Origin of the sequence: Streptomyces sp. adm13(2018), assembly GCF_008042145.1 — a bacterium.
Lineage (GTDB): Bacteria > Actinomycetota > Actinomycetes > Streptomycetales > Streptomycetaceae > Streptomyces.
On the sequence record NZ_RDBH01000129.1, the window covers coordinates 1782045 to 1824717 of the forward strand.

Genomic DNA, 42673 nt, shown 5'->3' on the forward strand with positions numbered 1-42673 from the left:
ACCCCACCGCCGTCCCCAAGGGAGCCTGACCGTGTTCACCGGAATCGTCGAYGAGCTGGGCGAGGTCACCGCCGTCGAGCAGCTGGAGGACGCCTCCCGCTTCCGTCTGCGCGGCCCCCTGGTCACGGAAGGCGCCCGGCACGGCGACTCCATCGCCGTCAACGGCGTCTGCCTCACGGTCGTCGAGACCGGCGACGGCGAGTTCACCGCCGACGTCATGGCCGAGACCCTCAAGCGGTCCAGCCTCGGCGCCCTGGAGACCGGCTCCCGCGTCAACCTGGAGCGGCCCATGGCCGTCGGCGGCCGCCTCGGCGGACACATCGTCCAGGGCCACGTGGACGGCACCGGCACGATCCTCGACCGCACCCCGTCCGAGCACTGGGAACTCGTCAAGGTCGGCCTGCCCGCCCACCTCTCCCGGTACGTCGTCGAGAAGGGCTCCATCACGGTCGACGGCGTCAGCCTCACCGTCGTCGAGGTCACCGACGACTGGTTCACCATCAGCCTCATCCCCACCACCCTCGATCTGACCACGCTCGGCATCAAGAAGAGCGGCGCCCCGGTCAACCTCGAAGTGGACGTCATCGCCAAGTACGTCGAGCGGCTGCTCGGCCCGAACGCCACGGAGGGCGACAAGTGAACTGGCTCAACTCCGAGGCCTTCAGCGCCTTCGGCCAGCACATCATGTGGTCCGACATGATCGGCAACACGATCGGCCTCATAGCCCTCGCGCTCGGCTGGCGCCGCTCCATCCTCACCTGGCCCGCCCAGCTGCTCTCCGGCCTGATCCTCGTCGGCGCCTACGCCTCCGCCCACCTCGCCGGCGGCGTCGGCAAGCAGCTCCTCGTCATCGGCGTCGCCGCCTGGGGCTGGTGGCAGTGGAACCGCGGCCGGCGGCAGGCCCAGGACGGCACCATCGCCGTCCGCTTCGCCACCTGGAAGGAGCGCGGCCTGCTCCTCGCCGGAGCGGTCCTCGGCACCCTCGCCGTCGGCGGCCTGTTCACCCTCTACCCGTCGCTCTCCTGGAGCCCGTGGGCCGACGCGTACATCTTCGTCGGCACCCTCGTCGCGATGGTCGCCCAGGCCCGCGGCCTGGTCGAGTTCTGGTTCGCCTGGCTCCTCGTCGACCTCGTCGGCGTCCCGCTCGCCTTCAACAGCGGCCTCGCCTTCTCCGGCCTGGTCTACGTCATCTACTTCGCCCTCGTCGTCTGGGGCATGCGCGACTGGTGGCTCCGGACGCGCACGACCTCCGCCACCGCTCTGGAAGGAGCCCGCGCATGAGCGCGCTGCCGATCTGGGACGCCACGGACCTGGCCCTCGACCCCGTCGAGCAGGCGATCCGCGACATCGCCGCCGGACGGCCCGTCGTCGTCGTCGACGACGAGGACCGTGAGAACGAGGGCGACCTCGTCATCGCCGCCGAGAAGGCCACCCCCGAGGTCATCGCCTTCATGATGAGCGAGTGCCGCGGCCTGATCTGCGCCCCCATGGAGCACGACGAGCTGGAGCGCCTCGAACTCCCGCAGATGGTCGAGCACAACACCGAGTCCATGCGCACGGCCTTCACGGTCTCCGTCGACGCGGCCCCCGCCCACGGCGTCACCACCGGCATCTCCGCCGCCGACCGCGCCACCACCCTGCGGATGCTGGCGAGCGGCCGCCACGAGCCCTCCGACTTCGTGCGCCCCGGCCACATCTTCCCGCTCCGCGCCAAGGAGGGCGGCGTCCTCGCCCGCAACGGCCACACCGAGGCCGCCGTCGACCTCGCCCGCCTCGCGGGCCTCCGCCCGGCCGGCGCCATCGTCGAGATCGCCGGCGAGGACGGCGTCATGCTGCGCCTCCCGGAGCTGGTCCCCTTCGCCCGCAAGCACGGCCTCACGATCATCTCCATCGAGGACCTGATCGCCTACCGGCGCTCCGCCGAGCCGACCGTCCGCCGCGAGGCCGAGGTCCACCTCCCCACCGCCCACGGCGACTTCACCGCCTACGGCTACCGCTCCACGGTGGACGGCGTCGAGCACGTCGCCCTCGTCCACGGCGACCTCGGCGCCGCCGACGGCGAGGACGTCCTGGTCCGGGTCCACTCCGAGTGCCTGACCGGCGACATCTTCCACTCGCTGCGCTGCGACTGCGGCCCCCAGCTGCAGGCCTCCATGGACCGCATCACCGAGGCCGGCCGGGGCGTCGTCGTCTACCTCCGGGGCCACGAGGGCCGCGGCATCGGCCTGCTGTCCAAGCTCCGCGCGTACGAACTCCAGGAGCAGGGCCGCGACACCCTCGACGCCAACCTCGAACTCGGACTCCCCGCCGACGCCCGCGACTACGCGGCCGGCGCCCAGATCCTCGTCGACCTCGGCGTCCGCAGCCTGCGCCTGATGACCAACAACCCCGACAAGATCGACGCCCTGACCCGGCACGGCCTCACGGTCAGGGGCCGCGAGCCCATGCCGGTCACGGCCGGCGAGCACAACCTCCGGTACCTGCGCACCAAGCGGGACCGGATGGGCCACGACCTGCCCTGGCTGGACGCCGCCCAGACGTCCACCTGCGGCAACCAGTAACACCCGCCCCACCTTCCACACGGTTCAAGGAGAGACATGAGCGGCAAGGGCGCACCCGTCCTCAGCGTGAAGAACTGCGGCGACCTGCGGGTCGCGGTCATCGCGGCGCAGTGGCACGAGAAGATCATGGACGGACTCGTCGACGGCGCCCTGCGCGCCCTGAGCGAGCTCGGCATCGACGAGCCGACCCTCCTGCGCGTCCCCGGCAGCTTCGAGCTCCCGGTCGTGGCGAAGGTCCTCGCCGGGCGCGGCTACGATGCCATCGTGGCGCTCGGCGTCGTCATCCGCGGCGGAACGCCGCACTTCGAGTACGTGTGCCAGGGCGTCACCCACGGCCTCACCCAGGTCTCGATCGACACCGGCGTACCCGTCGGATTCGGGGTCCTCACCGTCGACACCGAGGAGCAGGCGCTCGACCGGGCCGGCCTCGAGGGCTCCACCGAGGACAAGGGCCACGAAGCCGTCACCGCCGCCGTCGCCACCGCCACCACGCTGCGCACGGTCAGCGAACCCTGGCGCTAGGTAGCACGCCCCCACCCCGTACTCTTAGGACCATCATGGCGAACGGAACCCGCAAAACCTTCGAAGAGCTCTTCGCCGAGCTCAAGCTCAAGGCCGAGACCGGCGACCCGGCCACCTCCCGCACCGCGGAACTGGTGGACAAGGGCGTCCACGCCATCGGCAAGAAGGTCGTCGAGGAGGCCGCCGAGGTCTGGATGGCCGCCGAGTACGAGGGCACGGAAGCGGCCGCCGAGGAGATCTCGCAGCTGCTGTACCACGTCCAGGTGATGATGGTCGCCCGCGGGATCTCGCTCGACGACGTCTACGCCCACCTCTGAGCACAGCCGTCCCCCGGAGGCACGTCCTCCGGCGCACGGAACCGGACTCCCACACTCCCAGGCAAAGGAAGCTCACCCCATGCTGCGCATCGCCGTTCCCAACAAGGGTTCCCTCTCCGGACCTGCGTCGGCAATGCTCCATGAGGCCGGCTACCGCCAGCGCAAGGAGTCCAAGGAACTCGTCGTCATCGACCCCGACAACGAGGTCGAGTTCTTCTACCTGCGCCCGAAGGACATCGCGATCTACGTCGCCTCCGGGAAGCTGGACATCGGCATCACCGGCCGTGACCTGCTCCTGGACTCCGGCGCCAGCGCCGAGGAGATCCTCGCGCTGAACTTCGGCCGCTCCACCTTCCGCTACGCCACCCGCCCGGGCACGGCGAACGGCCCCGAGGACTTCGGCGGCATGACGATCGCCACCTCCTACGAGGGCATCGTCGCCAAGCACCTCGCGGACCAGGGCATCGACGCCTCCGTCGTGCACCTGGACGGCGCCGTGGAGACCGCGATCCAGCTGGGCGTCGCCCAGATCATCGCGGACGTCGTGGAGACCGGCACCAGCCTGCGCAACGCCGGCCTGGAGGTCATCGGCGAGCCGATCCTGACCTCCGAGGCCGTCGTGGTCCGCCGGCACGGCGCCACCGACGACAACCCGCAGGTCCAGCAGTTCATGCGGCGCCTCCAGGGCGTCCTCGTCGCCCGCTCGTACGTGATGATGGACTACGACTGCCGCGCCGAGCACCTGGAGCAGGCCGTCGCCCTCACCCCCGGCCTGGAGTCGCCGACCGTCTCCCCGCTGCACAACGAGGGCTGGGTCGCCGTCCGCGCGATGGTCCCCGCCAAGGAGGCGCAGCGGATCATGGACGACCTGTACGAGATCGGTGCCCGCGCCATCCTCACCACCGCCATCCACGCCTGCCGCCTCTGACGGCACCGACCGCCCGCACCGAAGGCCCCGAGGAACCCCCGATGTCCCCAGCAACGACGCCCGCCCTTCCGGTCACCTTCCGTCCCGGGCGCACCCGGGCGGTGCTGCTGACCCTGGGCGTCCTGGTGTTCGTCGTCGTCACCGCCGTCGCGCTGATGCTGGAACGGTTGGGACCGGGGGAGCGCCTCAGCTTCGTCTTCACCGCGGCGATCCTGCTCACGATCCTCGTCCTGCTGAGCCGCCCGAAGATCGTCGCCGACGACGAGGGCGTCACGGTCGTCAACATCACCCGTACCCGCCGGCTGGCCTGGGCCGAGATCCTCAAGGTCAACCTGCGGCCGGGTGACCCCTGGGTCTTCCTGGACCTGAGCGACGGCACCAGCCTGCCGGCCCTGGGCATCCAGCCCGGCATCGCCAAGGAGTCGGCCATCCGGGACGCCCGCGCGCTGCGGGCCCTGGCCGAGAACCACGGCACGGGCACGGAGCAGCCGAAGGCCTGACGGGCCGCCCCCGGCGGGGCGGACGGACGTGTTCCGTCCCCCATCCGGGGCCGACCCCCTGCCCCTCGCGGGCTCCGCGTGGCTACTCTGGAGGCGGTGGTGCCGAGCGGCACCACCGCCTCGCGTGTGCAGGGCCCCCGTACGGCGGCCCGCGAGGCATCCCCTTCGACCCGAGGAGTGACTCCCTCCAGCAATGGACGGATCGTCCGGTAGTACCTGCGCCGCCCCCTCCCAGGAGGCGGCGGCATGATCATCTCCCTTCTGCTGCTCTTCGCGGCCTTCGTCCTCATCCTCGCCAACGGATTCTTCGTGGCCGCCGAGTTCGGCCTCGTCACCGTCGAGCGCGCCGAGGCCGAGCGGGCCGCGGCGGACGGCGACCGGCGCGCCCGCACCGTCGTCACCGCCCTGCGCGAGCTGTCCTTCCAGCTCTCCGGCACCCAGCTGGGCATCACCATCACCTCCCTCGTCGTCGGCATGCTGGCCGAGCCCGCGCTCGCCGGCCTGTTGCACGGACCCCTCACCGCGACCGGACTGCCCGCCGGGGCCGTCTCCGGGATCGCGGTGGTGATCGGGATGCTGCTCGCCTCCGCCGTCCAGATGGTGGTGGGCGAGCTCGTCCCGAAGAACTGGGCGGTCTCCCGGCCGCTCCAGGTGGCCCGGTTCGTCGCCACCCCGCAGCGGGCCTTCTCCACCCTCTTCCGGCCGGTGATCTCCCTGCTCAACCGGGTCGCGAACCGGCTCGTCCGGCTCCTGGGCGTCGAGCCCACCGAGGAGCTGGACTCCGTCCGCACCCCCGGCGAACTGGTCTCCCTGGCCCGGCACTCCGCCCAGGCCGGTGCCCTCGAACAGGACACCGCCGACCTCTTCGTACGGACCCTGTCCCTCGGCGGTCTCACCGCCGAGCAGGTCATGACCCCGCGCGTGAAGGTGAACGCCCTCCAGTGGGACGCCACCGCGGCCGACGTCCTCAACCTCACCCGCGCCACCGGCCTCTCGCGCTTCCCCGTCTACCGGGACCGCATCGACGAGGTCGTCGGCATGGTGCACCTCAAGGACGCGCTCGCCGTCGCGCCGCACGCCCGGCTGCGGACCCCCGTCGGCCGGATCGCGGTCCCGCCGCTCCTGGTCCCCGAGTCGCTGCCCGCCCAGACCCTGCTGGAGCGGCTGCGCCGGGAGCAGCCCATCGCGGTCGTCGTCGACGAGTACGGCGGCACGGCCGGCGTCGTCACCCTGGAGGACATCGTGGAGGAGCTCGTCGGCGAGGTCCGCGACGAGCACGACACGGTCGCCGACTGGCGGCCCGAGCTGGCCGCCGCACCCGCCGAGGACGGCCGGCCCGCCTGGGACGCCGACGGCTCCTGCCGGGTCCACACCCTGCGCCGGATAGGCCTGGACGTGCCCGACGGGCCGTACGAGACCGTCGCCGGGCTCGTCGCCGACCTCCTGGGGCGGATCCCCGCCCCGGGCGACCGCGCCGAGCTTCCCGGCTGGTCCCTCTCGGTCCGTGAGGTCGACCGCTACCGCGCCGAGCGCGTACGGATCCTCCGGACGGACCCGGTGGCCGAGCCGGCGCCCGTACCCGCCGCCGGACGGGCGGCCGCCCGTCCGGCGGAAGCAGGCCCGGTGCCCCTCCCGGTGGCTGCGGAGGCGGTCCGATGAGTACCCTTCCGCTGCTCTTCGCCGTCCTCCTCGTGCTGGCCAACGGCTTCTTCGTCGGGGCCGAGTTCGCGCTCGTCTCCGTCCGCCGCAGCCAGATCGAGCCCCTCGGCGGCGCCCGCGCCAAGCAGGTCCTGCACGGACTGGAGAACCTGCCGCAGATGATGGCGGCCGCGCAGTTCGGCATCACCGTCTGCTCCCTCACGCTCGGAGCCGTCGCCGAGCCGACCGTGGCCCGCCTCCTGGAACCCGTCTTCCACGCGGTCGGCGTCCCGGAGGCGCTGGTCCACCCCCTCGGCTACGTGATCGCCCTCGCCGCGGTCGTCGTCCTCCACCTCGTCATCGGCGAGATGGTCCCGAAGAACCTGGCGATGGCCGCGCCCGAGCGGACCGCGCTCTGGCTGGCCCCCGGCCTGGTCGGCTTCGCCCGGCTCTGCCGGCCCGTGACGGCCGCGCTCGGCGCCTGCGCCCGGCTGGTCCTGCGGGCGTTCAAGGTGGAGCCCAAGGACGAGGTGGAGGCGGTCTTCACCAGCGTCCAGCTCGGCCGCCTCGTCGAGGACGCCGGCCAGGCCGGTCTGCTCGACCCGGCCGAGCAGGAGCGCCTGGAGGACGCCCTCGTACTGGGCACCCGCCCGGTCTCGGACGTCCTCATCGCCTCGGCCTCCCTGGTCACCGTCGCGCCGACGGTCACCCCGCGGGAGATCGAGGAGCTGACCGTCCGGACCGGCTACTCGCGCTTCCCGGTCCGCGCCGCGGAGGGCTCCGCCTTCATGGGCTTCGTGCACGTGAAGGACGTCCTCGACGTGGACGAACGGGAGCGGGCGGTCCCGCAGCGGCTGTGGCGCCCGATGGCCACGGTCCGCGCCGAACTGCCCCTCGACGACGCCCTCACCGTGATGCGCCGCGCCGCGACCCATCTGGCCCAGGTCGCGGACGGCTCGGGCCGGGTGCTCGGCCTGGTCGCCCTGGAGGACGTCCTGGAGACGCTGGTGGGCGAGGTCCGCGACCCCGCCCACCGGCTGAGGCCGACGCCGGCGGGCGCCGGGGTCTGAACGGGCGCCCCGGCCGAACGGAACGGCACCGGTGGGTCGGGGCGCGGGATGCCGCGCCCCGACCCACCGATCGTCTAGTACCCCGGTGGTTCCTGCTGGGGGCCGCGGTCGACCGGGCCGCGGCCCGACAGGACCTCCCCGTACGCCTGCATCAGGTCGCCCAGCCGCAGGGTCGCCAGATCCTCCCGGGTCGGGGTGGTGGCGTAGCCGGAGAGCCGGAGATCGCGGTAGGCGCAGGACTTCTCGTACAGGGTGCGCAGGAAGCGGCCGTTGCCCAGTTCGTCGATCCAGCCCTGATCGACGACGTGTCCGCTGATCGAGCGCAGTTCGTCGCGGGCCTCGTCGTCCCAGCCGTCGCCGTTGGCCGCGGCGAGGACCTCGCCTATGGCGGTGAGCTCCAGCGGGCGGTACGAGGGGAAGTCGACCCGGGTGGTGAAGCGGGAGGAGAGCCCGGGGTTGGTGGTGAGCAGCCGGTCCATGCCCTCGGGGTAGCCGGCCAGGATGACCACGAGGTGGTCGCGGTTGTCCTCGGCCCGCTTGAGGAGGACCTGGAGGGCCTCGTCGCCGTAGGCGTCGCCCTTGCTGTAGCCGGTGTTGGAGAGCGCGTACGCCTCGTCCACGAAGAGCACCCCGCCGACGGCCGAGTCGATCAGCTCGTTCGCCTTGACCGCGGTCTGCCCGAGGAACTCGCCGACGAGGTCGGCCCGCTGGGCCTCCACGAGGTGGTCGCCGCCGAGCAGCCCGAGGGCGTAGAACACCCGGCCCAGGATTCGGGCGACCGTGGTCTTCCCGGTGCCGGAGGGGCCGGAGAAGACGAAGTGGCGCTTGGGCGGCTGGACCGGCAGACCCTGCCGCGCGCGGAGCCGCGCCATCTCCAGCTGCGCCGACAAGGCCTTGACCTGCCGCTTCACCGGTTCCAGGCCGACCATGCCCTCCAGCTCGGCGAGTGCCTCCGCGAGCAGGACGGGATCGGTGGGGCCCTCGGGGAAGCGCGGCGGCACCGGCTGGGACGGCAGCCCGGCCTTCTGCCGTACGGTCTCCGGCGGTTTGGCCGGCGCCGCCGGTGGTACGGGGTCGGGCGCGAGCCGCACCCCGTCGCCCAGCGGCCCGGCCGCCTCGGGCTCGGTGCCCGGCGCGGTGTCGGAGACGTCCTGCCCGAGACCGCCGCCGGCGGCGGTGCCCAGGGCGACCGCCGCGAGCCCGGCCGGGTCGTCGAGTCCTTCGTACCCCTCGAAGCCGTCGTACTCGGCGATCGCCGCGAGCCGGGCGGCCGTGTCCATGAACGCGGGGTCGATGCGGTGCACGGCCCGGTAGAGCGGCAGGGCGGCGGCGCTGCGCCCGGTGCCCTCGTGGGCGCGGGCCAGCCAGTAGCGCAGCTCCTTGCGCTGGGGCTGCTCGCTGCGGCAGCGCATCAGCGCGGCCGACAGCAGCGGCTCGGCCTGCCCGTACATCTCCAGGCGCACCCGGGCCATGCCGCCGAAGAGCCCGGCCTCGATCCCGAGCAGCGGGTCGTCGACGAGCGTCTCGGTGTGCCGGACCAGCTGGTCCCAGTCCTTGACGAGATAGGCCCGGCAGGCGTGCAGGAAGCGCACCTGCGGGTCGGTGTCGACCGGCGGAAGGCCGGCCAGGGCCCGGTCGAGCTCCGGTACGTGGCGCCCGTCGAGCCAGTGGGAGGCGTGCGCGAGCAGCAGGTCGCGGGGGCTCTCCAGGACGGGCTGCACCCACCAGCCCAGCCAGTACCAGGAGTTCAGCGGGCGCCGGTACCGGGTCCGCTGCTCGCCGAAGCGGTCGCGGTTGCGGTACATGCGCAGCAGCGCGGTCGTCGTGTCGGCCCGGAGCGCGTGCAGCCCGAGCCAGGCGTCCGCCATCCCGGGGTCGAGCCTTACCGCCGTCCGGAACTCGTCCTCCGCCTGCGGATACGCGCCCATCGTGTAGGCGTCGATTCCGCGCAGCCAGGCGAGCTCGGCCGGGGCCTGCGCGCCCTGCGTGCCGATGTCCATCGGGTCCCCCACAACCGTCTTCGCATGGACGGGATTTGACCGCACCTGGGGGCATCGTACCTGCGCAGGGGGTGTGCGCTTAAGGAGAAGCGCATGATCCGGAAGCGGTGACCCTGGGTGAGCGGAAGGGCTCGACGGGGGCTTCGGAGAGGGGAGTTAGGGGCAGAACGAAGCCCCCGATCACGGGGGAACAACCGGGGGCCTCGCGTCCGCGGCGGCTTCGAAAAGCCGCACATTCAGAACGTAAGACCTGTACGCCCCCCGGGTCAAGCGGAGTTGAGGCACTTGCGGAAGTGGACTTCCACCCCCTCAGTTCACGGACATGACGCCGTCACGGTGAGTGATGATATGGTCCGCGCCCGCTGTCACACCCGGCCCGGGGAGCCATTCGTACCCCTCGTCGCACTCCTGTACCAGGGTGTCGGCGAAGGGCCGGGAGGGGTCCCCGGCGAAATGGCGAGTCTCCGCCACGGTCCATCCGTCCCAGAAGGACGCCTGCTCCGGCCCGTCCCGATGGCGGCCCCGCACCCAGGACTCCTCGGGACCGCGCTCCATCCACAGCAGCCACGCGAGGAACGGCCGCACCGCCGCCCGGCCCGCTCCGACGCCCTCGACGAGGAGGACCGGGGCCGCCGGCAGCTCGCGCGCCCCGCCGAACCGGCGCCGGTGCCAGTCGTAGGGGCGGTACGAGGCGTGCTCCCCGCGCGCGAGGGGGTCGAGGACCTGCTCCCGCAGCCGTCCGGTCCACTCGAAGAGCTCCTCGTGCGTGGCGAGGTCGTCGAGGTGGAGGACGGGTGCGTCGCCGAGGGCGGCCGAGAGCCGGGCGGCGAGGGTGGACTTGCCCGAGCCCGCGTGACCGTCGACCGCGACCAGCCGGACCGGTCCGCAGGAGGGCGGCAGCCGGAGCAGCGCGTGGGCGGCGCGGTCGAGGTCGTTCATGGGGTCAGGGTAGGGGAGGGGGGACCTTCGCAGGTCAGGGAGGTACCGCCGTCAGTGGCGGAGACCAATATTGGTACGGCGACGCGGGGCGAAGTGCTGGCGGAGGCGCACCGGAAGCCGCGATAGTGGGGCGCGCCGGGGAGCCGCCCCACCGGGGCTTCCGGCGCCCGTAAGCCGTACGCCCGTGCCCGCGGGCCGGTGTGTCGGTTCGGCCGACCCGCGGGTCCGTACCCCGACAGGTCCGCCCGCCGGTCTCCTGCATCTCTCCGCCTACTCGCATGGCTCGTCCGCAGGTTCGTACGCCCACCGTTCTCGACTGGGGGTCACCGCCCATGACCAGTTCCACCCCGCGCAGAACCGTTCTCGCAGCGGCCCTCGCCGCCGCCGGAACGACCGCGGCCGCTCCCACCGCGGCCGCCGTTCCCGAACACACCGCAGGCGGCCGGCCCGGCGCGTCCGGCGTGGCCGGGCGGGACGACGACCCCGGGCCGGGTCTCGTCGACAACCGCTTCTGGTCCTCGTACACGGACTGGAGGTGCGGCGGCACGGCCGGTACGAAGGCGGTCGCGGGCCGCCGTCCGGGTCTGGTCCTCGCCCACCCGGCGGGGCGCACCGACTACACCGATCCGCACACCGGGCGGACCTCGGCCTGGGAGTACGCGAGCTGGACCTCCCCGGAGCACACCCCGGCCGTGCCCGCCACGGAGGTCATCGCCTCCTGGAACGCCCTTACCCCGCCCGGGACCTGGCTCCAGGTCGAGCTGTCCGGCACCTACACCGACGCGACCGCCACGCCCTGGTACGTGCTGGGGCGCTGGGCCTCCGGCGACGGCGACATCAAGCGGACCTCGGTCGACGACCAGACCGACGGCCGGAGCACGGTCTGGACCGACACCCTCGCGATCGACGACGCGACGAGCGGGCTCCGGTTCGCCGCGTACCGGCTCCGCCTGACGCTGTACCGCGTCCCGGGCAGCGGCTTCACGCCCACGGTGTGGCGGCTCGGCGCGATGGCCTCGGACGTCCCGGACCGCTTCACCGTGCCGGCCTCCGCGCCGGGCGCGGCACACGAGCTGACCGTGCCGCGCTACTCGCAGAACACCCACGTCGGGCAGTACCCCGAGTACGACAACGGCGGCGAGGCGTGGTGCAGCCCGACCTCCTCGCAGATGATCGTCGAGTACTGGGGCCGCGGGCCGTCGGCCGAGGAGCTGGCCTGGGTGAACCCGGACTTCGCCGACCCGCAGGTCTGCCACGCGGCCCGTCACACCTTCGACCACCAGTACGAGGGCTGCGGCAACTGGCCCTTCAACACGGCGTACGCGGCCACGTACCCCGACATGAACGCCGTGGTGACCCGACTGCGCTCGCTCACCGAGCTGGAGAGCCTGATCCGGGCGGGCGTCCCGGCCATCACGTCCCAGTCGTTCCGCCAGGAGGAACTGACCGGCGCCGGCTACGGCACCTCCGGCCACCTGATGACCGTCATCGGCTTCACGCCGGAAGGCGACATCATCGCCAACGACCCGGCGTCCCCCAGCAACGAGGCCGTCCGCCGGGTCTACCGGCGGCGCGAGTGGGAGAACATCTGGCTCCGTACGAAGCGCTACGACGCAAACGGCAAGGTCAGAGGCGGTACGGGGGGTGTCTGCTACATCTTCTGGCCGGTCAAGTCAGCACCAAGTCAGCACCGCGCGCTGCAGGCGCTCGGCCTGGTGTGAGCATGTGCGGTCCCACGGCCGTCTCGACGACCTGACGGCAGCGCTCCTGGCCGTCCTGCGTGAGGTGGCCGTACCGGTCCACCGTGACCTTGATCGAACGATGTCCGAGCCAGCGAGACACCTCGTGAATGGATACTCCGTTGGTCAGGGCCACGGTGGTCCATTTGTGCCGCAAGTCGTGCGGGTTGTATTCAGGAAGCTCGAGCCGCTTGATGGCGCGGTCCCATGACTTACGCAGAAGATCGGGATACGGCATTCCGCCGCTCGCATTACGGATCGGAAGTCGGTCGATGAAGGGCTCAAGCGAAGCAGGCACGGGTATGTCGCGCCACTCGCCTTCTTTCCGGTGCTTCAACGGGGCGTATTTCGGCGTGTACTTTCCGGAGGCGTCCTTGTAGCGAATCACCTGCCGTCGGATTCGCAGGGTGCCGTCGCGCATGTCTTCCGGGAAGACTCCCAGGGATTCCCCTATACGAAGTCCGCAACACGTCATGAGCCATACCGCCGGAGACAGGCGAGGTCCGATCTCCTTGGCGATGGCGGTTATCTCGTCGAAGCTGGGAAGTTTCCTGTCGTCGACAGGAATGACAGGGTTCTCCAGCTTCTCGGCATGCGTCATGGGATTCACGGGAATCCGCCTGTGGCGCACAGCGTGGGAGAACAGCGCCGAGAGGGCTATGTGTCGGGACTCGATGGTGTTGAGGGCCGCCCCGTCCCGGCGCCAGCGTGCGTACAGGCCCTCGATGTCCGCCGCGGTGACCTGCGAGATCATCTTGCTCCCCAGGTGGGGGACCACGTGGAGGCGGACGATGCGCTCGTACGACTCGAGGGTGCCGGCGGAAGCGGTCTTCTTCGCGAGCCAGTCGTCCGCGTACCGGCGGAGCGACACCTTGCCGGCGTCGGGGTCGACGTAGATGTTCTCGCGCTTGTCGCCTTCCATCTTGGTGGCGAAGTCGACCGCGTCCTTCTTCCGGGCGAACGACTTCTCCCGCTGACGCCCGGTGCGTCCGCCCGGCTCCCGGTAGCGGACGGTCCACCGCTTGCCCGACGCGACAGAACCGTTATCGATGATTTGAGCCAACCTGTTCACCCATCTCTGCTCACACGGCTGATGGCCGTGTTTTTCGGTGTGGGTGGTGTTGTAGTCGATGTTTCCGGCCGCGCCAAATGCCTGGGCACGTGAAGATTAGACGACCCGTGTCTCCGCGGTCCGTAGGAGCGCGATGCTGCCCACGCGCCGGCGCCCTTCAACCGCTCGGAAGTCGTCCGGGCATGGCCCGCCGAGATCGAGGCGAGGTTCCTACATGTGTTCTCACCGAGCTGGACGGGCAATATTTGTCCCCGTCTCATTGAAGGTGAACCACGCCGAGGCCGTGACCGGCGATAGGCCGCCTTGAGCGAGACGTGATGCGGTCCGGCCCCCCGGTACCTCAGTGAGCCTTTTCCAACCTCACGTGAGGCGTAGTGAAGGACGAGGACGGCCTTCACGAAGTCGGTGCTCCGGTTGGTGCCGCAGCGAAGCTTCCGCAGGAGGCGCCAGCCTTCAAGACGGCCATGGCCTGCTCGCCGACGCCCCGGATCTTGGCGTGGCTGTTGTTGCGCCGTCGCTTCCAGCGCTTGAGCCGACGGCCCCGGAAGGGGACTCGGATGTGCCGCCCGGCGCCTTGGTACGCCTTGTCCGCCCAGCATCTTCAGTCCCGCGGCGGCGAGTGCGTCGATGATCCCGCGCTAGCGGGCAGCGGTCAGGTCTTGGGTGGGCCCGGGCAAGCCCACAGTAGTCGGCCGAATGTGAGGACCTGAACGTTCATGCCGTGCCGTTTGTGTTTGCCCGAGTAGTACGGGGTTTCGACGGTGATCTTGCCGATAGGCAGCAGTGTGCCGTCCAGGATGACGCACGCCTTGGCTGTGGTGGTCTTCATGTCCTCGGCCAGTGGCGGGGCGCGGGCGGCCAGGACCTCGATGGCCTCACGCCGGACCGCGCCCGCGACCTGACCGTCGCTTCGAGATACCCAACTGCCCAGTGGCGCGCTGACAGAGACAGGATGTAACCTCCTCTCCAATTCAGAGATGAGGAGTTGTCGTGGCGACGCGGGTTGACTTTAATTTCGGTGACGACGGAAGCCAGGAGAGCGTCGTGATCTCCTCCGACCAGCTCGCCCGAGTGGTGCGCGCCGCACTGCAAGACAAGGTGCTGCTGCCGGAGCAGGCCGCGCCTCATGACCTGTGGCGGGACATCGCAGTCGTGACCAGACTGCTGGAGGGCCTGGAGGATTGGCGGGAGAGGGCCATCGTGGCGGTCGACGAAAGCGGCACCGTGGACCGGAGCGCCCTCGGCATCGCCGCGAGCATGGGCGCGGCAAAGCTGTACGACCTGCTGGAACGGCACGGCCGGCCACGCAATCAAACACGGCTGACCCAGGTGGAGGTGCTGGAGAGCCGGGTGACCGGCGAGGACGGAGAGTGGGACTCGGCCCGCGTCGTCGCCACCATGAACAGCTACGGCTGGGAGATCGACGACAAGCGGGCCCGCGCACTACTGCGGGCGCTGTCCGAGCAGGAGGTGCTGGAAAAAATTCCGAACCGAGGCGGACGCGCCGTCTACCAGGTCGTCAGCCCTCGGGACTGGCTGTACTGCCTGGACCCGGAGCGCGACACGATCGAGAACGGCCCCTCCACCCCAGCGCGGGTCGCGAGGCTGGCGCGCGAAGACTCCGGTCCGACCGAGTGGTGGCTCGGGAAACCGCTGAAGCGGATGAGGGACGGCGACCGGCTGTGGATCTACTTCGGCGGGGTCGAAGGAAAGATCGCGGCGATGGCGCATGTGAAGTCGTCGCCGCGACCGGCGCCGATCGGTTCGCAAAAGCCGTACGAGTTCGACGCCGAACTGGACCGGAAGGCGACTACGGCTCTGTCCAAGTCGCCAGTACGTCTTGAGGAGATGGATCAGAGGCACCCGCAGGCATGCGGGGAGATGCGGGCGGCGGACGTGAAACTGGCCGAAGCGCGTGCCAACCTCTGACCGCCCTTCCCGCTGGGCGCGCACCGCATCGCCGCGAGTGCTCAGCTCTTGAGGGCTTGCTCGATCCGCTCGAAGTTCTCAGGGCTGAAGTTGCCCCGGCTGATCTGCACGCTCCGGTTTTGTTTCGGGGTCACCACATTCGGATACGACGCCAGCTCCGGCACGGCGATCTTCCAGGTGGCCGCGATGCGCCCGAGGACGATCACCGCGTCACGGGACATGGCGCGGCGCACCAGGTAGAAGGCGAAGGACTGGGAGGGCAGTGTGTACGGGATCGGCCGCCACGATTGCGAATGGTAGCCGTGGAACTGGACGGCAAGGATCTGCCGGGCGAGTTCGTCGTGACTGTGCCCCTGCTTCGTCAGGCCGTTCAGGGTCCGGGACCACCACCGGAGTCCGGGATGGTCCTTGTCATGGTGCGTCAGGAAGTGGTTGGGGGTCCCGCCGGCGTTCGCGATGTGTTGCAGGGTTCGCTCGGTCACGCCGGGCCGGGCGTAGGCGGCCGGGTCTGCGTCGCTCACGCCTGGGTTGGCCAGCAGCATGACCAGGGGCGCGTCGTGGAGGCCGATGAACGGTTCCGGCGGGAGTGTCAGGTTGAGCTGGTACGGCGCGTGTGAGGGGTGGACTTGGGTGTCGGCGAGGGCTTGCAAGTGCGGCAGGTCTTCGGGGACCGCGTACGGTGCGTTCCTGGTCGTGCGGGTCCACGGATTGAGCACCTGATCCCCCGCTATCCGCGTCGTCATGGCATGCAAGCCTACGAGCATCCTGCGAGCGGACCGTCACAGTGCCAGCCAGCCATCGGCGCAGGGAGCCCTTCCCATCTTGATCAGGTGGCGAGTTCGAGGGCAACGACGGCACGGACAGCGGCTGTGATCCGGGTGGTGCTGCAGCGGAGTTTCCGCAGGAGCCGCCAAGACTTGAGGATGGCCATGGCGCGTTCGCCGAGGCTGCGGATCTTGGCGTGATCGCGATTGTGGCGTCGGCGCCAGTCGCGCAGGTGCTTGCCACGGATCGGTACACGGACCGCAGGGCCGGCGCCCTGGTACGCCTTGTCGGCCCAGCACTTGATGTCGTCTGCGGCGAGGGCGGCGGGTATGCCGTGGTTCGGGCCGCGGTCAGGTCGTGTGTGGCTCCCGGCAGTGCGTCCGAGGCCCAGATCAGGCGTCCGGCGGGATCGGCGAGGACTTGCACGTGCATCCCGTGGTGCTTCTTCTTCCCGGAGTAGTACGGCTGGTCGGCGGCGATACGGTCGATTGGTAGCACGGTGCCGTCGAGGATCACGTACGCCTTCTGCCGGACGGTCATCATGGCCTGCTCCAGCGTGGGCGCGAGGGCGGCCAGCAGGTCGACGGCCTCGCGTACGTAGCGGCAGGCCGCGGCGATCCCGATGCGGAAGCCCGCGGCAAGGCGAGCGTAGGTGTCGCCGCAGCGGGTGGGCCAGGACGAGCAGCGCCTGCCGGCCGCAGGTCAGGCGACGCCAGCGTGAACCTATCCGAAGACGGTGACCTGCGAGAAGACTGGAGAGATGCCCCAGAGTGCGGCTGGACAGATCCATGCCGGACGGGTAGACAAGCACGCGAAAGCTCCTGGCGGACTGGTGATCTTGATCGTGAACCCGTCTACCAGGAGCTTTCTTCGTGCCCACCGCCGGGGCTGCCAGCCCAGCCACCCCTGAGGTTGGAAGAGGTTCAGTCAGTCCGAGGTTTGTGGACCCTGCGCCGCTTCGCGCTCAGCCGCGAACTCGTCGAGGAGCTCGAACAGGACTCTGATCGCACGCTGCTCGTCCTCAGGCGGAAGGTTCCAGACGTCGTCCCAGCCGTCCGGGAAGGTGATGTGGAGGACTTGGCCAGGCCAGGCGTGGCTGCAGTCACGTCCCCGACGGGCGATGAGCCAGTCGTGCCAGCCGGTGAGTCCGTGACCACCGTGCCGCAGCGCATGCTGGTCATAGCCGGTCAGGAACGCGGTCAGCATGTGGAAGGAGGGCTTGCCGACGAACATGCCGGGACGTTGGCCGACGCTGGCGAAGTACTCGCGCTCGGTCATCTCCGCGAGGGGACTCATGTGTCCGACCCCTCGTGATCATCGGTGTCGTCGTCCGGAGCTGGACGAAGCCTCCGGCGGGCCGCGTCCAGACGTTCGGTGTAGTCCGCCGCGAAGATCCCGGGCAGCGACTTGTCGAGTGTTCCGGCGATGCGATGAAGGGGCGCCCAGACCGCAGCATCGTCGACGAGACGGCTGAGGTCCGTCATCTGCACCTGCTCCAGCCAGTCCGACAGGACCAGCGCCTCATCCGGGGTGAGCTTGATGATGATCTCCGGATTCTCCACCGCTCGAACATAGTCCGTAGACCGGGTGTTGTCAGAGGCGCCTGGCACAGTGCCGCCGTGGACATCGATTCATTCTGGGCGCTCATCGAAGAGTGCCGGCGGCAGGCGCGGGGACAGGACGAACGGCTTGCGTGGCTGCGTCGCGAACTGTCGCGAAGGTCGCCGGCAGAGGTCGTGCAGTTCCAGGTGCGCTTGGACGAGGTGACGCACGAAGCGTTCACGTGGGACCTGTGGGCAGCCGCGGACCGGATCTTCGGCGGCTGGTGTTCGGACGACGGGTTCTGCTATTTCGGCCTGTGGATGGTGAGTCTCGGCCGGGAATCGTTCTCCCAAGCGGTGGTAAACCCCGATGCCCTGGCCGACACTCCGGAGGTCCAGCGCCTGGTGGGCCGTCCGCGGGAGATGTGGGACGACGACTGGCCGGATTGGGAGCCGCTCGACTATGTCGCCATGGAGGCGTACGGGATCCTGACCGGCGTCGACGACGAGTGCGGCGAAGCGTTCTACGAGGCCGTCGACGCCGAGCAGAGCGACGAAGAGGGAAGCTCCGGGCCGCTTGGTGAGCGGTGGGACGTGCGCTGCGAGGACGAGGCAGCGCGCAGACTGCCGAGACTGAGCACGATGTTTCCCCTGCGATCACTCACTCAGAAGGGCAGCTCGTCGGCTTCGGGGAGCGGGGAGTAACCGCATGCCCATTGCCCGGGGACGGTCGCGTAGATCGCCTCGAGGTCGGCGGCTGTCCTTCCCCGAACGTGCAGCCAGCTGTGGTCACCCTGCCCGTCCAACCGCAGGAGCTTTCCAGGTGCAGAGAACCAGCGCACGGGTGCCTCCTCGACCCCTGTCCACATCGGGTAGTCGGGCAGCTCGGCGTGCGTGAACAGCCGCGGTACCTCATGGATCAGCTCCGGGGGCAGCTCACACGCGTTGTAGAGCCGGTCGTCGCTGAACAGCGTCTCGCTGAGGACAAGTTCGACCCAGGCGAGGGAGATCCGCTCCAGGAAGGGGATCCAGCCGTCCCGCGACTGCACGAACACCGGCGGATCGTCCTGATCGAGGTCTCGAAGACGAACACCCCAGAAGGCACATCCTTGGTTCTCGCTACGGAAGACCAGCACTCCTCCGAACTCGTCGTGCACGAAGAGCTCGGAGGGTGGCAGCAGCGGATCCTGGTTACCCGTGAGGTCGTGCCGTGTCGCACCGAGAAGCGAGTAGCCCTCGCGCAGCGCCACTGGCAAGCGGAAACCGAGGGCTGCCTCGGCCTGCTCCAACTCCGCTCCTTGGGTGCCGGAGTCGTCACCCAGCGACGCCGACCAAGCTGCAGCGAAGTCTCGGACGAAGTCCCAGGCCTGCCGTCTGTCGCGTATCCCGCCACGCAGAGCCTGAGCTACGTCCAAAGAGCCGAACATGTTGCTGAACTCGCCTTCCTCGTCGTCGTGATCGCTGTTGTATTGCGTTTCCGGACGCAGACCCGGACGTCATTGACCTGACGGTAGGACGGTGCGCTCCCCGGCGAGGAAGTGCCGGACATCGGATGCGAGGCATGACATCTGCTCGCCGGCCTCCAGCCACGTGGTGACCGAAGTGCTCCAGTCGCCCGCCGCGCTCCGCCAGGGGCGAATGGTCCAGGTCAGGCCGATGTATCCGCCGGAGCGGAAGACGGCCGAGACAGCGAGGTCGCGGTCCATGGTGTGCCAGGTCCGTTCGCCATCCCAGCCCCGGTAGCCCGCTGCCAGCTCCTCCAGGAACGTGGTGAGGTCGTTGTCCCAGGTCCAGGCGACCACCTCGTTGACACGGGCGGTCAGACCGGGCGCCCAGGCTTCGACGGCGTAGTGGACGGAGTCCTGGTCGAAGCTGAACCGGTCGCAGAACGTCACGCCCACGGACGAGTTGTCCTGGCAGCGGATGGTCACGCAGGGCTTGCCGTCGATGTCGCCGTCCGGGGATGTCATGCACGGAACGCTAGGTCAGCGCAGCCTCGACCGTCATCCGGTTTCGTGGCCGGTGCCGTGCAACAGGGCTTCGGCGATTGCGCGGACGCGGTCGCGCGTGATGCCGGTGCGCTGTTCGACAGCGAGCGGGTGCTCGGTCGGTTCGAGTTCGACCAGGGGCCGCTCGCCGATTGGGCGGGTGTGGACGTTGGTCTTGAGGTTGATGGTGCTGGGGGCGTAGATCGGCAGCTCGGTGGTGAGCCAGCCGAAGTACGGCTGCTCCGACTCGCGCCCGGGCGTGTCCCACAGGTCGGCCGCCCGGGAGAAGTTCTCTCGGCTGAGGGAGACCCAGACACCCCAGGAGAAGACTTCGTCGCTGCCGATGACCGGTATCTCGATCAGACCCTTGACGAAGTAGTGCTGCGCCTTGATGACGCACTGGTCCGAGGAGAGCAGGCAGTCGGGGGCGTCGGCGAAACTCGGGTCCCAGACGTAGGGGGCGTCGGCGGAGTAGTTCATCGGCAGCTCGCCGTGGTGGCTGCCGCAGCACGTGCAGGTGAATCCGAGATCGCTGGTCATGGCGGGAGCCTAGCGATGCACTCGGACAGTCACACTCTGCAGCCAAGACGCACGCCGGGGCGGCGCTGGCCAGCCGACTGGGGTGGGAAGGCACAGGGGCCGCGAGCGGAGGCGTTCATCACAGCGCGATGATCTCTTGATCACCTTGTGCTCTGGAATCACGTGCCTCGCTGCTGTCACTTGGTGCGGTGAACGGCCCTGGGGCAAGGAATCGATGACCGATGTAAGAGGTGGAAGGAAGCGCACGAGTAGGAGGCGAGGAAGGCTGGAAAACGATGGTGCGAGGGCGGGCGGGGTGGTCCGGAGGGGGCGTTCGGCGTCGGTACCCTGGAGCGCATGTCTACTGCTCCGGTTCGCGTTCGTTTCGCCCCGTCTCCGACCGGCATGTTCCATGTCGGTGGTGCACGGTCCGCTCTCTACAACTGGGCGGTTGCGCGACAGTCCGGCGGCACGTTCGTGCTGCGGATCGAGGACACCGACGCGGCCCGGAACAAGCCGGAGTGGATCGACGGGATCATCAACGCGCTCGCGGCGATCGGCATCCACGGCGAGGACGCGGCCTTCGAGGGGCCTTACTTCCAGTCGCACAACGCCGACCGCCACCGGGAAGCGGCCCAGCAGCTCTTCGCGGCCGGGCGTGCGTACTACTGCGACTGCACCCGGGAGCAGCTGAAGGAGCGAACGGGCTCGGATCACCTCGGGTACGACGGGTTCTGTCGGGACCGGGGGCTTGCCTTCGAGGAAGGCCGGGCGCTGCGGTTCCGGACGCCGGACGAGGGCGAGACCGTCGTGGTCGACCTCATTCGCGGGGAGCCGGCGTTCCCGAACAGCGCGATCGAGGACTTCGTGATCGCTCGCGGTGATGGGTCCCCGGTCTTCCTGATCGCGAACGTGGTCGACGACCTGGACGAGGGCATCACACAGGTCATCCGGGGCGAGGAGCATCTGTCGAACACGCCGAAGCAGCAGCTGCTGTGGGAGGCGCTCGGCTCGAAGCCGCCGGTGTGGGCCCACCTGCCGGTGATCGTGAACGAGAAGCGCCAGAAGCTCTCGAAGCGCCGCGACAAGGTCGCGCTGGAGGACTACCTCGCCGAGGGCTTCCTCCCCGAGGCGATGGTGAACTACCTCATGCTTCTCGGCTGGGGTCCCGGCGACGACCGGGAGATCATGCCGCACGAGGAGCTGGAGCAGCTCTTCCGGATCGAGGACGTCAACACCGCGCCGGCCTTCTTCGACGTGAAGAAGCTGACGGCGTTCAACGGCGACTACATCCGCGCCCTGGCGCCGGAGCAGTTCGCCGCCGCCTGCGCCCCGTGGCTCGTCGCCCCGTACGCGCCGTGGCAGCCGGAGGCGTTCGACAAGGACGTGCTCGAGACTGTGGCTCCGCTGGCCCAGACGCGGATCGCGCTGCTGTCGGAGATCACCAGCTACGTGGACTTCCTGTTCCTCGACGAGCCGGTCGAGGACGAGGCGTCGTGGAACAAGGCGATGAAGGCGGGCGCCGGCGACATCCTGTCGGACGTCCGCACCGAGCTGGCCACCGTCGCGGACTGGAAGGCGGACGACCTCAAGGCCGTCCTCCTCGCCGTCGGCGAGAAGCACGGCCTCAAGCTGGGCAAGGCCCAGGCACCCATTCGGGTCGCGGTCACCGGCCGGACGATCGGACTTCCGCTGTTCGAGTCCATGGAGCTGCTCGGCCGGGACCGCGTGCTCGCCCGTCTGGACGCCGCAGCCAAGAAGCTGGCCGCTCAGGCGTAGCCGCTGGTCAGGCGACCTTCGCGAGGAGGTCGCCCCAGGCGTTGCCGAAGTAGTTCAGATCGAACCTGGCCAGGGCCTCGTACGCGGCCTTGGTCTCGGTCTGGCGCGCCGTCGCGCGCTCCCGGACCTGCGCCGGCAGGCGGCCGAGGTCCGGGGTCGGCTGGCCGGTCAGCGCGGCGAGGTCGCCCAGGCCGGCCACCGGGCGGATGAGGCAGGGCAGGCCGAGCAGTAGGGCCTCGGCCGCGCAGCGGCTCCAGCCCTCCCGCATCTGGGGGACGAAAACACCGACGTCACAGGCGCACAGCAGCCGCAGGTACCGCTCGCGCTCCACGTCGTAGTGCGCGCCGTTGAAGCCGATGGTGTTGCTGCCGCTGGTGATCACCCGCAGCCCGGGAGCGTCCGCCAGCGCTGTCGAGACCTTCTCGATGCCCTTCCAGTGCACGGCCTTGCCTGCGTAGACGCCGATCACGTCCGAGGGCAGTCCGAACTCCGCACGGCACTCGGCTCGGTCGAAGCCACGTGCTCGCTCGACCTCTGTCATGTCGAAGGCGTTGTAGATCACCCGTACGTCGCGGACGCCTCGGGCCCGGAGGAAGTCCGCCCAGTACGGGGCGACGCACACCACGGCGGCGCACTGCGGCAGCACCCGAAACAGGTGCTCCCAGAGCATGGCCTCCACCGGGGCGGAGTCGTGCTGCAGCGGCTCGTAGTGGTGCAGGAGGAACACCGTGCGGGCCCGCATCTCGCGGGTAAAGAGCAGCAGACTCAGGTCGTCCCACACGAAGGTTCCGCTGGCGTTGTCCAGCGCCCGGACCGTGGGGGCCAGGCGGGCGAGGTGGCGGAGCTTGCGCCAGCGGCGGACGCGGTAGGTGCGCTTGTGGTCCGGGACCGTGCGCCACTCCACGTCGTCGGCCGTCGCCTCGTGGAGCATCCGCAGGTAGACCCGGCCGCCGGTTCGGCCGACCGGCTCCATCGAGTAGACGACCCGCTTCACGGACGTACCTCCTGTTGTAGTTGGACGTACTCGGCGTGGAGCAGCGCGTGCATGGCCTCCAGCTGGGGGCTGAGGCCACGGGCGGCTTCGGCGAGCGGGAGGTAGAAGTCCTCCAGGCTCTGGAGGAAGCGTCGGCGCCGGTCGAGGTTGGGCGAGGCGGCGAGATCGTGCAGGTTGTGGAGGCGATCGGCGAGCCGGACGAGGAGGTCCTCGGGTGGGAGCGCGGCCTGCTTGAAGCGCCAGCGGGTCTCGTCGCCGACGGCCTTGGGGCGCTGTTCGAGGCGGTGGTCGGCCGTCATCGCCCGCAGGCGACCGGTGAACGGGGCGCCGACGTGCTGGATGAGCAGCGCCTCCGATTCGGGGGCGACCTCCAGGGCGTCGTGGAGGAGGGCGAGGAGCAGGGTCTCGGCGTGGCTGACCCTGATCTCGGTGCGCAGGAGCGTGACGACGGCCAGCGGGTGTTCCAGGTACGGGGTGCCCTGGTCGCGGGTGCGGCCGTCGTACACCGTGAGCGCGAGGGCGCCGGCGACGCGGGCGCGGGACTGCTCGTCCGTGCCCCAGGCGGCGGCGCCGAGCGCGGTCAGGACGTGGTCCAGGTCGATGGGGTTCATCCGCCTCACCTCGTACGGAGGGCCGTGGCACGGGGGTCGGGCACATGGTCGGCGAGGAGCAGGGTGTCGCCGACCCCTAGGGCGTCGAGGCTCAGGTCCGCCGCCGCTGCCACAGCCTGCTCGGCGGTCCGCAGGATCGGGGTGCCCTTGCGGTTGAAGGAGGTGTTCAGCAGCAGCGGCAGTCCGGTGCGCTCGTGGAACTGCTCCAGGAGCCCGTGCAGACCCTGGTGGTCGGCGGCGACGGACTGCACGCGGGCGGTGCCGTCGTGGTGGGTGACCGCGGCGATGCGGTCCGCTCGGCATCGGCGGACGCGGGCGACGCGGTTCATGAAGGGGTCGCCCGCCGACATGAACCACTCCGTGGCGTGCTCGGCGAGGACCGCCGGCGCGAAGGGGCGGTATGAGGCTCGCTTCTTGATCGCATTAAGCCGGTCGCGCGTGGTGGCGTGGCCGGGGTGGGCGAGGATCGAGCGATGGCCGAGGGCTCGCGGCCCGAATTCGAGCTGTCCCTGCACCCAGCCGACGATGTGGTGTTCCGCGAGGAGCGTGGCCACCGTGGGCGCCAGACCCGGGCCGAGGCCGGTCAGCGCGCGGTACCCGGTCGGCACCGCAGTTGCCGGCAGGGCGCCCGGGTGCGGGCCCCAGGCCGCGTCGGTCGGCACAGGGAACCGCTCCTGGCCGAGCTGGTAGTGCCAGCCGTACAGCGCGGCGCCCACGGCGGTGCCCGCGTCGTGTGGCGCTGGCGCCACGAAGAGGGTGTCGAAGCCGCTGTCGGCGGCCAGCTGGCCGTTGAGGTGGGAGTTCAGGGCGCACCCGCCGGAGAACACCAACGTCGAGGCTTTGGTGAGCCGTTGCAGGTGGCGGGCGGTGTGGACGACCGACTCGGCGAAGACCTCCTGGACGGCGGCGGCCAGGTCGGCCCGCTTGTGGTCCGGCTGGTCGGCGACGTTGTCGGCGGTCCAGGCCCGGCCCGCGAGCAGCAGCGGTGTACTGCTGTCTGCCGAGCCCCAGGGGTGATCGATGCGGACCTCGCCGTCGTCGCCGAGCCGGACCAGCTCGCGGATCTGCATCCCGTAGCGCTGGGGATCGCCGAAGGCCGCGAGCGCCATCATGCTGCCCTCGGGCTCGTCGCCGGGCGGGATCACCCGCCGCGCGAGGTTCCGATAGAAGTGCCCGAGGGAGGAGTGAACGCGCCGGGGGCCGGCCGGGCTGGGCACGACGGTCGGCATGCCCTGGTGGAGGCGGTCGATGCGATCGGGGCGCAGGTCGTACCCAGTGATGCGCTCCCGGCCCGGGCCGAAGTCGGAGCCGAGGGAGGATCCGCCGGCGTCGATGACGAGGCCGGCCGCGTGGTCGTGGCCGGAGAGCAGGTAGCCGGAGAGCACGTGGGCCGTGTGGTGGGAGAGGAGACGGAGGTGTTCGCCGAGAGGGGCGGGCAGGAGGGCGGCGAGTTCGTCTCGCTCCTCGGCCAACCACCAGCCGGCGGCGGGGTTGGGGCGCATAGAGGCGGCCCAGACGGCGTCGATGTCCTGCGGTTCGAGGCCTGCGGCCTCCAGGCACCACTGGAGCGCGCGGGTCGGGGCGGTGAGCGTGCCCTTGCGGGTGGGGTGGTTGTGCTTGACGCCGCTCCAGCGTTCCTCCTCGGCCGCGTAGAGGCGGCCGTCGACGACTAAGGCGGCGCTGGTGTCGTGGTGGAAGTTCAGTCCGAGGACTGCGGGCATGGTGGTGTACCTCCGGTCTGGGGTCAGACGGTGAGGGCCGGGACGGGGAGGAGGGCGGTGCCGGAGTCGGCGTACTCGTGGCAGCGCAGGCAGAACCGGAAGTGGTGGCCGCGGGGCGCGAACACCTTGGCCGCGAAGTCCTCGTCCCAGATGCTGAATTCGCTGTCGTCCTTCGCCATGGCGTTGAAGCAGCGGTAGCAGGATCCGTCCATCTCGATCATCAGGTGCTGGTCGAGGTAGCGGTCGCAGATGCCGCGCAGCTCGTTCGCCGGCTGACCGACGTCGACGTGGTGCACGTGGTTGGTGACGTGGATGGCTCCGTACCTGTCGCACAGCCTCGCGAGCTGCGTGAGGCGGGAGGAACTGATGCCTTCCAGGACGCTGTTGATGACCACGGTCTTGCCGGCCTCGCGAAGGCGGGGCACGACGGCGTGGACCTCGTCGTAGTTCTCGTGCTCGTCGTCGCAGCCGATGAGGACCTGGTCGTACGAGCGGAGGGTGGCCTCCATGATCCGCTTGTTGCGGGCCAAGGTGATGGCGTTCGTGCCCAGGACCATGACCTTGTCGGGCAGGCGGGTGCGGGCCGCGTCGCTGAGGGCGGGGAAGTCCCGGTGCACGGTGGGCTCGCCGCCGTTGATGTGCAGCTGCTGAAAGGGGATGGTCTCCAGCCGGGCCAGGATGGTGGAGAACAGCTCCATGGACATGTTTTCGCCCTGGGCGCCGTCGGCGAAGATGCAGAAGTCGCAGGAGCGGTTGCACTTCGTCGTGATCTTGATCTTCGCCGTCTTCAGGGCGCGGGGCAGGGGCGCACGCGCGTGCATGGCTGGACTCCTTGTGTCAGGGATGGACGTCAGCGGGGGTGAGGCTGAGGAAGTCCTGCACGGTGGACTTCTGCCGGTGCCAGAGCGCGAGGGTCGCGCGCAGGGTGCCGGCGGTGGTCGGTCCGGTGGGGATCAGCGTCGCCATCCGGGCGGCCAGCCGCTGGGCGGAAGCGGCCTCGCCCGCCGCGAGCACGTTCAGGGCCTGCGCGGCGGCTCGGAGTTCCTTCGCCTCGCGCCGGATCAGGTAGTCGGTTGCCACGCCGGGCGGTGGGTCGAGGTAGTACAGCCAGCGGGCGACGCGTACGCGAAGCATTCCGGCGGCCATCACCCAGTCGGTACGGGCGGGCTCCTCGCCCTGGCCCGCGGGGCGGTTCGCGTCGGGCACGCGCCGCATGGCCGCCTCCAAAGCGACATGGGCCGTGCGGAGGAGGTGACGCGGGCTGCGGGGAGGGGCGTCGGATCGGTCTTCGGCGTGCCCGAGGAACAGCTCGGCGTACCCGTCCAGCCCGCCCGGACGCCACTGCGTGAGGGCGGCCGTCTTGCCTGGGCATCGGGTCCGTGTCGCGAGCGCGGCTGCGGCGAACCAGCACGGGGCGAGGTAGTGCCAGGCCACGCAGTGGCGCCGGTAGGCGGCGATGTCTGCAACCACGTTGTCGGTGCTGTCCGCCGCCAGCTGGTACCGGCCGCCCAGCCGGGCCTGGAGGATTCCCCGGTAGAACCGCTCGTCCACCTCGCACCACTGAGCCATCTGGGCTCGGGACTTCCAGCGCTGGAAGTCCCGGGCGCTCCCGCTGATCAGCGACCAGGTCGCGAGCTCGGGCGCGGAGACGAGTCGTTCGTCCGCCTCGGCCACAGTGAAGGCGAAGCCGGGCGGGTGCTCCAGGAGACGCCGATGGGAGACCTCCCGGCCGACCGCAGAGGTGTGCGCGGCAGCCAGGCGGTGGTTCCACTCCTCCCAGTCGGCCGGGGCCTGGGGGAGGAGGACCCGTACGTCGATGTCGGAGTGGGGAGCCAGCAGGTCGGCCGGCTGCCACTTGTGGGTGAGCATCACCGCGCCGACGCCGTGGGCGTCCAGCTCGCGTTCGTACAGCGCTCCGAGTCCCGGGTACAGGGGCGGCGCCTCGACCATGACCATCACCGCTCTCCAGCGGAGGCGCGGGCGCAAGCGGGCTGGGCCGCGCTCGTGTTGAGGAGGGGGAGCAGGGGCAGGACCGGGGTGCCTTCGGGGCGCTCCATCCGGTCCCAGCGCAGGTCGTAGTCGACGTAGTGGAAGCCCTGCCACGCGTCGTTGGTGTTGCGGTCGAGCATTGCCTGGAAGAGGTGCGCGAAGGCATCGCCGAGGGTGCCGTCGACGAGGTGGGGCTTCAGGGGGATGTCGCGGTTGTGGAGGATGCAAGGGCGGGCTACGCCCGTGGGCGTGATCTTGATGCGGTTGGCGTCGGAGCAGGTGGCACAACTGGAGTTGGAGATGAAACCGATCGAGCCCGCCCAGCCGTCCGGGCGGAGGTACTGCCCGGGGCTGCGCACCCCGAGCTCGTCCCTGCCGACCTCGCCGGCGTTCGCGAACCACTCGTGGAGGCGGTCGCGGACCTCCGCCTCGCTGATGAACTCGGCCTCGAACAGCGCCTGCGCGGGGCCGATGTTCTGGAGCTCAATCAGGCGGACAGCGATGGGCAGGTCGCGGGCGAGCTCGGCCACGGCGAAGGCATCGTCCAGGTAGGTGCGCTGGAGAACACAGTTGATCTTCACGCGCAGGCCGAGGGCGAGGGCGGTGTCGAGGGTGCGCCGGGTGATGCGTGGGTCGCCGCCGCCCATGATCTCGGCGGATCGGTCGGGGTCGAGGCTGTGGAGGCTGAGGTTGAGGTACGTCAGGCCAGCGTGGTGGAGCTTCTCGACGCTCAGGCCGCGGCGCAGGTTGCCGTGGCTGGTCATGCCGATCGCGGCGTCGGGCCCGAGGCCGTCGGCGAGGCCCGCGATCACGTCGAGGATGTCCGCCCGGAGGGTCGGCTCGCCGCCGGAGCAGTGCGCCTTCCTGATCTTCCAGGCGCCGGCCTCGGCGGCGATGGCCGCATAGTCGGAGGCGGTCAGGGGACGGTCCTTGTGCCCGTAGTCCGGCATGCAGCGTGGCTTGCAGAACACGCAGTCCAGGTTGCAGAGCGAGTTCAGGGTGAAGGCCAGGTAGGGGTGGTTGCGGCCGGTCTTGGCGAAGGCGGCGGCGAGGTCGTGGTGGCGCGTGGTGGGCATCGGTCAGCCTCCTACGAAGGGAGAGCGGGCAACGGGTACCTCGGCCAGGCCGTTAAGCGGCTGGTCGGTGAGGTAGCGGCGCAGGTTGTCGGCGAAGAACGCGACCGCCTCGTTCATGTACGTGCGGCTGAGCGTGGAGCTCTTCGGCGTGAGGACGACCCGGGGGTGGAGCCGCAGCGGATGGCGGGCAGGCAGCGGTTTCGGGTCGAAGACGTCCAGGGCGGCGCCGCGAAGGCGGCCGGCGTTGAGGGCGGCCAGGAGGGCCGCCTGGTCGACGGTCGCCGCGCGGCCGAGGTTGAGGAAGACGGACTTCGGCTTGAAGGCCGTGAAGAGGTCGTGTTCGAAGAAGCGGTCGGTGGCCCGGGTGGCGGGCAGTAGATCGACCACCACGTCGGCGACGGCGACCGCCTGGTGTACCGCCGACGTGTGCATCCACGTGATCCCACCCTCGGCGGTCACCGGCGGCGACTGCCGTACGCCGATGACGTCCATGCCGAAGGAGCGGGACGCACGAGCGAGGTGTCCGCCGATGCTGCCGCAGCCGACGATGGTCATCGTCGCCCCCGCCAGGTCGAAGAACTCCTCGGCCAGGTCGTCCTTCCACCAGGTCCGGTTCCGCTGGGCGAGCTGGCTCATGAACAACCCGCGTGAGAAACCCAGGACCAGGCCCATGGCGTGCTCGGCCATGGGCCTGCCGTGGAACCCGTACGAGCGGGTCAGAGCCACCCCGACGGAGTGGGCCTCGGCGACGGGCAGATGGTCGGTGCCGGCGGCCGGGGACGCGATCCACCTCAGATGAGGCGCGCCGAACAGCCACGACGGTTTGAACGTCCAGCCGAAGTAGACGTGTGCCTCGGCGAGCTGGTGCGGCACGGCCTCCTCGGTCGCCGTACGGAACTCGACACCGGGGAAGGCGGCGGACAGCGCCCGCTCGTGCTCGGCGGACAGCCGCCAGAAGGAGTGCGGGGACTCCAGACTGATCAACACCACCGGCCGGTTCATCGCGCTCGGCCCTCCGCGCTGGACGCTGGCGCGAGAGCCCAAGGAGCGATGCGTTCGACGACGGAACCGATGCTCGCCTCGTAGTCGTGGCGCGAGCGCACCAGGGCCGCCCCGGCGCTCCGGAGCCGGTCGCGCTCTCGGGGCAGGACGGTCAGGGCGCGGTGCAGTGCGGAGGCCAGAGACCTGGCGTCCCGCGGTGCGGCGGTGAAGCCGGTCTCACCCTCGACGACGGTCTGGGCCAGCCCGCCGGCCGTGGTAGCCACCACCGGGCCAGCACCTGCCGCGAACGCCTCCAGGGGGATGCGACCGAAGGGTTCCTCTCGGGAAGGAACGACGACCGCGCGCAGGGCAGGGTTGTGCAGCCAGGCGCGGATCGCGGGGGTGAAGCGCGTGATCAGGGTCGCGTCCAGGCCGTAGGCACGGATGCGCGCTGCCACGTCCTCCTGATACGAGGTGGGGCGCTCGTGCTCCTCCGAAGTCACAGCCGCCAGGACCAGGTGCGGAGCTCGGACCCCGCGCTCCTTGAGGAGGTGCAACGCCTCCAGGAGGTCGTCGAAGCCCTTCGTAGGCACGGCACGGCCCATGGCGAGCAGGAATCCGGCGCGTGCCTTGAAAGGCAGGGGCGGCGCGCTCGTCGGCCGGGCCATCTCCTCCTGGATCAGCCCGTTCGGGACGCTCACGATGCTTCCCCGGGGGACGGCGTAGCTGACGATGAGGTGGCCGCGCATATGGGAGGAGATGGCGCCGATCCGCCCGCCTCGGACGGTCGCCGCCCGCAGAGCGTCGCGCTCCCAGCGGACTCGGGACATGTCCTTGGGTCGCGTCAGTGCGGTCGTGGAGCGGGGCACGAGAAGCAGGTCCATGGCCGGCGACGTGTAGGGGGCCAGCCCGAGGAACGGGATGTCGAGGCCGATGAGAAGGCACCGGCTCGCTCGATCAGCGATGCGTACGACTGCCTCGCCTGCCAGGTCGCACAGCTGCACGGAGCCGTGGACCGAGTCCGGCGCCGGATGGACCTCCGGGATCGTGATCACGTCGGCCTTGGCCTGTCGCAGCATCTGCTGGACCTCGCTGGCCCACCGTCGGTCGTGCGCTCCCGCGCTCTCCGGAACGTGCGGGGCGATCACGGAGAGGCGGCCCGGCGGCAGCAGACGGGCCAGAGCCGTGAGGAAGGCTCGGTTGCTGAAGCCGGTGCCCGACTCCGCGCCGTAGAAGCCCTCGTGGAGGGCGACGACGACACGGGGCCGACGGGCCGCCTGCGGTACGTCCATGGGCGGGAGTGGTGGAGTCGCATGATCGATGCGCATCGTGTGGTGCCTCCTTCGAAGACGGGGTGTCGCGGGTGTGGACATCAATGGGCGCTGTCGAGCGAGAGATGGAACCCGCGCGTGAGTCGGCACCAAGCACGGGTTCCGTCAGTACCGGTCGTCAGCGACCAGGCATCGGCCAAGGCCTCGACGATGACCAGCCCTCGTCCTGACTCGGCCTCCTCCTCAGCAGCCGGAGGAGAGGAGGGCGCGGGGTCAGAACAGCCGCCGTCGGTGATCGTGATCTCGACCTCCAGGCCACCGGCGGTCTGACTCCAGCGGTCGACGCACAGGACCAGAGGCGGCCTGCCCGAGGCGAACGCGTTCGTCGCGAGCTCCGACGTGATCAGGCGGGCGTCATCAAGCAAGTCAGCCTCGGCGCCGTGGAGTGCGACCGTCACAGCCTCCCGGGCGACTTCGGCCGCCTTTGGCCCGTACGGCAGATCCGTGATCAACGTGATCACGGCGGCGCCGTCGGTGTGCCCGAACGCCGGGACGCGGGCCGGACGCTCGGTGTCGTGGTCCAGCACACTGCCGAGACGGCTTCGGGAGGTGCTCGTGCGGTGTCTCAAGGTCCACCTCATTTCCGTCGGCACCGAGGGCGGCGCCTTCCGCCGGGATCTAAGAACACCGGAGGCGGGGGGTCGCGCAGGACCCGATCAACGGGTCAACTCGGTCAACTTCCTTGAGAAGCAGGTGAATCAACCGTCCGAAGGCGTCAACATGAGGGAGCGCGAGAAGTGATGGATGAACCACTGGGGCAAGAGGTGGTCGCACGTGGCACCGCAGGCAGGGCAACCCAACGACGCACTGGCAGGGTGCCTGGATGAACTCGGATGGAGCCCCAAGGCGCTTGCTCGGAAGCTCAACAGGGTCTTCGGCGCGGGGACGGTGGCCGAGTCGGCGCCATACCACTGGCGGGACGCCGGCTCGCTGCCGCGCTCGCCGTTACCGATGATGGCCGCCTATGTGCTTTCCCAGGAACTGGGTAGACCTGTCTCGGTGGCCGAACTCTGGCAGGGCCGCGTGGGCGACTCCTCGGCGCTCGTTCCTGCGGACACGGATCTCGCAGGGCCCTGGACCGTGCAGGGTATGGAGGCGATCGTGGAGGACTGGGTGATGGGAGGGCTCGTCGACCGACGCCGGTTCCTCGCGATCTCGGGCGCGGGGCTTCTCGCGATCGTCGCCCAGTACCTCGATGGCACTGCGGGACGCGGCCAGTACGCGCCCCGGATCACGCCGTCCGTAGGTGCGGATCCGCTTGTGGACCAGGTCGAACAGCACCTGCCCATGCTCTCCGCGCTTGACGACGAACACGGAGGGGCACGTCACCTCCCATACGTGGGTGCCCAGTTCCGCGCGGTCGGGCTGCTGATCCGAGAAGGCGGTCACGCTCCCGCCGTTGCGAGCCGCCTCATCCGCGCGCTCGCGGAGATCGGCCAGCTGGCCGGCTGGATGGCCTTCGACGCCGCCGATCACGGCTTGGCGCAGCGCTACTTCGCCACCGCGCTGCGGGCAGCGCACCAGGTCAACGACCTGCCTCTTTGCGCCCACATCCTCGGCGACCTCTCTTTTCAGGCGGCGAGCCGGGGTCACCCCGCGGACGCCATCGCCCTCGGCGAGGCTGCCCGCCGCGCCAGCGACGCTGCCCCGCCCGTCGTCCGGGCATCCGTCCTGTCGCGGCTCGCCTACGCGTACGCCGCCGCTGGCCGCGACAACGACTTCGCCCACACTCGCGGGGCCGCCCGCGAGCTGATCGCCAGCCGGGACGGCAGCCAGGAGGAGCCTCGCTGGATGTACTTCCTCACCGACAACCACCTGGACTGCCAGGCGGGGTACGGCCTCATTCAGATGGGCCGCGCGCAGCTGAAGGAGGACGGTGGAACGAGGGGACGGCGGTTCCTCGCCCAAGGGGCGGAGATGCTTCGTTCCGGAGCGTACGACGTCCCGCGAGGCGACCCCAGTCAGCGCAGGGCCATGTTCGAAGGGGCCTGGCTGGCCCTGGGGCACAGCGCCCACGGGGACCTGGAGGCCGCGTGCGAGATCGGTCAGATCGCCGCCGACCGCCTCGATGCCGTGCGCTCGCCTCGCAGTGCGGCCCTGCTCCACCAGCTCGCCGCAGACCTGCGGCGCCGACAGCGTAATTCCCACGTGCGCAGCTTCCTGCCGGTCCTGGAACACGCCCTCGCCGAACACGCCCCGTCGACGCCACCTGGCCGTTAGGGTCGGGATCATGACCGCAGGGGAGCGCGTTGTCGTTGTCGGGGCTGGGGTGGCAGGGCTCACCACCGCCGTCCTTCTCGCCGAGGCTGGTGCTTCGGTGCACGTGATCGCCGAGCAGGTGCCCGGCGTCACGTCGCTGGCGGCGGGGGCGATGTGGGGGCCGTACCTGGTCGAACCGAAGGACAAGGTCGACCAGTGGGGGCAGCGGTCCCTGGAGATCTTCCGCGAGCTGGCGGAGGACCCGTCGACGGGTGTCAGGCTGACCAGCGGCATTGAGGCGTCCCGCACGGCCGAGGCGCCACCGGACTGGGCTATCACTCTGCCAGGCTTCCGGCCGTGCAAGCAGACCGAGCTTCCGGCCGGGTTCACCGCCGGGTACCGGTTCACCGTGCCGCTGATCGACATGCCCACCTACCTCGACTACCTCCTGCGTCGGCTTGATGCCGTTGGAGGAACGTTTGAGCGGCGACGCCTGACCTCGCTCGCGGACGCCGATATGGCCCCCGTGATCGTCAATTGCGCCGGACTGGGTGCCAAGGACCTGGTTCCAGACCCGGACCTTCGGCCCATCCGCGGTCAGCACGTCGTCGTCACCAACCCGGGTCTGACCGAGTTCTTCTCCGAGGACACAGGTCTCTCGCCGGACCTGCTGTGCTTCTATCCGCACGGTGACACCGTCGTCCTGGGAGGCACCGCCGTCGACGGTGAGGGCGATCTCGCCTCCGACGACGGTGCGGCGGCCGACATCCTGGCCCGCTGCGCCAAGGTCGAGCCTCGTCTTGCCGAGGCACGTGTTCTGGAGCACCGGATCGGCGCTCGGCCAACGCGGGCCACGGTCCGCGTGGAGGCCGATCGACAGGAGGACGGCAGGCTGGTCGTACATAACTACGGGCACGGAGGCGCCGGCGTCACGCTGTCGTGGGGGTGTGCTGAGGAGACTGGTGAGTTGCTGAACGCCTCCTGACGGAGTGTCCGAAGGGCTACGGCCCAGTACACGTGCGAGGAGGGCGACTGTGCCTCATCTTCGCCAGCACGACGTGTGTGACCAGGACTTGCCACCTCCTCAGCGCCAAGTCCTGTTGCGGAGGGCGTGTTGCCCGCGGTGACTCGGTACCGGAACCTGACCTCTGCGACGTTCCTCTGTTCAAGTTCGGCTGACAGGTAGAAGCCGCCGAAGCCAGGGGTGGTCGGGCACGATCACGTTGATCGCGTCCGCCAACCAGGCGCGCGCCGGAGCGTCGAGCAGCGGCAGTACAGCTTCGAAGTCGGCCTCGTCCTTGTTCCGGGTCGCCTTGGCCTTGTAGAAGAGTTGGACCTCGGGCGCGAGATACGGGATGCCCGTCTTGCTCGTGCGCCCGAGCTGGTCGATCGGGAGCCGGATTGCCGGGTCACGCCGCGAGACCCATTGGGTGCCCTCCGCCTCGTCCAGCATGAGCTGGATGGACCAGGGGGCCTCGGGCGTGCGGCGGCACCAGATGTCGTGCAGTGGCTGCGGAAGAACCTCTCCAGGAAGCCACGTTCTCAGCCTTCCCTGGCCGGGCGGGTCCGCCACGTAAAGGTCCCAGCTGGCCAGGAGGCCCCGTGCGCGGACCTGGTCACGCCGGAGAATCAGGAGGTCGAGATCGCCGTGTGGCCGCAACTCGTGTCCGACCGCGAGTTCGATCGCGTAACCACCGGCAATCCACCACGGGAAGTCCGCCTCGGTGAAGACCGTGGCCACGTCCTCGGGACGAGCTGGCACCCAGCGTCCCAACACATCAGCACTCACCCACACATACTCCCAGTGACCAGACGGATGGCAGCACAGTGCTGCCCGCGGGCCGCGCCGCAGCCCGTACCGAGGACATCTGGCAGGCGCCCTGGCTTCGTACCCCTTCATGTGGCCCCCGCGGTCGCAACCGCCGTACTGTTCAGTGCGCTCGAACGCGTCTAAAGGGGGACACGACTATGCCGGACCGCAGCGCCGAAGTACGTGCGAAGACGCGCGACCGCATTGCTTCGTACCAGGAGTCCAAGGATCGCTGGAACCTGTTCCGGAGCCTCAAGAACCTCATCGAACAGGCCGTCCGCGACTACGAGCACCGCGCCCTGGTGGAGCTCCTTCAGAACGCCCACGACGCGCATGACGCCGACGACCCCGGGGGCAGGGTCCTGATCACGCTCGACCACGACGAGGGCCCGCACGGCGCGGTGTACGTGGCGAACACCGGGCGGCCCGTCAGCCGCAGCAACTTCGACGCGATGACCGACATTGCACAGTCGGACAAGCGACCGGAGGAGGGCATCGGCAACAAGGGGATCGGCTTCAAGAGCGTTCTCCAGCTGACCGGAGCACCCCAGGTCTACTCGGTCGCCGAGGAGGGAAGCCAGGTCTTCGACGGCTATCGCTTCACCTTCGCCGACGAGACCTCGCTCAAGGACTTCCTGGGCGGCGACGCGACCCTCGCGGCGGAGGTGGCCGCCGACGTCTTCCACCTCTGTCTGCCCGTGCCCCTCGACGGCGTCCCCGACACCGTGAACTGCTTCGCGGCCGACGGATACGTGACCGTGCTGCGCCTGCCGCTCAAGAGCGAGGAGGCCCGGGCCGAGGCGGCCGAGCAGCTGACCGCGCTGTCCGCCGGCCCGCCGGTGCTGCTCTTCCTGCGCCGCATCGGGTCGCTCACCATCGAGGAGAGGCAGGACGGCGAGGTCGCCCGGCGCACCCTGGTCCGGACCGAGCGGGTGGACGCCGTCCTCGACCGGCTCACGGTCAGCACGGTGACCGTCGGCGACGGAGATGCGTTTGTCCTCCTCGACCGGCAGGTGGCGGCGGACGAGTTCGGCGACGCGATCGAGCGCAGTGTGCTCGGCGACCACATCAGTGAGGGATGGCGCGACTGGCAGGGAGACGCCCGGGTCACCCTCGCGGTTCCCCTTGGGGACGGACCGGCCGAAGGACGCCTCTACACCCACCTGCCGATGGGCGAGCAGGCCGTTGCCCCCCTGCCGGCCCATGTGAACGCGCCCTTCTTCGCCAAGCTCGCCCGCGTCGACCTCGAGAAGACGGTCCCGCTCAACGACTTCCTCCTGGACGAGCTGGCCGTCCTCGGTGCCGAGACGCTCCTCGCCTGCTCCGCCGGGACCGTCGAGCTCCCACCGACCCTCTGCGCCGATCTGCTGAGCTGGGACGCGTCCATGTCCGACCGGCTGACCCGGGCCTTCGAGCGGCTCGGACACGAGGTCGGCACGGCCCCGGTCGTCCCCTTGGCTCCCGGCTCCCGGCGGTCGTGGGACTCCCTCGCAGAGACCCGCCTGTGGGATGACAAGGACCGGACCCTCTTCACTACCGACCGGCTGACCAGGGAGGCGGACGCCGTACTCGTGCACCCGTCCGTCACCGGGCACCGTGCGGCCCGGCTGGAGAAGGCCGTGGCGCGCCGGGGCGTCCTGCCGTCGGCCGTGTTGCACTTGCGGAGCTTTCCCTCATCGTCCACGAGGATGCGGCGGCCCTGGAGGGAGCGGGGCCGCTCGACGCAGCCGGCGAGCTCGTCGTAGAAGCGTGCCCAGTCTTCCGCCTGGAAGGGTGCACCGGCGAGGCGGCGGGCGAGGCTCTCGGCCCAGGTCGCCACGAGTTCGTCCGACGGCCGCAACGAGCGGCCGACGAGCGTGACCACGGCCTTCTCCAGCCGGGCCGCACGGTGCCCGGTGACGGACGGGTGCCGACTGGCAGCACGGCACCTGGCAGGGCCGCGGCTGGACCGACCGGCGCGTCTACGACCTCTCGGACCCCGCCGCCCACCCGATGGCGGCGTACGGCGTCACCGACCACGCCGCCCGCTTCACCCTCGACGGCCGCACCGGCCACGGCATCTTCGAACACGGCTCGTTCGGCCGCCACGACCCCAGCGGCTTCGCCGACCACACCGCGACGGCCCCCTGACCGCCCGGCCCGCCGGCCGCGCCGAACAGCCCACCGAGGAGACCTCCGTGACCGCCGCGCCCCGCCCCCGCACCACCACCCGCGACCCCGAGGAGCTCGGCCGCCGGCTCACCCGCTGGCTGGACCGGCGGCTCCCGGGCGCCCGCGTGACCGGACTCGCCGTGCCCGGTTCCAACGGCATGTCCAGCGAGACCCTGCTCTTCGAACTCGACCACCCCGACGCGCCGGTCCGCGGCTGCGCCCTGCGACTGGCCGCCGACCCCGAGGCGTACACCGTCTTCCCCGTCTACGACATGGCCCGCCAGCACCGGGTCATGCGCCTGGTCGGCGAGCACACCGACCTCCCCGTCCCGCGCGTGCTCTGGCTGGAAGAGGACCCCGGACCGCTCGGCGCGCCCTTCTTCGTGATGGCCCGCGCCGAGGGCCGGGTCCCGCCGGACGTGATGCCCTACACGTACGAGGGGAACTGGCTGCACGACGCCACCGACCGGGAACGCGCCCTGCTGGAGGCCGAGTCCGTCGCCGTGATCGCCCGGCTGCACGACCAGTTCCCCGCGAAGGAGGCCGAGTTCCTCCTGCCGCCCGGGCACGGCACCCCGCTGCGTCGTCATGTCGACGCCCAACGCGCCTACTACGCCTGGGTGGTGGAGGGACTCGCGCCCTCGCCGCTCATCGAGTCGGCCTTCGACTGGCTGGAGGCGCACTGGCCGGCCGACGAGGGACCGGCCGTCCTGGGCTGGGGCGACGCGCGCATCGGGAACATCGTCTACGACGGATTCACCCCCGCGGCCGTCCTCGACTGGGAGATGGCCGCCTGCGTCCCGCGCGAGGTGGACCTCGGCTGGACGGTCTATCTGCACCGCTTCTTCCAGGACCTGACCGTCGGCTTCGGACAGCCCGGACTGCCGGACCTCCTGCGGCGCGACGCGGTCGAACGGCGCTACGCCGAACTGACCGGGCACACCCCGCGCGACATGGAGTTCCACACCCTCTACGCGGCGCTGCGGCACGCGATCGTCATGCTCAGGATCGCCTACCGACAGGCCCACTTCGGCGAGGTCGAGGTGCCCGCCGACCCCGACGGGCTGATCCTGCACCACGCCACCCTGGCGGCGATGGTGCAGGGACGCTACTGGTGAGCGGAGGGGCCCGGAGGCCCCGTCCGGACCTGCCTCAGGCCGCGCGCCGCAGCTGCGTCACCCGGATCGGGCGCGAGCCCGGTCCGCCGACGTGCGAGAAGGGCTGCGTGCGCCAGTCGAGGCCCTGGGGGAGCGTCAGGAGCAGGGCGGTGTCCTGCTCCTGGACCTCCAGGGTGTCGTCGGCCGGCCGGGCCTCGGCCGCCCCGAGGCCGGTGCCCCGGCAGACCGTCAGGACGAAGGGGTTCCACGGCGTCGGGCAGAGCGCGTGCTCCGGCAGCGCGTCCTCGTCCGCGAGCAGCGCGATCGGCTGCACGCACTCCGGGCAGATGACCCGGAACATCTCAAAGGTGTCGTACGCGTCGAGCTCATCGGACGTCTCGACCGAATCAACAGGCTCCTGCATGGAGAATCTCCCCCTCGGGTGGGTCGGCCGGATCTGTACGGCCTCGACCACATCAAGCACTTCCCATACCGCCGTCCGCATAATCGTGTGGCAGTACCCAAGGTCGGACACGAATCTGTGGCGTTCGTCACATGCCGGCCGTGCTCGCGTCGGGATGACCCATACCGCCCGATTGCGGTCGACCCCGGCGGTGCCGCACCTCCCCGGGAGCAATAGGGTCACCGCATGGAGGAGCTGGATCGTCAGATCGTCGAGTTGCTCGTCAAGGACGGGCGCATGAGCTACACCGACCTGGGCAAGGCCACGGGCCTGTCCACGTCGGCGGTACATCAGCGCGTCCGCCGCCTCGAGCAGCGCGGAGTCATTCGCGGCTACGCCGCCGTCGTGGACCCGGAGGCCGTCGGCCTGCCGCTGACCGCCTTCATCTCGGTCAAACCCTTCGACCCCAGCTCCCCCGACGACACCCCCGACCGCCTCGCCGACATCCCCGAGATCGAGGCGTGCCACAGCGTCGCCGGCGACGAGAACTACATCCTCAAGGTCCGCGTCGCCACCCCGCTGGAGCTGGAGCACCTGCTCAGCCGGWTCCGCTCCCAGGCCGGTGTCTCCAGCCGCACCACCGTCGTCCTCTCCACCCCGTACGAGGCCCGGCCCCCGCGCATCTGACGGCGGGTCCGCCCGGCCGGAGCCCCCGCTCCACGCGCGCGTGGAGCGGCGCGTCTGTCCCGAGGGGGACCTGCCGGACAAACCGGGTCCCGGCAGGTCATAGCCTGGTCGCATGAGTGAGTCCACGCCCCCCGCCTCTTCCGCCGAAGACCGCACCGTGCTGCTGCGCGGTGGAGAGGTCCACAGTCCCGCCGATCCCTTCGCCACCGCCATGGTGGTGGAGCGCGGGCACGTCGCCTGGGTCGGCTCCGAGGGGGCGGCCGACGCCTTCGCCACCGGCGTGGACGAGGTGGTGGACCTGGAGGGCGCGCTCGTCACCCCCGCGTTCGTCGACGCGCACGTCCACACCACCGCCACCGGCTTCGCCCTCACCGGGCTCGACCTGTCGGCCGCCGCCTCGCTCGCCGATGCGGCGGAGCTGGTCCGCGCGCACGCCGAGGCCCGCCCCGAGGACCGCATCCTCATCGGCCACGGCTGGGACGCCTCCCGCTGGCCCGAGCGCCGCCCGCTCACCCGCGCCGAACTCGACGCACTCACCGGCGGCCGCCCGCTCTACCTCACCCGCATCGACGTCCACTCGGCCGTCGTCACCACCGCGCTGCTCGACCTCGTGCCCGGCATCCGCGGCCTGGACGGCTTCCACGAGGGTCGGCAGCCGCTCACCGGCGACGCCCACCACGCCGTGCGGGCCGCCGCCTTCGGCGCCGTCTCCGCCCGCCAGCGCACCGAGGCGCAGCGCGCGGCCCGGAACCGGGCCGCCGCCCTGGGCATCGGCACCCTCCACGAATGCGGAGGCCCCCGGATCTCCTCCGAGGAGGACTTCACCGGCCTCCTGGACCTGGCCCGCGACGAGGCCGGGCCCCGCGTCGTCGGCTACTGGGCCGACCTGGACGTCGCCCGCGCCCGCGCCCTCGGCGCCCTGGGCGCGGCCGGCGACCTGTTCGCCGACGGTTCCCTCGGCTCGCACACCGCCTGCCTGCACGAGCCGTACGCCGACCACGCCGACGCCGGGCACACGGGAGCCGCCCACCTGGACGCGGCCACCATCGCCCTCCACGTGGTGGCGTGCACCGAGGCGGGCCTCCAGGCCGGCTTCCACGCCATCGGGGACGCCGCCGTGACCGCCGTCGTGGAGGGCGTCAGGGCCGCCGCGGAGAAGCTCGGCCTCGGCCGCGTCCGGGCCGCCCGGCACCGCGTCGAGCACGTCGAGATGCTCACCCCCGAGACGATCGCCGCCTTCGCCGAGCTGGGCCTCACCGCGTCCGTCCAGCCCGCCTTCGACGCCTTCTGGGGCGGCGAGGAGGGCATGTACGCCGACCGGCTTGGGGTCGAGCGGGCCCGCACCCTCAACCCGTACGCGGCGCTGCTGCGCGCCGGAGTGCCGCTGGCCTTCGGCTCGGACAGCCCGGTGACACCGCTCGACCCCTGGGGCACCGTCCGCGCCGCCGCGTTCCACCGGACCCCCGAGCACCGGATCTCCGCCCGGGCCGCCTTCACCGCCCACACCCGGGGCGGCTGGCGGGCCGTGGGCCGGGACGACGCGGGCACGCTGGTGCCGGGCGCTCCCGCCGACTACGCGGTCTGGCGCACCGAGGAGCTCGTCGTCCAGGCACCCGACGACCGGGTGGCCCGCTGGTCCACCGACCCCCGCTCCGGGACGCCCGGTCTGCCCGATCTGTCCCCCGGAGCAGAGCTGCCCGTGTGCCTGCGGACGGTGGTGCACGGGCAGACGGTGTTCGTACGGCCGAACGAGTGATGTGGGGATATGTCCCACCGGGAAGACCGTCCCGCACGCTTGTCCCCGACCTGCGGATCTTCCCCTCCGGCCTGGGCTTTCTCGGCATCTGCGCAGGTCAAGCGGGTGTTGACAGTCGACCGTCCGGGACGGGTAGGTTCACCGCGTCCACCACAGGACGTCCGACCGGACAGCGACTCCCCGCACTCGCCGTACGCCACCCGCGCCGCGGCCGCGAGGGAAGGTTTCTCCGGCCGGAAGGTGCGACCCGGGTGGGGCCCGGACGTTCAGTAGACAACGGCTCTCGGTCGATCCGCCGCCAGCGGATCCCAGGTCGGACCGAAGGACGACGGGCCCCGCACCGCACGTCCCGCCCCTCGCAGTCGACCCGCCGCGCCGGAGCACTCCGGGGACCTCGCTATGGTGGGGTCCTGCGTATGTATCCGAAGGGGCAGTAGTGAACGACGGTGGCCAGAGGCGTTACGGCCCGCTCGGCAAGGCCTTGGTGATCATTCCGACCTACAACGAGGCGGAGAACATCAAGCCGATCGTCGCGCGGGTGCGGGAGTCCGTACCCGAGGCGCACGTCCTCGTCGCCGACGACAACAGCCCCGACGGCACGGGCAAGTTCGCGGACGAGATCGCGTCCGAGGACGACCATGTGCACGTCCTGCACCGCAAGGGCAAGGAGGGGCTCGGCGCCGCCTACCTGGCCGGCTTCCGCTGGGGCATCGACCACGGGTACGACGTCCTCGTCGAGATGGACGCCGACGGCTCCCACCAGCCCGAGGAGCTCCCGCGGCTGCTCACCGCCCTCAAGGGCGCGGACCTCGTCCTCGGCTCCCGCTGGGTGCCGGGCGGCCGCATCGTGAACTGGCCGAAGTCCCGCGAGATCATCTCCCGCGGCGGCAGCCTCTACTCGCGCATGATGCTCGACGTACCGATCCGCGACGTCACCGGCGGCTACCGGGCCTTCCGCAAGGAGACCCTGGAGGGCCTGGGCCTGGAGGACGTGGCCTCGGCGGGCTACTGCTTCCAGGTCGACCTGGCCCGCCGCGCGGTCGCCGCCGGCTTCCACGTGGTCGAGGTCCCGATCACCTTCGTCGAGCGCGAGATCGGCGACTCGAAGATGAGCCGGAACATCGTCGTCGAGGCGCTCTGGCGCGTCACCGGCTGGGGCCTGACCGCCCGGGCCGAGAAGGTCGGCAGGAAGCTCGGCCGCAAGACCTCCTGACCCCCGGACGGGGCGTCCCGCACTGATCTTCCCTTTACGACGTTCCGGCGGGGCGCCAGGCACACTGGGGACCATGACGACCGGCGCAACGCCTCCCCTCGCCCGTAAGCGCTCACGCGCGCGTACCTTCCTTCCGCTCGCCGTCGCGGCCTGGCTGGTCCTGGAGATCTGGCTGCTCACGGTGGTGGCGGACGTGGCGGGCGGCCTGACCGTCTTCGCCCTGCTCGTCGGCGGCATCGTCCTCGGTGCCGCCGTCGTCAAGCGGGCCGGCCGCCGGGCCTTCCGCACCCTCACGTCGACCTTCCAGCAGGCCCAGGCCGCCGCGCAGACGGGCACGGCGCCCCCGGCGCCCGAGCGGACGGGCACGGAGGACCGCAACGGCTTCTTGATGCTCGGCGGCCTGCTCCTGATGCTTCCCGGCCTGATCTCCGACGTCCTCGGTCTGCTCCTGCTGATCCCGCCGGTCCGCTCGGTCCTCGGGCGGTACGCCGACCGGGCCGCCGAGCGCCGGATGGCCGCGGCCCCTCCCGGCAGCCTCCAGGACGCCTTCCAGCAGGCCCGCATGCACCGCCCGGACGGCAAGGTCGTCCAGGGCGAGGTCATCCGCGAGGACGCCGCCCAAGGCGCGCGTCGGGCCGACGAACCCCGCCCGCCCCTGCTGCCCTGACGCCCCGTCCGGGGGTCAGGAGGTCTTGCGGCCGAGCTTCCTGCCGACCTTCTCGGCCCGGGCGGTCAGGCCCCAGCCGGTGACGCGCCAGAGCGCCTCGACGACGATGTTCCGGCTCATCTTCGAGTCGCCGATCTCGCGCTCGACGAAGGTGATCGGGACCTCGACCACGTGGAAGCC

General features: G+C 70.6%; 42 protein-coding genes and 4 pseudogenes. 23 read left to right on the forward strand and 23 right to left on the reverse strand.

Features of this window, described 5'->3' with window-relative positions:
• The first annotated feature begins 31 nt into the window (after nucleotides 1–31).
• From EAO70_RS24965 to EAO70_RS25005, 9 genes are all read left to right on the forward strand, one after another.
• The gene (locus tag EAO70_RS24965) at nucleotides 32–640 is read left to right on the forward strand and encodes a riboflavin synthase (protein WP_148005000.1); all 609 of its coding nucleotides are present in this window, start codon (nucleotides 32–34) and stop codon (nucleotides 638–640) included.
• Nucleotides 641–684: 44 nt separating this feature from the next.
• Nucleotides 685–1281, forward strand: a complete 597-nt coding sequence (locus tag EAO70_RS24970) for a nicotinamide riboside transporter PnuC (protein WP_148005341.1) — start codon at nucleotides 685–687, stop codon at nucleotides 1279–1281.
• Nucleotides 1278–2561, forward strand: coding sequence for a bifunctional 3,4-dihydroxy-2-butanone-4-phosphate synthase/GTP cyclohydrolase II (locus EAO70_RS24975; RefSeq protein ID WP_148005001.1), 1284 nt, complete (start codon nucleotides 1278–1280; stop codon nucleotides 2559–2561). Before EAO70_RS24970 ends, EAO70_RS24975 begins: the two co-directional genes overlap by 4 nt.
• Nucleotides 2562–2597: 36 nt before the next feature.
• The gene (ribH, locus tag EAO70_RS24980; protein ID WP_015032243.1) at nucleotides 2598–3083 is read left to right on the forward strand and encodes a 6,7-dimethyl-8-ribityllumazine synthase; all 486 of its coding nucleotides are present in this window, start codon (nucleotides 2598–2600) and stop codon (nucleotides 3081–3083) included.
• A 35-nt stretch (nucleotides 3084–3118) separates the two neighbouring features.
• Entirely contained in the window at nucleotides 3119–3400 is a 282-nt protein-coding gene (locus tag EAO70_RS24985) for a phosphoribosyl-ATP diphosphatase (RefSeq protein WP_148005002.1), read from the forward strand.
• A gap of 79 nt (nucleotides 3401–3479) precedes the next feature.
• On the forward strand, nucleotides 3480–4328 hold the full coding sequence (hisG, locus tag EAO70_RS24990; protein WP_073919056.1) for an ATP phosphoribosyltransferase: 849 nt from the start codon (nucleotides 3480–3482) through the stop codon (nucleotides 4326–4328).
• Nucleotides 4329–4369: 41 nt separating this feature from the next.
• Nucleotides 4370–4828 (forward strand): PH domain-containing protein, encoded by a 459-nt coding sequence (locus EAO70_RS24995; RefSeq protein WP_148005003.1) that lies wholly within the window; start codon nucleotides 4370–4372, stop codon nucleotides 4826–4828.
• Nucleotides 4829–5074: 246 nt separating this feature from the next.
• Nucleotides 5075–6487, forward strand: coding sequence for a hemolysin family protein (locus tag EAO70_RS25000; protein WP_148005004.1), 1413 nt, complete (start codon nucleotides 5075–5077; stop codon nucleotides 6485–6487).
• Entirely contained in the window at nucleotides 6484–7536 is a 1053-nt protein-coding gene (locus EAO70_RS25005; protein ID WP_148005005.1) for a hemolysin family protein, read from the forward strand. The genes EAO70_RS25000 and EAO70_RS25005 overlap by 4 nt, the downstream gene beginning before the upstream one ends.
• A gap of 74 nt (nucleotides 7537–7610) precedes the next feature.
• Here the strand turns inward: EAO70_RS25005 and EAO70_RS25010 are convergent, their stop codons facing one another.
• Both EAO70_RS25010 and EAO70_RS25015 read right to left on the reverse strand, forming a co-directional pair.
• Nucleotides 7611–9536 (reverse strand): AAA family ATPase, encoded by a 1926-nt coding sequence (locus tag EAO70_RS25010; RefSeq protein ID WP_148005006.1) that lies wholly within the window; start codon nucleotides 9534–9536, stop codon nucleotides 7611–7613.
• 309 nt (nucleotides 9537–9845) lie between these two features.
• Nucleotides 9846–10475, reverse strand: coding sequence for a uridine kinase (locus EAO70_RS25015; RefSeq protein ID WP_148005007.1), 630 nt, complete (start codon nucleotides 10473–10475; stop codon nucleotides 9846–9848).
• A gap of 332 nt (nucleotides 10476–10807) precedes the next feature.
• Between EAO70_RS25015 and EAO70_RS25020 the strand changes: the two genes are divergently transcribed.
• Nucleotides 10808–12196, forward strand: a complete 1389-nt coding sequence (locus EAO70_RS25020; RefSeq protein WP_148005008.1) for a peptidase C39 family protein — start codon at nucleotides 10808–10810, stop codon at nucleotides 12194–12196.
• Here the strand turns inward: EAO70_RS25020 and EAO70_RS25025 are convergent.
• Both EAO70_RS25025 and EAO70_RS25030 read right to left on the reverse strand, forming a co-directional pair.
• Nucleotides 12144–13277: a tyrosine-type recombinase/integrase gene (locus EAO70_RS25025; protein WP_187284010.1), complete on the reverse strand. Its 1134-nt coding sequence runs from the start codon at nucleotides 13275–13277 to the stop codon at nucleotides 12144–12146. The two genes, EAO70_RS25020 and EAO70_RS25025, sit on opposite strands and share 53 nt — an antisense overlap.
• A gap of 368 nt (nucleotides 13278–13645) precedes the next feature.
• Nucleotides 13646–14163, reverse strand: a pseudogene (locus EAO70_RS25030) (transposase family protein); the annotation flags it as partial.
• Nucleotides 14164–14330: 167 nt separating this feature from the next.
• Here EAO70_RS25030 and EAO70_RS25035 point away from each other — a divergent pair.
• Entirely contained in the window at nucleotides 14331–15215 is an 885-nt protein-coding gene (locus EAO70_RS25035; RefSeq protein ID WP_261993013.1) for a hypothetical protein, read from the forward strand.
• A 41-nt stretch (nucleotides 15216–15256) separates the two neighbouring features.
• On the opposite strand, the gene EAO70_RS25040 is transcribed toward EAO70_RS25035, so the two are convergent.
• From EAO70_RS25040 to EAO70_RS25055, 4 genes and pseudogenes are all read right to left on the reverse strand, one after another.
• Entirely contained in the window at nucleotides 15257–15958 is a 702-nt protein-coding gene (locus EAO70_RS25040; RefSeq protein ID WP_261993014.1) for a hypothetical protein, read from the reverse strand.
• A gap of 83 nt (nucleotides 15959–16041) precedes the next feature.
• Nucleotides 16042–16791 (reverse strand): annotated as a pseudogene (locus tag EAO70_RS25045) (transposase family protein).
• 116 nt (nucleotides 16792–16907) lie between these two features.
• A complete protein-coding gene (locus EAO70_RS25050) occupies nucleotides 16908–17258 on the reverse strand; it encodes a hypothetical protein (RefSeq protein WP_261993015.1) in 351 nt (116 codons plus the stop codon).
• 14 nt (nucleotides 17259–17272) lie between these two features.
• Nucleotides 17273–17542, reverse strand: a complete 270-nt coding sequence (locus EAO70_RS25055; RefSeq protein ID WP_148005013.1) for a hypothetical protein — start codon at nucleotides 17540–17542, stop codon at nucleotides 17273–17275.
• 57 nt (nucleotides 17543–17599) lie between these two features.
• On the opposite strand from EAO70_RS25055, the gene EAO70_RS25060 reads away from it, so the two are divergent.
• Entirely contained in the window at nucleotides 17600–18226 is a 627-nt protein-coding gene (locus EAO70_RS25060) for a DUF4240 domain-containing protein (protein ID WP_148005014.1), read from the forward strand.
• On the opposite strand, the gene EAO70_RS25065 is transcribed toward EAO70_RS25060, so the two are convergent.
• From EAO70_RS25065 to EAO70_RS25075, 3 genes are all read right to left on the reverse strand, one after another.
• A complete protein-coding gene (locus EAO70_RS25065) occupies nucleotides 18187–18810 on the reverse strand; it encodes an SMI1/KNR4 family protein (RefSeq protein ID WP_261993016.1) in 624 nt (207 codons plus the stop codon). The genes EAO70_RS25060 and EAO70_RS25065 overlap by 40 nt on opposite strands.
• A 207-nt stretch (nucleotides 18811–19017) precedes the next feature.
• On the reverse strand, nucleotides 19018–19491 hold the full coding sequence (locus EAO70_RS25070; RefSeq protein ID WP_187284011.1) for a DUF6228 family protein: 474 nt from the start codon (nucleotides 19489–19491) through the stop codon (nucleotides 19018–19020).
• 33 nt (nucleotides 19492–19524) lie between these two features.
• Nucleotides 19525–19989, reverse strand: a complete 465-nt coding sequence (locus EAO70_RS25075) for a DUF2199 domain-containing protein (protein WP_261993053.1) — start codon at nucleotides 19987–19989, stop codon at nucleotides 19525–19527.
• Between the two features lie 444 nt (nucleotides 19990–20433).
• Here EAO70_RS25075 and gltX point away from each other — a divergent pair, with 444 nt between their 5' ends.
• Entirely contained in the window at nucleotides 20434–21807 is a 1374-nt protein-coding gene (gene gltX, locus EAO70_RS25080; protein ID WP_261993054.1) for a glutamate--tRNA ligase, read from the forward strand.
• Between the two features lie 7 nt (nucleotides 21808–21814).
• Here the strand turns inward: gltX and EAO70_RS25085 are convergent, their stop codons facing one another.
• The 9 genes from EAO70_RS25085 to EAO70_RS25125 are packed head-to-tail and all read right to left on the reverse strand — an operon-like array spanning nucleotide 21815 to nucleotide 30971.
• Nucleotides 21815–22801, reverse strand: a complete 987-nt coding sequence (locus tag EAO70_RS25085) for a glycosyltransferase (RefSeq protein ID WP_148005018.1) — start codon at nucleotides 22799–22801, stop codon at nucleotides 21815–21817.
• Complete coding sequence (locus tag EAO70_RS25090; protein ID WP_148005019.1) at nucleotides 22798–23412, reverse strand: HD domain-containing protein; 615 nt, start codon at nucleotides 23410–23412, stop codon at nucleotides 22798–22800. Before EAO70_RS25090 ends, EAO70_RS25085 begins: the two co-directional genes overlap by 4 nt.
• Before the next feature lie 5 nt (nucleotides 23413–23417).
• Complete coding sequence (locus EAO70_RS25095) at nucleotides 23418–25133, reverse strand: carbamoyltransferase C-terminal domain-containing protein (RefSeq protein WP_148005020.1); 1716 nt, start codon at nucleotides 25131–25133, stop codon at nucleotides 23418–23420.
• Nucleotides 25134–25156: 23 nt separating this feature from the next.
• A complete protein-coding gene (locus EAO70_RS25100) occupies nucleotides 25157–25954 on the reverse strand; it encodes a radical SAM protein (RefSeq protein ID WP_148005021.1) in 798 nt (265 codons plus the stop codon).
• A 16-nt stretch (nucleotides 25955–25970) separates the two neighbouring features.
• On the reverse strand, nucleotides 25971–27089 hold the full coding sequence (locus tag EAO70_RS25105) for a hypothetical protein (RefSeq protein ID WP_148005022.1): 1119 nt from the start codon (nucleotides 27087–27089) through the stop codon (nucleotides 25971–25973).
• Nucleotides 27089–28198 carry a radical SAM protein gene (locus EAO70_RS25110; RefSeq protein WP_148005023.1) on the reverse strand — a complete coding sequence of 370 codons (1110 nt, stop codon included), beginning with the start codon at nucleotides 28196–28198 and terminating at the stop codon, nucleotides 27089–27091. Before EAO70_RS25110 ends, EAO70_RS25105 begins: the two co-directional genes overlap by 1 nt.
• A gap of 3 nt (nucleotides 28199–28201) precedes the next feature.
• Nucleotides 28202–29200, reverse strand: a complete 999-nt coding sequence (locus EAO70_RS25115) for a D-2-hydroxyacid dehydrogenase (protein WP_148005024.1) — start codon at nucleotides 29198–29200, stop codon at nucleotides 28202–28204.
• Nucleotides 29197–30507 (reverse strand): glycosyltransferase family 4 protein, encoded by a 1311-nt coding sequence (locus EAO70_RS25120; RefSeq protein ID WP_148005025.1) that lies wholly within the window; start codon nucleotides 30505–30507, stop codon nucleotides 29197–29199. Before EAO70_RS25120 ends, EAO70_RS25115 begins: the two co-directional genes overlap by 4 nt.
• A 44-nt stretch (nucleotides 30508–30551) precedes the next feature.
• Nucleotides 30552–30971 (reverse strand): ATP-binding protein, encoded by a 420-nt coding sequence (locus EAO70_RS25125; protein ID WP_261993017.1) that lies wholly within the window; start codon nucleotides 30969–30971, stop codon nucleotides 30552–30554.
• Here EAO70_RS25125 and EAO70_RS39490 point away from each other — a divergent pair.
• The 3 genes from EAO70_RS39490 to EAO70_RS25135 are packed head-to-tail and all read left to right on the forward strand — an operon-like array spanning nucleotide 30955 to nucleotide 33694.
• Nucleotides 30955–31251: a hypothetical protein gene (locus EAO70_RS39490; protein WP_261993018.1), complete on the forward strand. Its 297-nt coding sequence runs from the start codon at nucleotides 30955–30957 to the stop codon at nucleotides 31249–31251. The genes EAO70_RS25125 and EAO70_RS39490 overlap by 17 nt on opposite strands.
• 33 nt (nucleotides 31252–31284) lie before the next feature.
• Nucleotides 31285–32730 (forward strand): carph-isopro domain-containing protein, encoded by a 1446-nt coding sequence (locus tag EAO70_RS25130; RefSeq protein WP_148005026.1) that lies wholly within the window; start codon nucleotides 31285–31287, stop codon nucleotides 32728–32730.
• A gap of 10 nt (nucleotides 32731–32740) precedes the next feature.
• Nucleotides 32741–33694, forward strand: coding sequence for an FAD-dependent oxidoreductase (locus tag EAO70_RS25135; protein WP_148005027.1), 954 nt, complete (start codon nucleotides 32741–32743; stop codon nucleotides 33692–33694).
• Nucleotides 33695–33874: 180 nt separating this feature from the next.
• Here EAO70_RS25135 and EAO70_RS25140 read toward each other — a convergent pair whose 3' ends face one another.
• On the reverse strand, nucleotides 33875–34498 hold the full coding sequence (locus EAO70_RS25140; protein ID WP_148005028.1) for a nucleotidyltransferase domain-containing protein: 624 nt from the start codon (nucleotides 34496–34498) through the stop codon (nucleotides 33875–33877).
• Between the two features lie 179 nt (nucleotides 34499–34677).
• Between EAO70_RS25140 and EAO70_RS25145 the strand changes: the two genes are divergently transcribed.
• From EAO70_RS25145 to EAO70_RS25155, 3 genes and pseudogenes are all read left to right on the forward strand, one after another.
• Complete coding sequence (locus EAO70_RS25145; RefSeq protein WP_148005029.1) at nucleotides 34678–36264, forward strand: sacsin N-terminal ATP-binding-like domain-containing protein; 1587 nt, start codon at nucleotides 34678–34680, stop codon at nucleotides 36262–36264.
• A gap of 166 nt (nucleotides 36265–36430) precedes the next feature.
• Nucleotides 36431–36649, forward strand: a pseudogene (locus EAO70_RS25150) (hypothetical protein); the annotation flags it as partial.
• Nucleotides 36650–36696: 47 nt separating this feature from the next.
• Nucleotides 36697–37788 (forward strand): phosphotransferase family protein, encoded by a 1092-nt coding sequence (locus EAO70_RS25155; RefSeq protein WP_148005030.1) that lies wholly within the window; start codon nucleotides 36697–36699, stop codon nucleotides 37786–37788.
• Nucleotides 37789–37822: 34 nt separating this feature from the next.
• Here EAO70_RS25155 and EAO70_RS25160 read toward each other — a convergent pair whose 3' ends face one another.
• On the reverse strand, nucleotides 37823–38191 hold the full coding sequence (locus tag EAO70_RS25160; RefSeq protein WP_148005031.1) for a hypothetical protein: 369 nt from the start codon (nucleotides 38189–38191) through the stop codon (nucleotides 37823–37825).
• Nucleotides 38192–38416: 225 nt separating this feature from the next.
• On the opposite strand from EAO70_RS25160, the gene EAO70_RS25165 reads away from it, so the two are divergent.
• The 4 genes from EAO70_RS25165 to fxsA all read left to right on the forward strand — a co-directional run bounded on the left by EAO70_RS25165 (nucleotide 38417) and on the right by fxsA (nucleotide 42493).
• Nucleotides 38417–38857 (forward strand): Lrp/AsnC family transcriptional regulator, encoded by a 441-nt coding sequence (locus tag EAO70_RS25165; RefSeq protein ID WP_148005032.1) that lies wholly within the window; start codon nucleotides 38417–38419, stop codon nucleotides 38855–38857.
• A 112-nt stretch (nucleotides 38858–38969) separates the two neighbouring features.
• The gene (locus EAO70_RS25170) at nucleotides 38970–40613 is read left to right on the forward strand and encodes an amidohydrolase (RefSeq protein WP_148005033.1); all 1644 of its coding nucleotides are present in this window, start codon (nucleotides 38970–38972) and stop codon (nucleotides 40611–40613) included.
• Between the two features lie 436 nt (nucleotides 40614–41049).
• Nucleotides 41050–41826 (forward strand): polyprenol monophosphomannose synthase, encoded by a 777-nt coding sequence (locus EAO70_RS25175; protein WP_148005034.1) that lies wholly within the window; start codon nucleotides 41050–41052, stop codon nucleotides 41824–41826.
• 73 nt (nucleotides 41827–41899) lie between these two features.
• A complete protein-coding gene (gene fxsA, locus EAO70_RS25180) occupies nucleotides 41900–42493 on the forward strand; it encodes an FxsA family membrane protein (RefSeq protein ID WP_148005035.1) in 594 nt (197 codons plus the stop codon).
• A 15-nt stretch (nucleotides 42494–42508) separates the two neighbouring features.
• Here fxsA and EAO70_RS39495 read toward each other — a convergent pair.
• Nucleotides 42509–42673: pseudogene (locus tag EAO70_RS39495) on the reverse strand (dolichol-phosphate mannosyltransferase); the annotation flags it as partial.

Excerpts from the sequence above, each read along its gene's own strand:
- EAO70_RS25075 (WP_261993053.1), bottom strand. The coding sequence starts at position 19,989 with ATGAACTACTCCGCCGACGCCCCCTACGTCTGGGACCCGAGTTTCGCC.
- EAO70_RS25105 (WP_148005022.1), bottom strand. The coding sequence starts at position 27,089 with ATGGTCATGGTCGAGGCGCCGCCCCTGTACCCGGGACTCGGAGCGCTG.
- EAO70_RS25010 (WP_148005006.1), bottom strand. The coding sequence starts at position 9,536 with ATGGACATCGGCACGCAGGGCGCGCAGGCCCCGGCCGAGCTCGCCTGG.
- EAO70_RS25160 (WP_148005031.1), bottom strand. The coding sequence starts at position 38,191 with ATGCAGGAGCCTGTTGATTCGGTCGAGACGTCCGATGAGCTCGACGCG.
- EAO70_RS25000 (WP_148005004.1), top strand. The coding sequence starts at position 5,075 with ATGATCATCTCCCTTCTGCTGCTCTTCGCGGCCTTCGTCCTCATCCTC.
- EAO70_RS25100 (WP_148005021.1), bottom strand. The coding sequence starts at position 25,954 with ATGCACGCGCGTGCGCCCCTGCCCCGCGCCCTGAAGACGGCGAAGATC.
- EAO70_RS25120 (WP_148005025.1), bottom strand. The coding sequence starts at position 30,507 with ATGCGCATCGATCATGCGACTCCACCACTCCCGCCCATGGACGTACCG.
- gltX (WP_261993054.1), top strand. The coding sequence starts at position 20,434 with ATGTTCCATGTCGGTGGTGCACGGTCCGCTCTCTACAACTGGGCGGTT.
- EAO70_RS25005 (WP_148005005.1), top strand. The coding sequence starts at position 6,484 with ATGAGTACCCTTCCGCTGCTCTTCGCCGTCCTCCTCGTGCTGGCCAAC.
- EAO70_RS25070 (WP_187284011.1), bottom strand. The coding sequence starts at position 19,491 with ATGACATCCCCGGACGGCGACATCGACGGCAAGCCCTGCGTGACCATC.
- EAO70_RS24985 (WP_148005002.1), top strand. The coding sequence starts at position 3,119 with ATGGCGAACGGAACCCGCAAAACCTTCGAAGAGCTCTTCGCCGAGCTC.
- EAO70_RS25020 (WP_148005008.1), top strand. The coding sequence starts at position 10,808 with ATGACCAGTTCCACCCCGCGCAGAACCGTTCTCGCAGCGGCCCTCGCC.
- EAO70_RS25115 (WP_148005024.1), bottom strand. The coding sequence starts at position 29,200 with ATGAACCGGCCGGTGGTGTTGATCAGTCTGGAGTCCCCGCACTCCTTC.
- EAO70_RS25095 (WP_148005020.1), bottom strand. The coding sequence starts at position 25,133 with ATGCCCGCAGTCCTCGGACTGAACTTCCACCACGACACCAGCGCCGCC.
- EAO70_RS24970 (WP_148005341.1), top strand. The coding sequence starts at position 685 with ATGTGGTCCGACATGATCGGCAACACGATCGGCCTCATAGCCCTCGCG.
- fxsA (WP_148005035.1), top strand. The coding sequence starts at position 41,900 with ATGACGACCGGCGCAACGCCTCCCCTCGCCCGTAAGCGCTCACGCGCG.
- EAO70_RS25110 (WP_148005023.1), bottom strand. The coding sequence starts at position 28,198 with ATGCCCACCACGCGCCACCACGACCTCGCCGCCGCCTTCGCCAAGACC.
- EAO70_RS25135 (WP_148005027.1), top strand. The coding sequence starts at position 32,741 with ATGACCGCAGGGGAGCGCGTTGTCGTTGTCGGGGCTGGGGTGGCAGGG.
- EAO70_RS24975 (WP_148005001.1), top strand. The coding sequence starts at position 1,278 with ATGAGCGCGCTGCCGATCTGGGACGCCACGGACCTGGCCCTCGACCCC.
- EAO70_RS25145 (WP_148005029.1), top strand. The coding sequence starts at position 34,678 with ATGCCGGACCGCAGCGCCGAAGTACGTGCGAAGACGCGCGACCGCATT.
- EAO70_RS24995 (WP_148005003.1), top strand. The coding sequence starts at position 4,370 with ATGTCCCCAGCAACGACGCCCGCCCTTCCGGTCACCTTCCGTCCCGGG.
- EAO70_RS25040 (WP_261993014.1), bottom strand. The coding sequence starts at position 15,958 with ATGACGACGCGGATAGCGGGGGATCAGGTGCTCAATCCGTGGACCCGC.
- EAO70_RS25170 (WP_148005033.1), top strand. The coding sequence starts at position 38,970 with ATGAGTGAGTCCACGCCCCCCGCCTCTTCCGCCGAAGACCGCACCGTG.
- EAO70_RS25050 (WP_261993015.1), bottom strand. The coding sequence starts at position 17,258 with ATGACCGAGCGCGAGTACTTCGCCAGCGTCGGCCAACGTCCCGGCATG.
- EAO70_RS25090 (WP_148005019.1), bottom strand. The coding sequence starts at position 23,412 with ATGAACCCCATCGACCTGGACCACGTCCTGACCGCGCTCGGCGCCGCC.
- hisG (WP_073919056.1), top strand. The coding sequence starts at position 3,480 with ATGCTGCGCATCGCCGTTCCCAACAAGGGTTCCCTCTCCGGACCTGCG.
- ribH (WP_015032243.1), top strand. The coding sequence starts at position 2,598 with ATGAGCGGCAAGGGCGCACCCGTCCTCAGCGTGAAGAACTGCGGCGAC.
- EAO70_RS25015 (WP_148005007.1), bottom strand. The coding sequence starts at position 10,475 with ATGAACGACCTCGACCGCGCCGCCCACGCGCTGCTCCGGCTGCCGCCC.